Source organism: Bhargavaea cecembensis DSE10 (assembly GCF_000348905.1).
GTDB classification, from domain to species: domain Bacteria; phylum Bacillota; class Bacilli; order Bacillales_A; family Planococcaceae; genus Bhargavaea; species Bhargavaea cecembensis.
Window position 1 is genome coordinate 57672 of record NZ_AOFT01000005.1, and the last position, 57106, is coordinate 114777.

Genomic DNA, 57106 nt, shown 5'->3' on the forward strand with positions numbered 1-57106 from the left:
TCCTCCGACGGCCCGCGACGGATAGTGGACGAGGTGCCAGTCCTGTACTTTTCCGTCCTGTTCCGGACAGGAATACATGCACATCGGCGACATGACGATCCGGTTGCGGAGGGTCACGCCCCTGATTTCGATCGGTTCAAACAGCTTTGCCAAAACAATCACCCTTTTCCGCTAGGATACCTCTCCATTCTATCAATCGGGCCGGTCACTGTCCGGTCGCAAGCTCGCGGGAGCGGTTTTCCGCCGCACGGATGCACGATGCGACCGCCTCATGGAATCCGGCTTCATCCAATGCTTTCAGGCCTGCAGCCGTCGTGCCGCCCGGGCTTGTCACATGTTCCCTGAGCTCTGCCGGCTCCGCTGTGCGCTGTTTCAGCATGGCGGCTGCCCCTTCCAGCACCTGGACGATGAGTTCGCGGGCATCCTGACCGCAGAATCCCGCCGAAGCGGCCGCTTCCTCAAGCGCTTCGGCGAAATAATAGACGTAGGCCGGGCCGCTTCCCGCCAATGCGGTAATCAGATGGAGCTCATCCTCCTCGACTTCTTTCACGAGGCCGATCGAGCCAAGCAGCGAGAGGATGTCTCGCCGGACGTTGTCGCCGACTTCGCCATTCATCGCGACCCCTGTGGCGGCAAGACCGATCGTGGCGGATGTGTTCGGCATGGAACGGGCGACCGGACGGCGGCCGAGTGTCTCTTCGAACAGGCTGATCGGGATGCCGGCCATGACTGAAAGCACGGCAGCGGATGGGTTCAGCTGTACCGCGACCTCCTGCATCGCCTGGCGGGCGTCCTTCGGCTTGGTTGCAAAGACGGCCAGTTCCGCCTGTCCGATTTCCGGATCGCCGCTCGTGACCGGCCTGATGCCGTATTTGTTCCTGAGTTCTTCCAGACGGGCCCTGTCCGATTTGTTCATGACAAAAACGGAGGCCGGCTCCACCGCGCCGCTAGACGTAATTCCCGCGATGATCGCCTCCGCCATCGAACCGGCGCCGATAAATAGTACGTTTTTCATTTCCGATCATCTCCTCCGGCAAAAATAAAAATGCGTTTCCGTCCCTCCATGATGCCCATCATGAAAAGGACGAAAACGCATCGGTTTCCGCGGTACCACCTTTGTTCGCCGGACTTGCCGGCGCAGCTCTTCTCCCTCTTTAACGCAGCGGGATACGGCCATGTTTCCATGGCGGCTCGGAAGCAGGTTCGGGGCGGGAGAGGGGATGCGGCTCTCAGCCGGTGACCGCATTTTCTGTGCGCCATCACCGCCCGTACTGGTCTTCGTCGGAGCGTCCGTTCATTTGATTAGTGCGATTATAGGCATGCTTGTCCGTCAAAGTCAACAGGTGACGTCGTGCATGCGCTTGTGTAAAATGGATGAATGAGCATTCATTTTCCGGAGGGGATCCGATGACTATCCATAAAATCACGATGCCGACGCCTTTTGCCGTCGGCGATGTCAATGCCTGGCTGATGGAGGGGGACGCGCTCACCCTGTTTGACGCCGGCACAAATACACCAGAGTCGGAAGAAGCGATGCTTTCCGGCCTGAAGCAGGCGGGCTTCCGGCCGGAGGAAATCGAGCAGGTGATCCTGACCCATCACCACCCGGACCATGCGGGCCTTGTCGGCCTGTTCGGAAACGCCCGTCTGCTTGGGCACCGGTACAACGAGCCGTGGCTCGTCCGGGACGAGGCGTTTTTCGAGTACCATGACCGCTTTTATCTGGAGTGCCTGAAAGAAGAGGGCGTTCCGGAGTCCTATCATCATTGGGTCCGGAAGATGAAGCGCCCGGTGGAATACATCGGGAAGCGGCCGCTTGACGGCATCCTGGAGGACGGTGAAGAGGTCCCGGGCCATCCGGGGTGGACGGTGATGGAGACGCTCGGCCATGCCCAGAGCCATCTTGCCTTTTTCAATGAACGGGACGGGGAGATGATCGGCGGCGACCTCATCCTAGGCATGATTTCATCCAATCCGCTGATCGAGCCGCCGCTGGACCCCGAGAAAGGACGTCCCCGGTCGCTCCTTCTATATAATGATTCCATGCGCCGCGTGTCGGAGCTGCCCGTCGAAGTGATCCATCCCGGCCACGGAGAGGATGTGCGCGGCATCCGGGAACTGGTCGAAAAGCGCCTCGGCCAGCAACAGGCACGTGCACATGCTGTTCTTGATATGCTCACGGACGGGCCGAAGACGATCTTCGAACTGACAAAATGGCTGTTCCCGCAAGCCTATGAACGGGAGCTCGGACTCACGCTTTCGGAGACGATCGGACAGACCGACTGGCTCGTCGCCGAAGGGCTGGCGGCGGAAACACGTGACGGGGACGGGGTGCTTTATTATGAACGGACCTAAGCGGGTGCTCGTCACCGGTGCGACCGGTGGCATCGGGCGCGCCATCGTCACCGCACTGCTCCGCGAAGGGCATCTGGTTCTCGCGACCGGGCGCAACCAGGGGATTCTTGACCAGATCTGCGCGGAAGGCGCGGGCACCGTCAGGGCGGACCTTTCGACCGCGGAGGGGCTGGACCGGGTCGCGGAGGCCGCCGGCACACCGGATGTGTTCATCTCGGCCTCGGGCGTCGGGGCATTCCTGCATGCACACGAACTGTCGGATGCCTCGATCGACCGCATGCTGGACGTGAATGCGGCCTCGCCGATGAAACTGCTCCGGCGGATCCTGCCGGGCATGATGGAACGGGGGAGCGGACAGATCATCTTCATCGCTTCCGCAGCAGGCAAGGTCTCAACGAAAAAGGCCTCGGTGTATGCGGCTTCCAAGGCTGCGCTTCTCGGATACGCGGACGCCCTCCGCCTCGAGATGGCGCCGTATGGCATCTCTGTCACGTCGGTCAACCCCGGTCCGGTCGACACCCCGTTCCTCGACATCGCCTCTCCGCTGTCAGGCTACAGGGAATCGATGGCCGGCTATCTGACACCGCCGGAGAAGGTCGCGGAGGCCGTCACCGGTGTGCTCGGGCGGCCGGTGCGCGATGTCGATCTGCCGTGGTACATGGCAGCCGCCTCGCGGATGCATGCCGTCGCGCCCGGCCTCACCGAGCGGCTCGGGCGAAATTTCTTTGAAAAGAAGTAGATCGGAGAATTCCTCAACCGCCCTCCCCGCCGGATGCATGGTGGGCAAATGCCTTTCCGCTTCTGCCCCCTGCGAATAGGATACGTGGGATGGGGGGATGACGAATGACCAGAGATCATCAATGGCGTCATGATTGGGATTGGGATCACGAGGACCATGGACGGAACAGACATCGTGACCACGACCATGGCCGTCACCGGGATCACGACCGATGGCGGGACCATGATCATTGGAGGGACCACGACCGGGGCAGGGACAGACACCGGGACCACGACCGGTGGCGCCGCCATGACGATCATGATTGGCGCCGGTGGAGAAACCGGGGCCGCTGGAGCGGATTCGAAGAATCCTTGATCGGTTTTACCGGCAGCTTGATTGAGAACGCATTGTATCCGCAGTACCCTTACAGTGATTATTATTCATATCCGTACGCTTATCCGTATCCATATCCCATGTACTCGGCGTATGACAACCAACCTTACGGGTACGGCTATTATTAAATCTGAATAAGCCACGTGTTCAGGCATGAGGATTGCAATGCAATTGCAGCCGAAAAGAGATTGGGGAGCGGCCTTCGGGCGGCTCTTTTTGTTTTCTTTGAAATTGCATAAACATTTGCTTGCACTGATGTTTATTACATGTTATGATTCTCTCATGAATAAAACATGTATATTATGAATAAACATACACGGAGGGATTCACTATGGGTAAGAAAGTCGTTCTCGCCTACTCGGGCGGTCTGGATACATCGGTTGCAATTGCCTGGCTCAAGGAAAAAGGATATGACGTCGTCGCGGTCTGCCTCGATGTCGGTGAAGGGAAAGACCTGGAGTTCGTCAAAAACAAGGCGCTCGAAGTCGGCGCTTCCGAAAGCTTCATGATCGACGCGAAAAAAGAATTCGCCGAGGAGTTCGTCCTCACATCGCTCCAGGGGCACACCATGTATGAAAACAAATACCCGCTCGTCTCCGCGCTGTCGCGCCCGCTCATTTCGAAAAAGCTCGTCGAAATCGCGCATGAAACAGGTGCAACTGCAGTGGCACACGGCTGCACGGGCAAGGGGAACGACCAGGTGCGCTTTGAAGTATCGATCAATGCACTGGATCCGTCCCTCGAAGTCATTGCACCGGTCCGCGAATGGAGCTGGTCGCGTGAAGAAGAGATCGAATACGCGAAAGAGCGCAATATCCCGATCCCGGTCAACCTCGACAGCCCGTACTCGATCGACCAGAACCTGTGGGGCCGTGCCAACGAATGCGGCATCCTCGAAAATCCGTGGATCGCGCCTCCGGAAGATGCCTATGACCTGACGGCTTCCATCGAAGACGCGCCGGATACGCCGGACGTCATCGAACTCGAATTCGTCAAAGGGGTTCCGGTATCGCTGAACGGCGAGAAAAAGGAACTGCACGAACTGATCCTTGAGCTGAATGACCTGGCAGGCAAGCACGGCATCGGACGCATCGACCACGTCGAGAACCGCCTTGTCGGCATCAAGTCCCGTGAAGTGTACGAGTGCCCGGCGGCGATGACGCTGCTGACGGCTCACAAAGAGCTGGAAGACATCACGCTCGTCAAGGAACTCGCGCACTTCAAGCCGGTCGTCAGCAAGAAGCTTACGGAACTCATCTACGAAGGCCTCTGGTTCTCGCCGCTTACGAAAGCACTTCAGGCCTTCCTGAAAGAAACCCAGCAGTTCGTCAACGGCACGGTCCGCGTAAAACTCTTCAAGGGCCATGCGATCGTCGAAGGCCGCAAGTCGGACAACTCCCTTTATGACGAAAAACTCGCGACTTATACGAAGGAAGACGAGTTCAACCACGCATCCGCCGTCGGATTCATCGAGCTGTGGGGCCTCCCGACAAAAGTCCATGCATCCGTCAACAAAGCTGCTGATTCCGCGAAGCAGCCGGAGAAGGTGCAGTCATGACGGAAAAGCTCTGGGGCGGCCGTTTCCAAAAGACCGCCGAGGAGTGGGTCGACGAATTCGGCGCATCGATCGGCTTTGACCGGGAGCTTGTCCTCGAGGATCTTGAGGGCAGCACCGCTCATGTGAAGATGCTCGGCAAATGCGGCATCTTGACGCAAGAAGAAACGGATGCGATCCTCGGCGGCCTGGAAAAGCTGAAGGAACAGGCGAAGGCGGATGAGCTGGAATATTCCGTCGAGCTTGAGGACATCCACCTGAACCTCGAGAAAAAGCTGACGGATGACATCGGGCCGGTCGGCGGCAAGCTCCACACCGGACGCAGCCGAAACGACCAGGTCGCGACCGACATGCACCTTTACCTGAAGGAGCGCACAAAGGAGATCATCGCGCTTACCGAGGACTTCCAGAAGGCCATCCTCGAGCAGGCGGAGGCCCATGTCGAGACGCTTGCGCCGGGATACACGCATCTCCAGCGCGCGCAGCCGGTATCGTTCGCCCATCATCTGATGGCGTACTTCTGGATGCTCGAGCGCGACAAAGGACGCTTCACGGACTCCCTGAAGCGCGTCGACCTGTCGCCGCTCGGCGCGGGGGCGCTTGCCGGGACGACGTTCCCGATCGACCGCCATTATTCGGCGGAGCTGCTCGGCTTTGCCGGCGTGTACGAAAACAGCATGGACGCGGTGAGCGACCGGGACTTTATCGTGGAATTCCTGTCCGCTTCGTCGCTGCTCATGGCGCATCTGTCGCGCCTGGCCGAGGAAATCATCCTCTGGTCCAGCCAGGAATTCGGTTTTATCGAGCTGGATGATGCCTTCTCGACCGGCTCCAGTATCATGCCGCAGAAAAAGAACCCTGACATGGCGGAATTGATCCGCGGCAAGACCGGGCGCGTATACGGCAACCTGATCGGCCTCCTGACGACGCTCAAAGGCCTGCCGCTCGCCTACAACAAGGACATGCAGGAAGACAAGGAAGGCATGTTCGACACGGTCAAGACCGTCACCGGCTCACTCCGCATCTTCGCGGGCATGATCCGCACGATGACCGTGAACGCGGACGTCATGGAACAGGAGGTCAGCAAGGACTTCTCCAACGCCACAGAACTTGCAGACTACCTGGCAGCCAAAGGCATGCCGTTCCGCGAAGCGCATGAAGTGACCGGCAAGCTGGTCTTCACCTGCATCCGGAAGGGCTGTGTCCTGAAGGACCTTTCCCTTTCCGACATGCAGGAAGAAAGTACGCTGATCGAAGAGGATATCTATGATGTCCTTGCGCCCGTCGCGGCCGTCCGCCGGAGAAATTCCTATGGCGGCACCGGATTCGACCAGGTGCGCGTGCAGATCGGGAAGGCGAAAGAGCTGCTCGGCGAGGCAACAAAATAAAATTGAAGATCCGGACCGGAATGCCAATGTGGCGTTCCGGTCTTTTTGGTTTGAACAGATACACACAGTTTGAGAACACCTGTTCCTCTTCGCCTTAAAAGGCACTCGCGGCTGACCCAAAAGCCCTCATGGCCGATTTCCCGGCTCGCGCCGACTCTCGGAGCACTCATCAACTTTCATCCCGTTCCCTCCATTTCCCGAAATTGCCGTTGAATGATTCCCCGCGGTTTGGCTATACTGTAAGGAGGGGAACATTTGTTCTATATCGAATAAATCATCAAAAGGAGGAAGCGCGCATGTATGAGGGACTGCCGGACCGGAAAATCATCTGCCTGGACATGCGGAGCTTTTATGCAAGCTGCGCGGCCGCGGACGAGGGGCTGGACGTTTTAAGGGAGCCGATCGCCATCATCGGGGACCGCGACCGGAAAGGAAGTGTCGTCCTCGCCGCCTCGCCCCGGCTCAAGCGGGAGTTCGGCGTGCGGACAGGGCACCGGCTGTATGAGATTCCGGATGATCCGTCGATCCGGCTCATCGAACCGAAGATGGGCTTCTACGTCCGGGTGTCGATGGAGATCACCCGCCTCCTTGGCGAATACGTGCCGAAAGAGGCCATCCATGTGTACAGCATCGACGAGGCGTTCGTCGATCTCGGCGGGACGGAGCGGCTGTGGGGGCCGCCGGAGGAGACCGTGAAGCGGATCCGGGACCAGCTGCTTGCCCAGTTCCAGATGCCTGCCGCCATCGGCATGGGACCGAACATGCTGTTGGCGAAGGTGGCCCTCGACCTGGACGCGAAAAAGACCGGATTCGCCAGGTGGACGTACGGGGATGTCCCGGAAAAACTGTGGCCGGTCGCCCCGCTGTCGGGGATGTGGGGGATCGGCCGCCGGATGGAGCGCCGGCTGAACGGGCTCGGCATCTTTTCCGTCGGCGACCTTGCCCATGCCGACCTCAAGCTGCTGGAGAAGGAGTTCGGCGTCATGGGCAACCAGCTGTATCACCATGCATGGGGCATCGACCTGTCGGAACTCGGCGCCCCGCTCATCGCCGGACAGGTCAGCTACGGGAAGGGCCAGGTGCTGTACCGCGACTATGTGAAGCGGGAAGACATCCTCGCCGTCATCCTGGAGATGTGCGAGGACGTGGCACGGCGCGCGCGGGAAGCGGGACGCGCCGGACGCACCATCCACCTGTCCGCCGGCTACAGCGAAAATGCATACGGGGGAGGCTTTTCCCGTTCCCGGTCGCTGGAGACGGCGACCAACTCGACGATGGCCATTTACCGGGTGTGCACCGCGCTTCTGGATGAGTTCCACGACGGCCGCCCGGTCAGGCGGCTCGCCCTCTCGCTTTCCAACCTGGAGGAGGAACATTCCATGCAGCTCAGCTTGTTCGAGACGCGCAAGTGGGAGGAACGCAAGCTCGGCGCCGCCATGGATGCAATCCGGTCGAAGTACGGCCCGGCCGCAATTCTGCGCGCGGTCTCCTATACGGATGCCGGCACCGCCGTCGGCCGGGCGAAGCTGATCGGCGGCCACAAGATGTAAGTCGGCGGCCGGCATCACAGACGGCCGGCGATTTCATCATTCGGGGCCCGGTTTCGCCATTCGCTGACGGAGTCTCGTCATTCGCAGCCCCGATTTCGCCATTCGCCGGTGAATGGCGAAACCGGCTGTCCCAATGCCGAAACTGGCGGACCGAATGACGAAACCGGACAGGCAGCAAACACAAGCCGCGCCGAAAAGCCCGAACAACATTCAGAAGGAGCGTGATGCGGATGATCCGCGACAGAGGAAACATCAAATGGACGGCGATGATGCTGCCGGAGCATCTGAAGCTTTTGAGGGAGTGGCAGGAAGAGGAGGGCAGGCGGGAGCCGCTCGCCCCGGATCCCCAGCAGATGGAAGAGTGGGACCGGATGCTCCATGAAGCGCTTGAGTACGGGAGACCGCTTTCCGTCTCCAGGCGGACGCCGGGCGGGGAGGCGTGCTGCACGGGGGCGGTCCATCATTTTGATCCGGTGTCGGGAACCATCCGGATGGTCGGCGCGGACGGGGAACCGGCCGTCATCCGGACTTCGGACGTCACCGATATTTCAGCAGCCGGATAATTTAGATTCCGGCACTTCTCGGATTTCAGAACATTTGCTACACTGGATATCGGCCCAAACATAGAAGGGGGAACGGGATCCGTGAATGTGTTCATGCAATTGGGGTGGTTTTTCAAGGAGCGGAAAAAGCAGTACATCATCGGCATCCTGACGCTGCTTGTCGTGGCGGTCCTCCAGTTGCTGCCGCCGAGGATCATCGGCTATGTCGTCGATGAGATCCGGCTCGGCACGCTGACGGGGGCCGGGCTCGGCAGGTGGCTGCTGATCCTTGCAGGGGCGGCGCTTGCGATGTATGTGCTCCGCTATTACTGGCGGGTCATGATCTTCGGCTCGTCGGTGCTTCTCGGGCGGCGGCTCCGCAGCGAGCTGTTCGCCCATTTCACGAAAATGTCGTCCTCGTTTTACCAGCAGCGCCGTGTCGGTGACCTGATGGCGCATGCGACCAATGACATCCGCGCCGTCCAGCAGACGGCGGGGCATGGCGTGCTGACACTCGTCGACTCGGTCACGACCGGCGGAGCGGTCATCATCGCCATGGCGGTGACGATCGACTGGAAGCTGACGCTCATCGCGCTTCTCCCGATGCCGCTCATGGCGGTGCTGACCAGCTGGTACGGCAAGCTCTTGCACGAGCGGTTCCGCACGGCGCAGGAGGCCTTCTCCGACCTGAACGACAAAACCCAGGAGAGCATTGCCGGCATCAAAGTCATCAAGACGTTCGGCCAGGAAGAGGAGGACATTGAGGACTTCAGGAAGCTGTCCGCGGATGTCGTCGGGAAGAACGTCCGCGTCGCCAGGGTGGACGCCCTGTTCGACCCGACGATCTCCCTGATCGTCGGCCTGTCCTTTTTCCTGTCGATCATCTTCGGGGCGCGCTTTATCCTGAACGGCGACATGACGCTCGGGGACCTGGTCGCCTTTAATGCCTATCTCGGCCTGCTCGTGTGGCCGATGCTCGCGTTCGGCTTCCTGTTCAATATCGTCGAGCGGGGCAGGGCATCCTACGGCAGGATCCGTGAACTCCTTGCCGTCCCTCCGGACATCGGGGATGCGGACGGAGCGGCGGATACGGAACCCGGAGGGGACCTCGTCTTCGACATCCGGGAATTCCGGTTCCCCGGAGCAGAGCAGCCCGCACTCCGCAATGTCCGGTTCGCACTGAAAAAGGGCGAGACGCTCGGAATCGTCGGCAGGACCGGTTCCGGCAAGACCGCGATCCTGAAGCTTCTCCTGCGCGAGTTCGAGGGGTATGACGGTGTGATTACATACGGGGACATCCCGATCACCGATTACCGCAAGGAACGGCTCCTCGAGGCGATCGGCTACGTGCCGCAGGATCATTTCCTCTTCTCGGCAACCGTCCGGGAAAACATCGCATTCACAGACACGGATGCGCCGTTTGATGAGGTCAGGGAAGCGGCAAGGCTCGCGCACATCGATGAGGATATCCTCGGATTCGCGGAAGGCTACGACACCGTCGTCGGCGAGCGGGGCGTTTCACTGTCGGGCGGCCAGAAGCAGCGCATTTCCATCGCACGCGCACTGCTCATGGAGCCGGAGCTTCTCATCCTGGACGACTCGCTGTCCGCAGTGGATGCCCGGACGGAAGAAGCGATCCTCGCCGCCCTGAAGGAATCGCGCACAGAAGAAACGACGATCATCACCTCCCACCGGATGAGCGCCATCCAGCACGCCCACCAGATCATTGTCATGGAAGACGGCACCATCGCCGAAAAGGGCACGCATGACGAACTGATGGCACTTGGCGGGATCTATCATGAAATGTACCGGCTGCAGCAGCTGGAAGCACTTGTCGAACAGGGAGGGGATGCGTGATGGAAGCACCTGAACAGCGGAAACTGAGCGGGCGCGACCAGTGGCACGTCCTCAAGCGGCTGCTGCGCTATCTCACTCCGCACAAGGGAGCGGCGACCGTTGCACTCATCCTGCTCGGGCTGACCGTACTCGGGAGTGTCCTCGGCCCATACCTGATCAAGACATTCATCGATGACTATCTGACGCCGCGGGAGTTCCCGGCGCGTCCGCTCATGATCCTGGCCGGCGCCTATCTGGCCATCCTCGTGCTGAATGCGGTGTTCGGCTATATCCAGCTCCTAAAATTCCAGGAGATCGCCCTTCGCATTGTGCGCCAGATCCGGATAGACGTTTTCACGAAAGTGCACCGGCTCGGGATGCGGTACTTTGACAAAACACCGGCGGGGGGGACCGTCTCCAGGGTGACGAACGACACCGAAGCCATTCTCGAGATGTTCGTCGATGTCCTTGTCGGCTTCCTGCAGAGCGGGTTCCTGATCATCGGCGTCTATATCGCCATGTTCGCGCTTGATGTGCGGCTTGCACTCCTGTCGCTTATGCTGCTGCCGCTCATTTTCCTCATCATGTGGATCTACCGGAAGTACAGCTCCGAGTTTTATCAGGACCTCCGGGAGCGGCTCAGCCAGCTCAACGGCAAAATCGCCGAATCCCTGAACGGCATGGGCATGATCCAGGTGTTCAGGCAGGAAAAGCGGTTCCGGGAAGAGTTCGGGGAGATCAACGACAAACACTACGAGGCGGGCATGCGCAACATCAAGCTGGACGGACTGCTCCTGCGCCCGGCGGTCGACATCGTCTATGCGCTCGGGCTGATTTTGCTCCTGTCCTATTTCGGGGTGACATCATTCAGCGAACCGGTTGAGATCGGGGTCATCTACGCGTTCGTGACCTATATCGACCGGTTCTTCGAGCCGATCAACCAGGTCATGCAGCGCCTGTCGATCTTCCAGCAGGCCATCGTCGCTGCCGACCGGGTGTTCCGCCTCATGGACGACCCGGAACTGGAACCGGCCCAGCCGGATCGGGGAGACGCAAAAATCGCTGAAGGCAAAATTGAATTCAGGAATGTCTCCTTCTCCTATGACGGAAATAACGATGTGCTGAAAGACATCAGCTTCACCGCGAACCCGGGAGAAACGGTGGCGCTCGTCGGGCATACCGGTTCGGGGAAAAGCTCGATCATCAACCTGCTCATGCGCTTCTACGAGTTCGAACGGGGAGAGATCCTGATCGACGGACGGCCGATCAGATCCTATCCGAAAACCGAGCTCCGGGAAAAGACCGGGCTCGTCCTGCAGGATCCGTTCCTGTTCTACGGGGACATCGGGAGCAACATCCGGCTCTTTGACGGGTCGCTCGGTCCGGGCGAGGTTCAGGCGGCTGCCGAATTCGTCCAGGCGGATCCGTTTATCCGGAGCCTGCCGGACGGCTACGGCCAGAAGGTGACGGAGCGGGGCTCGACATTCTCGGGCGGACAGCGGCAGCTGATCGCATTCGCCCGTACGATGGTCAAGAAGCCGAAGATCCTCATTCTCGATGAGGCGACGGCGAACATCGATACCGAGACCGAGGTGGCGATCCAGAAAGGGCTGGAGCGGATGCGGAAGGGGCGGACGACAATCGCCATCGCGCACCGCCTCAGCACCATACAGGACGCGGACCTGATCCTCGTCCTTCACCAGGGGGAGATCGTGGAGCGGGGCACCCATAGGGAACTGCTTGCCAAAGGCGGCCTCTACCACAAGATGTACAGACTCCAGAACGGCATCCTGGAAGAAAACGAGGCCCGCTGACCGGCGGGAATTAGCGCAGCAGCCAACAAGCAGATGGCAAGCGGACCTCCGTCTGTCATCTGCTTGTTTTTTCATTGTCTTCTTTTTTCTAGCCGGCACGTTTCCGGCTTGCGTGAATATGCCATAAAGACAACAAACTGTCACAGACAGGAATGGCGAAAACGCAATCGGATTCTGATAGTATAAGGACAGCAAGAGAAAGGGGGATTGTGGTGTCGACAGACCTCAACATCCTACTGGCATTCGGAGCGGGGTTCCTCAGCTTCATCTCCCCGTGTACGCTGCCGCTATATCCTGCATTCATCTCCTACATCACCGGCATGTCGCTGGATGACCTAAAATCGGACCGGGGGAAGATGCCGAAAAGCGGAATCCTGCACACCGTGTTTTTCCTGCTTGGCTTTTCGGCCATCTTTATCGCCCTCGGGTTCGGCACTTCATTCATCGGTTCGTTCTTCGTCAGGTATGATGACCTCCTCAGGCAGATCGGCGCGATCTTCATCGTCGCATTCGGCCTGATGATTGTCGGGCTCCTGACGCCCGAGTTCCTCATGAAGGAACGGAGAATCCAGTTCAAGAACCGGCCGGCCGGCTATTTCGGCTCTGCGGTGATCGGTCTGGCCTTTGCGGCGGGATGGACGCCGTGCAGCGGTCCGATCATCGGTGCCATCATTGCGCTCGCCGGGCAGAACCCGGGGTCCGGCATGTGGTACATGATTGCCTATGTTCTCGGTTTTGCAATTCCGTTCTTTGTTCTGTCTTTCTTCATCACGAAGCTTGCCATCATCCGGAAGTACAGCAACGTCATCATGAAAGTCGGCGGCTGGGTCATGATTCTCGTCGGGATCCTCTTGTTCTTCGACGGCATGACGATGATCATCAGCTGGCTGAGTCCGTTCTTCGGAGACTTCCAGGGATTCTGATAGGATGAAGACATCATCATTGCCGCGGGAAAGGAGGGATCCGGCAATGGAGCAATTGAATTCATTTGATGAGTGGATCGGCACGCTCGAAGAGGAGGGCACACTGCTCCTCTTCGTCAAGACCGACCACTGCTCGGTCTGTGAAGGCCTGCTTCCGCAGGTCTCCGCTATTGAAGAGGAATATGCATTTCCTTTTTACCTGGCCAACGCTGCGCAGGTTCCGGAGCTGGCGGGACAGCTGTCACTTTTCACCGCACCGGTCGTTCTCCTGTTCAAGGAAGGCCGCGAGTTTGCCCGTTTTGCCCGCTTCGTCCCGATGGCAGATCTGAAACACCGGATGGACGAGCTCGAGCTGGCGGGTGGACAATATGAATGATTTCGTCAACCGGATCTTCACCGAGATCCCCGCGCCGATCCTGATCATCGGTTCCACCGTGATCTTTGCCATGGCAGGCCTCGGCGCGGTCATCATGCGCTCCAGGGCAAGCAAGCAGCCTGCGAGCGCCAGGAAGATTATCCTGCCTCCGGTCATGATGTCGACGGGCGCGCTCATGTTCGTTTTCGAACCGTTCCGCGTCGCCTGGCCGCATGTGTTCGAGGCACTGGCAGTCGGCATTCTGTTCTCGTTCCTCCTCATCCGGACGTCCAGGTTCGAAGTGAGCGGGGGCGAGATCTATCTGAAGCCTTCAAAGGCTTTCATCTTTATTCTGGCCGGCCTGCTTGTCATACGCGTGGCCGGAAAGCTGATCCTCAGCAGCACGATCGATGTCGGGGAACTTGCGGGGATGTTCTTCCTCCTCGCATTCGGCATGATCGTCCCATGGCGCATCGCCATGTATTTAAAATACCGGAAGCTGCAGTCCCGCACCGGGGCCGCAGCATGAAAAACCGCCATCCCGGAAACACCGGAATGGCGGTTTTAAATTTACTCTGCAGATAAATAATGATTTGCGCTCAGGCTCCGTCCAGCTCCAGCGCCCAGCAACTGGCAAACTTCACCCTTCTCTACGATCAGTCAACATCGGTTCGTTCCTCACCGTGTTTCCTTGATCTCATTGCGAAGGGCTCCAGTTTGTACGTTGCTGAACGGGCGCTTGCGCTTTTGTCATTAATCCCTGCTGAACTGATACAGATTCCTGTACGGTGTATCGTCAATCTGCATCTCTTCCAGCTTTTTCTTGAGGAATTTATGGTCCCGCTTTGGCGTTGCCAGGATATAGCCGCGGATAATATGGTCAAACTCGATCCGTTTCGCCTTTTCGCGCAGGGCAAGCTGCCCGATCCTGCCGGCGATTTTCTGTTTGGCGACCGGACGGAACAGTTCCGGCACCGGCGAAACGAGCTCATTCAGCATCTCCTTGGACTCGGGCGTCCAGAGATGAAGAGATTTATTGACATAGTATTCTTCCCAGTCGAGCGTCGACCGGCCGTCTTCCTTCGGCAGGGCCTTCAGGAACTTGCGGAACATGAAATACCCGCCGATCGCGAACAGGCTGATCAGGACAAACACCCAGAACAGGATAAACCAGAGAAACCAGCCGTCTAGCAACACTCTCACCTCTTTTGCATTCTCCAACAATTATAAGGCGACTGCCGATTTTTTTCACCTCCGTTGTATTCTTTTCACCAAATCGCCCTATGTAACGGGTGAAAGGGGGGAGAAAACATGGCAAACATCGTCTTTAAGAACGCATCCATCCGGCTCCACTTTGACGCGGGCCTGGATGGGGAAGGCAAGCCGGTCGTGAAGCTGAAGACCTACCGGAATGTTTCCGGTTCGGCTGATGCGGAATCTCTGGCGGCTGCAGTCGGCGCACTCGGCGGCCTTTCGGGCTATCCGTACATCGCAGCCGAGAAAATCGAAACAGCGGAAATCACCGAATACTGATCGCCTGAGCCGGGAGATCATCAAAGGGGGAAGAAAGAATGGATCAGACTTTGGAACTCATTTTCAGGACTGCCGGAGGCAAGCGGATGACCCTCACAGTCGATGCGCCAAAAGAGGGGCTCACGGAAGCGGAAGTGCGCCAGGCAATGCAGGAAGTGATCGGCAGCGGCGTATTCGGAACGGACGGACACCCGGTCGAATCGGCCGAGGCTGCCCGCATCGTATCCCGCGGGGTGACGGACATCATTACAGCCTGACCCTGGCTCCCCGGCTATGCCGGGGGGCTTCTTTTTGATCTGTCAGGCCAAAAGACATCACGGGAAAGGAGGACACCATCATGCAGGAATGGATGACGTTCATCCAGGATCTCGGATTCCCGATCTTCGTGTCGTTTTACCTGATGCACCGGGTGGAGACAAAACTGACCGCCATTCATGACGCGCTCGTGTCGCTAAAGGCGGGTTAGTTCATCGGATTGTCGGAAAAACGGGAGCTGTCTCTGTTGAAGGCGGCTCTTGCATCCGATAAGATGAAAAGTAAAAGAAGAAGTAAAGGCGGTATTTACTGATGAAAAAACTCATCCCGGCTGCGGTAATGATCATCCTGGCCGCACTGGTGCTCAGCGCCTGCAACGCAGGAAAGTTCGAAGGTGACTTTTCCTGGGACGTTGAGCCGTTTGAATATACGAATCAGAACGGCGAAAAGGTCTCGCTGGAAGACCTGAAAGGCCAGCCATGGCTCGCCCAGTTCGTCTTTACCAACTGCACGTCGGTGTGTCCGCCGATGATGTTCAACATGGCGGAAATTCAGGACAACCTGGCGGAAGCGGGCATCGAGGATTATAAAATCGTTTCGTTCAGTGTCGACCCGGAGTATGACACCCCGGAAAAGCTCCAGGAGTACCTTGATACCTTTGAAGTGGCCGACCAGTCCAAATGGGAAATGCTGACGGGCTATACCATGGAAGATATCGCCGATCTGGCGGTGAAGTCGTTCAAAGTCCCGGTCATCGCACCACCGCAGGACTCGGACCAGGTCACGCACGCCTCCTCGTTCTTCCTTGTGAACCAGGAAGGGGAAGCGGTCAAGAGCTATGACGGTTATATGGAAGTCCCGCATGACATCATTGTCGAAGACATGGAAGCTCTGATCGAGGCGGGAGCCTGATGTGAAAGCCGGCGCATGCCGGCTTTTTTCATGGAAGGAGAATGAGGATGGGAAAACGGAAAATCAGGAAAAGCGGGGGCAGGCGGATGCGGAAAGGCGGCTGCCTCATCGCGGCATTTGTCTTTCTCATCCCCTCGCTGATTGTCATGTATATGTTGACGGCCCTGTTCTGGTCTGCACTCCGGGATGTCCCGTTTATCCGTGAGCTCAACGAGTACGCCGCCCATACGCCGGACAGGCTGTTCGACATCCGTGTGCCGGAGAACTATGTGCCGCTTTATAAAGAAGCGGCGGATGCGCACGGAATCCCTTGGACACTTCTGGCCGCCCACCACCGGGTCGAGACCCGGTTCAGCACGATGGATCCGCTGATTTCGCCGGCGGGAGCGGAAGGGCATATGCAATTCATGCCCTGTACATGGGTCGGATGGTCACATCCAAGCTGCTCAGGACTCGGAAAAGGAGAAATTCCCGAAGATGTAAAGACCAATCCGGAAGCGATCCGCTCATATGGAGGATATGGGCTTGATGCGGACGGGGACGGAAAGGCGGACCCGTTCAATCTGCGCGATTCGATTTATAGCGCAGCGAGTTACCTGGCACAAAACGGAGCGGCGGAAGGGGAGCTGGAGCAGGCAATCTTCCTTTATAATCACAGCGACCGGTACGTGGAGGACGTCATGTCGTTTTACAGGGATTACGAACAGCGGGCAGATGAATACAGCGGAAAATGAAGGAACACAAAAAGAGGACCATTTTGGTCCTCTTTTTTGTGTATTCCGTTATGCTCTGCGCATGGCTTTGAGAATAAAGCTGACGACGAACACAAGAATCAGTGCGCCGATCAGGGCAGGGATCAGAGCGATTCCTGCAACGTCCGGACCAAAGTCACCGAAGAGTGCGCCACCGATCCAGGCACCGATGATACCTGCGATGATGTTGCCGATGATTCCGCCTGGGATGTCCTTACCGAGGATCATGCCGGCGAGCCAGCCGATGATTCCGCCTACAATCAGATACATTAAGAATTCCATGTTACCTTCACTCCTTCTGTAAAATTTTTATAATGCCGTTACAGTACTTTATATATCCAAAAGTGTCTGGGCTAAAACCTAATATGCCCGAAACAAACTCAAAAAACCTCAGCAAAAAATGGATTCTGAATGATTTAAATATTGAAATATCAATCTCCTTCCTTTATAATCAAGAAAAGCAAAAGGAGATGGATACGATGGACACGGAACGGATGAAGGTCCTTGACCGCCACGCATTTCTGTTTGCCCTGGTGCACAGTCTGTTCGTCGTTTCCCTGGCCTATGACTTTATCAGCTTCTATTGAAGCCTTTCTGCACACATGGAAATCCGGCTATCCGTCATGGATCGCCGGATTTTCTGCGTCCTGCAGAGACAAAATTTCCGGACAAGCCCAACCCCCCGGTTCACAAGCATATGAAGCTATTCGTTTTTCTTATGTTCTTCAATCAATATTATGTAATTTACTTATCGTGTGTAATTCGATAAGATAAGGGAGAGAAAAGTGGATCCATCCGTCTTTTCACGTAGAAACAGAGGAGGAAAAGCAATGGCTAAGAGCACGCAAACAGTTAAAAGCAATCTGCACAACAGCCGCCAGTCGTTCGAGCTGAACGGCAAGACGTACCACTACTACCGTCTGAAGGCTCTGCAGGATGCAGGCATCGCTGATGTATCGCGCCTGCCTTACTCCATCAAAGTGCTGCTGGAATCTGTCCTTCGCCAGCACGATGGCTATGTTATCAAAGATGAGCACGTTGAAAACCTTGCAAAATGGGGCACGGATGTAGACCCTTCCTCGGAAGTTCCGTTCAAGCCTTCCCGCGTCATCCTTCAGGACTTCACAGGCGTTCCCGTCGTCGTTGACCTCGCGTCGATGCGCCAGGCAATGGCCGATCTCGGCGGCAACCCTGACGAGATCAACCCTGAAATCCCTGTCGACCTCGTAATCGACCACTCCGTCCAGGTAGACCGCTACGGTTCGAATGAAGCACTGCGCCTGAACATGGAGCTTGAGTTCGAGCGCAACGCCGAGCGTTACCAGTTCCTGAACTGGGCACAAAAGGCCTACGACAACTACCGTGCCGTACCACCGGCAACCGGTATCGTCCACCAGGTCAACCTCGAGTACCTCGCAAGCGTCGTACACGAGATCGAAAACGAAGACGGCACTTTCGAAACGTATCCGGATACGCTTGTCGGTACCGACTCCCACACGACCATGATCAACGGGATCGGCGTACTCGGCTGGGGCGTCGGCGGTATCGAAGCAGAAGCCGGAATGCTCGGACAACCTTCGTACTTCCCGCTTCCTGAAGTGATCGGTGTCAAGCTGACGGGCGACCTCCCGAACGGCGCGACGGCAACCGACCTTGCACTCCGTGTCACGCAGCTTCTCCGCGAGAAGGGCGTTGTCGGCAAGTTCGTCGAATTCTTCGGCCCTGGCGTAGCACAGCTTCCGCTTGCGGACCGTGCGACCATCGCCAACATGGCACCAGAATACGGCGCAACCTGCGGATTCTTCCCGGTAGACGAAGAATCCCTCAACTACATGCGCCTGACTGGCCGTGACGAAGAGCATATCGCCGTCACGAAGAAATACCTCCAGGAAAACGACATGTTCTTCACTCCGGACAACGTGGAACCGACGTACACGGACACTGTTGAACTCGACCTTTCCACAATCGAGCCGAACCTGTCCGGCCCTAAGCGTCCTCAAGACCTCATCCCGATGTCCAAGATGAAGGAAGAGTTCAACAAGGCCGTCACGGCTCCAATGGGCAACCAGGGCTTTGGCCTCGACGAAAAAGAATTCGACAAGAAGGCTACTGTCGAGTTTGAAGACGGCCGCACTGTCGAAATGAAGACGGGCGACCTTGCGATTGCAGCGATCACATCCTGCACGAACACGTCGAACCCTTACGTCATGCTCGGCGCAGGCCTCGTCGCGAAAAAAGCGGTCGAGAAGGGCATCCGCCCGCCGGCATACGTCAAGACATCGCTCGCACCGGGATCGAAAGTCGTTACCGGCTACCTCGAGTCCGCGGGCCTCGACAAATATCTTGACCAGATCGGCTTCAACACAGTCGGCTACGGCTGCACAACGTGCATCGGTAACTCCGGCCCGCTTCTTCCGGAAATCGAAAAGACGATCATGGACAGCGACCTGCTCGTATCCTCGGTCCTTTCCGGTAACCGGAACTTCGAAGGCCGGATCCACCCGCTCGTCAAGGCAAACTACCTGGCGTCGCCTCCGCTCGTTGTCGCTTATGCCCTTGCAGGCACAGTGAACATCGACTTTGAAAAAGAGCCGATCGGACGCGCAGCGGACGGCACGGATGTCTTCCTGAAAGATATCTGGCCATCCACTGAAGAAGTAAAGGCTGAGATCGAGCGGACGGTCACACCAGACCTGTTCCGCAAAGAGTATGAGCATGTCTTCACTGAAAACGAGCGCTGGAACGCGATCGAAACAACAGATGACTCCCTGTATGACTTCGACCCTGAGTCGACGTACATCCAGAACCCTCCGTTCTTCGAAGGACTGTCGAAGGAAGCGAGCCCGATCCAGACGCTTGAGAATCTTCGTGTCATCGGCAAGTTCGGCGACTCGATCACGACCGACCATATCTCTCCTGCGGGCGCGATCGGCAAAGATACGCCTGCCGGCAAATACCTGCGCGAGCGCGGCGTAGAGCCACGCTACTTCAACTCGTACGGTTCCCGTCGCGGTAACCACGAAGTCATGATGCGCGGTACATTCGCAAACATCCGGATCCGCAACCAGATCGCGAAAGGCACAGAAGGCGGCTACACGACTTACTGGCCGACAAAAGAGATCCTGCCGATCTATGATGCAGCGATGAAGTATCAGGAAGACGGCACGGGCCTCGCGATTCTCGCAGGCAAAGACTACGGCATGGGCTCTTCCCGTGACTGGGCTGCGAAGGGCACAAACCTTCTCGGCATCAAGACAGTCATCGCCGAAAGCTACGAGCGGATCCACCGTTCGAACCTCGTCATGATGGGCGTGCTTCCGCTCCAGTTCATGAAGGGCGACAGCGTGGAGTCCCTCGGCCTGACGGGCGAAGAGGCGATCAGCGTCAACCTCACGGACAACGTGAAACCGCGCGATGTCCTCACTGTCACTGCAACTGCTCCGGACGGCTCCGTCAAGGAGTTCAAGGCACTTGCACGCTTCGACTCCGAAGTGGAAGTTGACTACTACCGCCACGGCGGCATCCTTCAGATGGTTCTCCGTAACCGCCTGAAAGACAACTGATCACGCTGAATAATGACAGCCCGAAGAGGAATTCCTCTTCGGGCTGTTTTTTTGCTGTGTACAGATGGCGGTGCGGGACGGCAATTTCCGGTATAATGGCAGTGAGGTGAATGGAATGTATGTGAACGAAACGTCAGTCAAGGTGCGCTACTCGGAAACCGACCAGATGGGGGTCGTCTATCACGCCAATTATCTGGTCTGGATGGAGATCGGACGGACATCACTGATCGAAGACATCGGTTTCCGTTACGATAAACTGGAACAGGAAGGGTACCTGTCGCCGGTGATCGACCTGAACATCAGCTATAAAAATGCAATGCGCTACGGGGAATCGGCCATCATCCGTACTTGGATCGAATCGCACGGGCGGCTGCGGACGACCTACGGCTATGAGATCCTTCACGAGGATGGCACGGTTGCTGCAACGGGGCAGTCCGTACACACGCTTGTCCATAAGGAAACATTCCGCCCGGTCGGCCTGCGCAAGGCAGATCCGGAGTGGGATGCGAAATACAGGGAACTGGCCAGGGAGCTTTCCTGATGGCATTCGGCGTCAAGCGTCAGGAAGTCGCCGAGTGGAAAGAAGCCGTCAGCAGGGGGGAGATCGCCTTCCTGACACATTACTGGCTGGACGACCGGTTCCCGGGCTGCAGGACGGTAACGAAAGCGGGATGCACGGATCTCGCCAAACTGGAGGCATGGGGCAGGCAATATGGCCTCCGGCCGGAATGGATCGATCACAAGGAACGCTATCCGCATTTCGACCTTTTCGCCGAAAGGGAATATGAAATCCTCAAAAAAGAGGGCAGGGAAGACCTGATCAGCCGATTCAGGCTGACCGGCACACAAAAAGCGTGAATCCTCCGCGGGATTCACGCTTTCTCTTTTTCGTATCCGTATTCAGGTTCATCCAATGCGGCATCATAACCGACAACGAGGTCGTGTCCGTCAAAGTACCATTCATCATCGGATTCGATGAAATAAGTGATGCCGCCCGCCTCGTTTGCCGCTGCCGGGTTTTCCGGCCTTTCCACAGACAGGCCAAGCGAAAAGCCGGGCTGCAGTCCGGATCCGCCATAGCGGACCGTGAAGCGGACAAAGTCGCCTGAACCGAGTCCCATCTCGTCATGAAACCATTTCTGCGCGTCTTCGGAAATTCTGATCTCCATGGAACACACCGCCTTCCGTGGTCTCCCTACAGTATACTAAAGCCACTTCACCTTTGGCTCGGTTCCCGCCTTGATGCGGCCGATATTCGCCCGGTGGCGGTAGAAGATAAAGGCGGACAGGACGATGATGACAATCAGCAGGTACAGATCGCCCGTCCTGACGTAGTTGATGATCGCATAGATCAGCGCGATGACACCCATCGCCATCGAGGTGAGGGAGACGATCTTCGTCAGTTTCAGGATGACGAGGAAAGATGCGATCAGGACGAGGAAAAACGGCCAGCTGTAACCGAGGATGACGCCGCCGGATGTCGCAACCGCCTTGCCGCCGCGGAACTTCGCGAACACCGGGAACATATGTCCGATGACCGATGCGATGCCCAGTGTCAGCGGATGGACGCCCGAGTCCGCGAATACAGGAAGATGCAAAAGTAGAACGGCAGCCGTCCCTTTCAGGATATCCATGAGGGTCACTGTGATGCCTGCACTTTTGCCAAGCACGCGGAAGGTATTTGTAGCGCCGAGGTTGCCGCTGCCCGACTCCCGGATGTCTTTGTTATAGAAAAGCTTCCCGATCCATAGTCCCGAAGGCACAGAGCCCAGTAAATATGCGATGAGCAGCACAATTGCCGTATCCATAGCAAACCTCTTTTCAGTTTAAGGGTTGGTCATAACAGTCAGTCTCAGTTTACATCATCAGGGCCGCACGCACAATGCCCCGCCGTACGGCCGAAAAACCATGAATACCCGGGAAACATTGCAACGGCGGGCTTTTGTAGTCTACAATGAAGTGCGGGACTCCCGACCCGGCGGTTGGACACGCGCCGGCAAAACAAGTACAATAGGAACATATACGAACAAACGTTTGATGGAGGAATCCTCTTGGCCAAAACAACTGAAACCATGAATTACAACGATGATTCGATCCAAGTGCTCGAGGGGCTCGAAGCGGTACGCAAGCGGCCGGGCATGTACATCGGCTCGACCGATTCGCGCGGACTTCATCACCTTGTCTATGAAATCGTTGACAACTCGGTCGATGAGGCGTTGGCCGGATTCGGCGAAGAGATCAATGTCACCGTCCACAAAGACGGCAGCGTCTCTGTACGGGACCACGGGCGCGGCATGCCGACGGGCACCCACAGCACCGGCAAGCCCACGACTGAAGTTATCCTGACGGTCCTGCACGCGGGCGGCAAGTTCGGGCAGGGGGGCTATAAGACAAGCGGCGGGCTCCACGGAGTCGGCGCTTCAGTCGTGAACGCCCTCAGCGAATGGCTCGAAGTGACCGTCTTCAAGGACGGCAAGAAGTTCCGCCAGCGATTCGAGGGCGGGGGACATCCTGTCACAACACTCGAGGAGATCGGAAACACACGCGAACGCGGGACGCTCATCCGATTCAAGCCGGATCCGTCCATCTTCTCGACAGTCAAGTACAACTATGAAATCCTGAGCGAACGGCTTCGGGAATCGGCCTTCCTGCTCAAAGGGATGAAAATCACCCTGTCAGACGAAGACAGCGGACGGAAAGATGAATTCCTCTATGAATCCGGCATCATGGAATTTGTCGGATATTTAAATGAAGAAAAAGACACGATGCATGACGTCTCCTATATCGAAGGGGAGCATGACGGCATCGAGCTGGAGTTCGCCTTCCAATTCACCGATGGCTATTCAGAGACGATTTTGTCATTCGTCAACAACGTCCGGACAAAGGACGGCGGTACGCATGAGACGGGCGTCAAGACGGCGATGACACGCGTTTTCAATGAGTATGCCCGGAAAGCGGGCCTGCTGAAGGAAAAAGACAAGAACCTGGACGGCGCGGATATCCGGGAAGGGATCTCCGCAATCATCTCGGTCCGGGTTCCGGAATCACTCCTGCAGTTCGAAGGGCAGACCAAAAGCAAGCTCGGCACCAGCCAGGCACGCGCCGCGGCGGACGCCGTCGTCTCCCAGAAGCTCATGTATTACCTGGAGGAACATGCGGAGCTTTCCGCTACACTTGTCCGCAAGGGGATCCGTGCGCAGCAGGCACGGGAAGCAGCACGCAAGGCGCGGGAAGATGCGCGTTCCGGAAAGAAGCGCAAGCGCTCCGAAATGCTGCTCTCCGGCAAGCTGACGCCGGCACAGTCAAAGAACGCCGCCAGGAACGAACTGTATCTCGTCGAAGGCGACTCGGCGGGCGGCTCGGCAAAACAGGGCCGCGACCGCACTTTCCAGGCAATCCTGCCGCTCCGGGGCAAGGTCATCAACACCGAAAAGGCGAAGCTCGAGGATATCATGAAGAACGAAGAGATCTCCACGATCATCCATACGATCGGCGGCGGAGTCGGTTCTGATTTCAGTGTCGAGGACATCGCCTACGACAAAATCATCATCATGACCGATGCCGACACCGACGGCGCCCACATCCAGGTTCTTCTCCTGACTTTCTTCTACCGGTACATGAAGCCGCTGATCGAGGCGGGCAAGGTGTATATCGCACTCCCGCCGCTCTATAAGGTTTCAAAAGGCAGCGGGAAAAAAGAGAAGGTCGAATACGCGTGGACCGAACGGGATCTTGACGCAGCGATCCGGAAAGTCGGCAAAGGCTACATCCTCCAGCGCTACAAAGGTCTAGGTGAGATGAACGCCGACCAGCTTTGGGATACGACGATGAATCCCGAGACGCGCACGCTGATCCGCGTCACGATCGAAGACGGCGCCAAATCCGAACGGCGGGTCACGACGCTCATGGGGGACAAGGTCGAGCCGAGAAGGAAGTGGATCGAGGACAACGTCGACTTCGGCATGGAGGACGGCGATACGATCCTTGAAAACGAATTCCTGACGGCCGAGACAGCTGAGGAGGAACAGGCATGACGGAAACGGCACAATATCAGGACCTCCCGCTTGAAGAGGTCATCGGCGACCGCTTCGGCCGGTACAGTAAATACATCATCCAGGACAGGGCGCTCCCGGATGCGCGCGACGGGCTGAAGCCGGTACAGCGGCGCATCCTGTTCGCAATGATGGAAGAAAACAATACGCACGAAAAACCATTCCGGAAATCGGCGAAGACGGTCGGGAACGTCATCGGCAAGTACCACCCGCACGGCGATTCCTCCGTCTACGAAGCGATGGTCCGGATGAGCCAGGACTGGAAGCTGCGGCATCCGCTGATCGAGATGCACGGGAACAACGGATCAGTCGACGGCGACCCGGCTGCGGCCATGCGTTATACGGAAGCCCGCCTGTCCGCGATCGCTTCCGAGATGCTGCGGGATATCGGCAAGCGAACCGTCGACTTTATCCCGAACTATGATGACAACGAAAACGAGCCGACGGTCCTGCCGGCAGTGCTTCCGAACCTGCTCATCAACGGCTCCACCGGAATTTCGGCGGGTTACGCCACAGATATCCCGCCCCACGCCCTTCATGAGGTGATCGATGCGGTCCTCATGAGGATCGATAACCCGGCGGCGACGACCGATGAACTGATGACCGTGCTCCAGGGGCCTGATTTTCCGACGGGGGGAATCATCCAGGGGGCGGAAGGCATCAAAAAGGCCTACGACACGGGGCGCGGAAAATTCATCATCCGTTCCAAGACCGAAATCGAAAAAATCCGCGGCGGCAAGCAGCAGATCGTCATCACGGAAATCCCTTATGAAGTGAACAAGGCACATCTCGTCAAGAAGATGGACGAGCTCCGGCTTGACCGAAAGCTGGAGGGGATTTCGGAAGTCCGTGACGAATCCGACCGCACCGGGCTCCGGATCGTCGTCGAGCTGAAGAAAGACATCGACGGTGAAGCCATCCTGCAGTATCTGTTCAAGAATACGGACCTGCAGGTCAGCTACAGCTTCAACATGATCGCAATCGACGAACGCCGTCCGAAGCTGATGTCGCTCGGCATGCTGCTGGATGCCTACATCGCACACCGGAAGGAAGTCGTCACAAAGCGTTCTGAATACGACCTGCTGCGCGCGAAAGACCGCCTGCATATCGTGGAAGGCCTCATGAAGGCCCTGTCGATCCTCGACGAGGTCATCCGCACGATCCGGGCATCCAATGATAAGCGGGATGCGAAAAACAACCTGATCGAATCGTTCGAGTTCACGGAACCGCAAGCGGAAGCGATCGTCTCCCTCCAGCTTTACCGGCTGACGAACACGGACATCACCGAGCTGAAAAAGGAAGAGGAGGAGCTGAAGGCGCTCGTGAAGGAACTCACGGAAATCCTCGCCTCCGAGAAAAAGCTCTTCCGTGTCATCAAGTCCGAGCTGAAGGATATCCGCAAGCGCTTCGCCGAACCGCGTCGCTCTGTGATCGAGGCGAAAATCCAGGAGATCAAGGTCGACCTCGACATTCTGATCCCAAGCGAGGATGTTGTCGTCACAGTCACAAAGGACGGCTACGCCAAGCGCACTAGTCTGCGTTCCTACGGGGCGTCAGGCGGCCGTGATCTCGAGATGAAGGAAACCGACCGCCTGCTGTTCGGGGGCACGCTCAACACCCAGCAGACGCTCCTGGTCTTCACTTCATCCGGCAACTATATCTATCAGCCCGTCCATGAGCTGCCGGATATCCGCTGGAAAGATCTCGGCCAGCATATCTCGAGCATCATCCAGCTGAGCCCGGAAGAAGAGATCATCGCCGCATTCGGGGTCGATTCGTTCGACCGCGAGGACATCGATGTGGTAACGGTTACCAAGGGCGGATTCATCAAGCGCTCCGCACTCGCCGACTACCAGGTCAAGCGGCACAACCGGGCGTACAAGGCCGTTTCCCTGAAGAAGGGGGACGTCCTCCAGTCAGTGCATCTTGCAAAGGCGACTGATGAAGTGCTGCTCTTTACACATCTTGCCTACGGGCTCCGGTTCCCGTTGGAGGAAGTCGCCCCGACAGGCGTCCGTACGGCGGGCGTCAAGGGCATCAATCTGAAAGATGGGGATTATGTCGTGTCCTCGGTTCTCCGTTCGCCGGAAGACGATCGCTCGCTGATCCTCGCGACGCACAGAGGTGCGGTAAAACGGATGCCGGTCAATGAATATGAACTCGGTTCGCGGGCAAAGCGTGGACTCGTATCGCTGAAAGAGCTGAAATCCAATCCGCACCGGCTAGTGGGCGTCGCCCTCGCCGGCAAAGAAGACACCGTCATCCTGCGGACGGACAAGGACGCGGAAGTCGCCGTCCTGCCGCATTCTTACCGGATGGCCGACCGCTATTCAAACGGCAGCTTCGCCGTCGACCAGAAAGAAGACGGCTATGTCACTTCGGTCTATCTTGCCGTTGATATGGGAGCCAAAGAAAATGAACAGGCATAAATGAAAACTCCCCCTGACCGCAGGCCATCCGGGCTGCAGGCAGGGGGAGTTTATGTTTGTTGTAGCAGTGTGTCGCCGGTTTCGTCATTCATGCTGGTAATTTCGTCATACACGGCTCCGGTTTCAACATTTACTGCCGCAATCTCGGCATTCGCACCAGTCGGATCCGCCAATGACGAAACCGAATGGTATATGATTAAATCATCATCCGGAATGACGAAATCGAAAAAATAACCATCAAAAAAGCGGGGGGCAGCGCCCTCCGCTTTCACTTTTCTCAGGAATCTCAGATTCCAAGGTTATCGTAAGTATAATAGCCATTTTCCTTATGGATCAGGCGCTCTGCGACATCAAGGGCGCCGGATGCGAAGATGTCCTTGGACTGGGCATGGTGTGCAATCGTGATCGTTTCATCGTGGCCGGCAAACAGCACTTCATGTTCACCGGTGATCGTGCCGCCGCGAACCGAGTGGATACCGATCTCCCCGTCCGTCCGTGCGCCTTCCGTCCGGGAACGGTCGTGCACGGGATGGACGTCGGGCCTTGCCGATGCGATGGCGTCATACAGCTTGATGAGCGTACCGCTCGGCGCATCCACCTTCTTGCGGTGGTGGCGTTCGGTCATTTCAATATCGAAGGCAGGGAGGAGGGAAGTGGCATACCGGACGATCTCCGTCAGGATATGCACCCCGTAGCTCATGTTCGCGCTGAAGAAAATCGGCTGGCGGTCCGCCTTTTCCTTCATCTGCTCGATCAGGACTTCCTTTTCGCCTGTGGTCGCGATCACCAGCGGTAGGCCGGTGTCTGCGGCAAGCAGGGCTTTCGTGAGGACAGGATGCGAGAAGTCGATGACGGCATCGGCTTCCGGAAGGCGTTCATCCGGCCGGTAAACCGGATAGCCGTCAGCCGACTGGCCGCGCAAAAGCAGCACACCCACAATTTCATGTCCCCGTTCCTTGGCAAGGGCAGCGACGCGTTTGCTCGACGCGCCGTACCCGCAAAGCAGCAATCTCATGTCAAACCTCCATCATCATTGATTCAAACTGCCGGATCAGGCGGCTTTGCTCCTCCTCTTCCAGCGGCATGAGGGGAAGTCGCACTTCATAGTCGCCGAAGCCGAGGTGCGATGTGAGCACCTTGATCGGAATCGGGTTCACATCAACCGACAGTGCGCTGATCAGCGGGGTCAGGCGGTAGTGAAGTTCCTGTGCCCGCGTCAGATTGGTGAATGTCTGTTCGTACATTTCCTGGAACTGGGCAGGCACCACGTTTGCCACGACCGAGATGACTCCCTGGCCGCCAAGGGAAGTGAACGGAAGCGCCGTATCGTCGTTTCCGCTGTAGAGCGCGAACGACGGATCCGTCACGAGGCGCACCTGGGACATGTAGTTGAGGTCACCGGTGGCATCTTTCAGGCCGACAATGTAAGGGTGGCGGCTCAGTTCCAGCACCGTTTCAGGCGTGATCGTCATACCTGTGCGGGAAGGGACATTATAGAGGAGGGCAGGGAGCTCCGCAGCATTCACGATCGCCTCGAAGTGGCGGATCAGGCCGCGCTGGCTCGTCTTGTTGTAGTAAGGGGTGATCAGCATGAGGCCGTCAGCGCCGATCTCCTTGGCTTCACGGGAAGCACGGATCGACTCGGCAGTGGAGTTTGAACCCGTACCCGCGATGACCGGTACACGGCCTGCTGCCGTTTCAACCGCAATTTCAAGAAGGCGGCTGCTTTCTTCCGCAGTGAGCGTCGAGCCTTCTCCTGTCGTGCCGTTGATGACAAGCGCCTGGATGTTGTTTTCGATCAGGAACTCCAGATGGCGGCGGAAGCTGTTGTAATCGACTTCCTCGTTTGTGAATGGGGTGGTAACTGCTGCGGCTACGCCTGTAAATAGATGTGTCATGTAAAATCCCTCTTTCTATCCATAATGTATTCCGGTCTCCCGGTTTCCGGCACAAACGCCCGGACAATGGATGAAATGTCCCATGCATCGGCATAAATAAAAGCCGGAAACGGTAGGTTTCCGGCTTGTGATTGTCGACGATGCACGACCGTGAGGTCACAAGTGGAAGCACTCCATTATTACGAGAATAATGACAGCCTGCATATTGTTCATATGCAGTCCAACGGGAAACAGCCTGAGAACCGGATCCCGTTTCGGCAAAACACCCTTTCCACCCGCTACCGGTCTGCAGCCGTTGCAGCGGGGTACTTATGAGCTTTGCTCCTCATCCATTGATATTAAATTTTGTTATTTCGAATCTTGTGTACTACGTTAACATGAAGAAACAAAGAATGCAAAGGGTTTTGCACAAATCTTTGCAAAAAGATCAAAGAAGGTAAGTCATGAGACGAAAAGCAGCTGGAAAAACCGGATAAATGAAGCATCCGGACGGTAAGCTGATGGAATGTGAATTTTGCGCCCGCAGCAAGAAAAGAAAAGCTTCGGCACAAAGAATGCGTCTCAATACGAAATGAGGCGTCCGTCTCACAAAGTGTTTGAGGATGAAGCGCCAGACAGTGTGCCTGGATGCGGAGACCAGAAATCGATCGCCAGATACAATTCAGATCCGATATATAAAGAACATACGTAAATCAGCCAAGTAGCCAAGTGCTGATTCGGGCCTGAATTTCCGTTTTGTCTCACTGTCTTGAGTATACTACTTAATGAAACGTAACTTCCGAAAATAGAAATTATGTAAACTAAAAATAAGAGAAGCCACTTACGGCCAGGATCCGTCTCTCCCATTCTATACGTCCAGCCATAACCATGCCAAAAACATAAATGATAAAGAATGATTCTGCTGACCTCGTCTCTTTTGTTGGTCGCAATGAATATTCATCAACCCGCCAGCTTGCTTGGACATCCAGCTTTAGCTGAATCAATTTGACAGGACTCCATATACATTGGACTCAAATTCTACCTTGCAGGATTTCAATATTGCATCGTTCACGGCTCACGTCATGTTTCCGGTTTCATGAAGTGATCCGCTTGGACGTAATTCTTGCCCAGTTCATTTTGGCTGCGCCTTTTATTAAGGTATGCAGCCGAGCCGATTGTACATAAGCCTTTTGCGACTGGTCAGCTTAAGATTCAGCGACCCGAACACCACGAATCTTTGCCGTGTTGTTTTTAATGATTTCGCGACCCGCTGAACCCAGACCGACTGTGTTACATGATGTGTATCATTGCTCCGTCAACTTCTGTTCCGTATAATCTGCCGTATAATAGATGCACATTAAAAGTAATGTATCCACAGACCGGTCCATCGTTGTTTGTAACTTGATTGCAAAATGAAATTAAAAGTATCAAATTCTGCAAATGTTATGCTTGCATTTTACAATTAAACGAGTGCTTTATAGGCTTATCAAGGGATTTAATCCATTACTTTCTGATTGCAATAATCGAACTTGCATTTTGCATCTATTGGTCAGGCAGGAATCATTCCTCATTCCCGCCAAGAATCCGCTGCAATTGACTTAGTGAACGGACAATGATTTCTTGTTCAAATTCACCCATTGATGCAAGGGCCTCATTCATCTGTTTCTGTATTTCGTCATCAATCTGTTTCACCTTTTTGCTGCCTTTGTCGGTCAGCGAAAGAATCTGAATCCTGCGGTCTCCGGGATATGGTCTCCGTTTGACATATCCGCCATTCACGAGCGTCTGGACCTGCCGGGAGAATGTCGTGATGTCCATGCCGAGCCCCCTGGCCGTCTCCTGCATCGACGGTTCATTTCTCGACTGGATCTCATGCATGATGGTGCTTTGCTGAATGGAAACGTCCGTACAGGCCTCCTTGTGGATCTTGTTCAGTTCCCCGTTCAGTGAATGGAATGTCGCCAGCAGCTGTTCCATGCCTGATCCCCCTCCCCTTTGAATTGATTGTACATTCAAAAAACGGAACGTGCATCCGATTGGATGCGCGTTCCGCAAAAGTTTCAGGCGTATTGGATTTCGTCTTCATCATAGGCGTCGACTCCATTTTCTACATGGACGGTCGTCTTCAGCAACAGCTTCTCGCTGTCCTTATTGACCAGCCAGCGGTCATCCGGCACGATTTCAAAAGGAATCATGCGGGTCTCCTTCGATTTGGAATCACCGATCAGCTCGAGGGAGTGCTTGGTGATCGTCCGGTCCACATCCTCAAAATCGCTCATCGCATCTTCACGATGAATGCGGACCAATACTTCCAGCGTGATATGGTCAATGATCTGATCCGCTTCGCCGCCGTCAATATAGACGGTTCCGTTCAGTGTCTCCCCTTCTTCCAGCACCTGGTTGTCGACGACTGTGTCGACTTCAAGTCCCCCGATGCCGATTTTGGATAGGAATGATTTCAGCATGTCACTCTCTCCCCGTTTTTTCGATAATCCTTCTGCTGTCCGTTTCGTATCTCATTTTCGGATTGTATTCATGTTCATCGTATCGCTTTTTGAACAGTTTGAACAGATGAGACACAATGACCTTCAAAAGTGCATAACCCGGTATCCCCAGGATGACTCCCGGGACCCCGAACAGCGAACCGGCGGTCAGAAGGACAAAAATGATGGTAATCGGATGAATATGCAGTGTTTTACCCATAACCTGGGGAGAGATAAACTTCCCTTCCACCAGCTGGACGATTGTCCAGACCGCAGCGAGCTTCAGGATCATGAACGGTGACGTGACAAGCGCAATGATCAGGGCCGGCGTGATGGCAATCACAGGGCCGAGGTACGGGACGACACTTGTCACCGCGGCCAGTGCGCCGAGCGCGAGTGCATATTCCATGCCGATGATCACGAACCCGATATAAATCAGCAGGCCGATGCAGAACGAGACGATCAGCTGTCCCTGAATATAGTTGCTGAGCTGCTGGTCGGCATCATGCAAGATTTCCTTGGCATCACGTCTCATGCGCGGGGGCATGAGCTTCAAAATATAATCTGGAAGCCGGTCCCCGTCCTTCAGGAGATAAAACAGGATGAACGGAACGGTGACAATCGAGATGACAATCCCGGTCAGTGTCGAGATAAAATTCGTCACGCCGGAAGCGATACCGCCTGCCGTGTCCCGGAAAAATCCGGCGATGTCTTCGAATACCGAATCGATCAGCAGGTTCAGGTTTACATCAAGCTGATTATAGTACGAAGCAAACAGTGAGGTGCTCAGATAAGCGTCGATGTTCAGAATCAGCTGTCTGAAGTATTCCGGGAACTCCTGGACCAGGTTGATGACCTGCGTTTTCAGGAACGGATAAATCAGGAATACGGCGAGCGAGATAAGCCCGATCCCGCCGATGTAAATAATGAGAATCCCCCATACACGGGGGATTCTCGACCGCTCAAGAAGCCGGAGGACCGGCCGGAGCAGATAAAACAATACAGCTGCCAGCACAACAGGCAGCACGACATTCTGGACAAGCACTTTCACAGGCGTGAATACAAATTGGATCTGGTTGAACACCAGGATAATCAGCCCGGCCAATAGGATGATCCCCAGGACGAACAGTGTCGTGCGTCCCCCCAGAAAACGGATCACCCGGCTTTGCCCGGGGTTCCCCTTTTCTCTTTCCATCGGCCTCCCCCTTCTCTCTGTTTATGGCATAAGCCGCGCGGATGCGCCTTTCATGGCCTCGGGTGTTCCGAGGAATTCGCTGATTGCTTCCCGATTGGCGGACACATCCAGTTCGATCACCGATCCGGCATGCGAATAGGAGCCGAAACTGTATGTCCCTTCCACCGGAATGGTCATGCGGTCGATCTCCATTCCTCCCGACACTGCCGCCTTCAGCACCTTGCGGAGCCCGTCCATGCCGCCGACATCAGTTTCAACGTAACCCGTCGCGGCACCTGCGAGTTTGGGCAGGCGCGGCAGCGTGGCCGGCGAAAGAACTTCATCCTTCAGGGCAGCAATCACTTTCTGCTGCCGTTCCACACGCCCGAAGTCCCCTTCGCTGTCCGCCCTAAAGCGCGCATAGCCGAGCAGTTCCTTGCCGTTCAGATCATGTGTGCCCTGCGTCAGGGTTACGCCGATCTTCTCGGACATCGGCTTTTCCACATCAATCCGGACACCGTCGGGAGCGGCAATATCGATCAGCTTCTCGAAGTTGTCGAAGTCCGTCACGGCGTAATGGTGGATCGGAACGCCAAACATGCCGGAAATGGTATCCTTCGCAAGCTGCACACCGCCGAGGTAGTAGGCCGTGTTCAGTTTGTAGGACTGATAGCCCGGAATATCGGCATAAATGTCCCTCATGAACGAAACGAGCTTGACTTGGTTGTTTTCCTTATCGAGTGAAGCCAGGATCATTGTATCGGAGCGGGACTTGCCCGATTCTGCATCATCAATCCCGAGAAGCAGGTAATTTTCGATATACGGGTACTGCGGATCAATCGGGTCGCCGCTGAATGGCCCTGAATCCGGCTTATCGCCGGTCGCGAGATCGCGTCCCTGGTTATATTGCCATACGGAGTACAGGCCGACGGCAATCGCCAGGACGACCAGCAGTGCAAACAGCGTCCGGAACGGACGCAGCCTCCGGCGCCGCTTCCTGCCACTCCTTGTGCGCGGTGTTTCCATCATAATTCCTCCAAACTCTTATTCGTGAATAGGACGCCGCTTCCCTTCCGGGGGTTGCACCTTGCCGCCTGCATGGACGGGTGCTACAATACAGTCCGGGTAAAATCATAGAAGAGAAGGTGCTGCAATGGCAGGACAAAAGACTGAAAAGGCGATCTTCGCCGGCGGATGCTTCTGGTGCATGGTCAAGCCGTTCAAGGAATGGGACGGCGTATCGGATCTCATATCCGGCTATACGGGAGGAACGCTTGAGGACCCCACCTATGAAGACGTCAAGCGCGGCGACACGGGCCATTACGAGGCCGTCGAAATTGAGTTCGATCCGGCTGTATTCCCTTATGAGGAGCTGCTGAATGTCTACTGGCAGCAGATCGATCCGACCGATGACGGCGGGCAGTTCCACGATCGCGGGGATTCCTACCGGACGGCCATCTTCTATACGACGGAAGAACAGCGCGAGGCTGCCCTGCGTTCACGGGAAGCCCTCGGGAAAAGCGGGCGTTTCGACAAGCCGATCGTTACGGAGATCCTTCCGGCCTCGACTTTCTACCCGGCCGAAGACTATCATCAGGACTATTATCTCAAAGAACGCGAGCATTATGAACAGGACCGTGCCAAATCAGGCCGGGACGAATTCATCAGTACCCATTGGGGACAGTAAGCATCCGCACCGGCGGATGCTTTTTCTCATTTTCCGCTTTCCTGTTTCCACAATTATATCCGTCTTCCATCCCTGTTCTTACATTGGAGATACCCGAACTTGCGTTCCTAAACATCACCGGTTAATATTGGGAATGTAGGTGATGAATATGAAAATCGTACAGTGGGCATATGCCCGCAAATATCAGATCAAAGCCGTTTTTGATGACTTTCCGGAGACTGTATTTTTGTTCAGGCGCATCGGTGAGTTCTATTTTCTTTTTTCCTGCAGCGGCGGCGAATTCACACGCCTGCCGGAGCGCAGCGACTATAACCGGATGGAGGAGCTCATCAATGAAGAGCTCGGCACACTGGAGCATTATCTGAACCGCCGGAGCAACCGGCTCGGCGCCTCGTAGGGCAAGCCGGTTCTTCGCCATGCCTCCGGTTACAGTTCGGCACGTCTTTATGGTATAATCGGAGCATTGTGAACAAGGAGGAGAATGCATGATCCAGGTCAGCAACGTCAGTCTTCGCTTCGGCGACCGCAAGCTGTTCGAAGACGTCAATATAAAATTCACCCCGGGGAACTGCTACGGACTGATCGGCGCGAACGGCGCCGGCAAATCCACGTTCCTCAAGATTCTATCCGGAGAGCTGGAACCTCAGTCAGGCAACGTATCAATGGGGCCGGATGAGCGGCTCGCCGTCCTGAAGCAGGACCACTTCCAGTACGAGGAAAACGAAGTGCTCGAGACGGTCATCATGGGCCACAAGCGCCTGTTTGAAGTGATGACGGAGAAGAATGCCATCTATATGAAGGAAGACTTCTCCGACGAGGACGGCATGCGTGCCGCAGAGCTGGAGGGCGAGTTCGCCGAAATGAACGGCTGGGAAGCGGAAACAGACGCTTCGATCCTCCTGCAGGGCCTCGGCATTCCGGAATCGATGCACCACGTCAAGATGAAGGAACTGAGCGGTTCCGACAAAGTCAAGGTCCTTCTTGCACAGGCCCTCTTCGGCAAGCCCGATGTCCTGCTGCTTGACGAGCCGACCAACCACCTTGACCTGAAGGCGATCCAGTGGCTCGAAGAGTTCCTCATCAACTTCGAGAACACCGTCATCGTCGTTTCCCACGACCGCCACTTCCTGAACAAGGTTTGTACGCACATTGCGGACCTCGACTTCAGCAAGATCCAGGTTTATGTCGGCAACTACGACTTCTGGTACGAATCCAGCCAGCTGGCAGCCAGGATGGCGTCTGAGCAAAACAAGAAAAAGGAAGAAAAGGTCAAGGAACTCCAGGCATTCATCGCCCGGTTCAGTGCGAACGCCTCGAAATCCAAGCAGGCCACTTCCAGGAAAAAGATGCTCGAGAAAATCGAGCTGGATGACATCAAACCGTCGTCGCGCCGGTATCCGTATGTCAACTTCCAGATCGGCCGGGAGATCGGCAATGACGTCCTTCAGATAAAAGACCTCACGATCACGGAAGAAGGCCAGACCTATGTGAAGGACATCAACTTCACGATGAACAAGGATGACAAAATCATCCTTCTCGGCAACCCGCTTGCCAAATCCGCGCTTCTCGATGTACTCGCCGGTGAACGCGAGCCGGACGCCGGCTCTTACAAATGGGGCGTAACAACTTCCCAGGCGTACTTCCCTCAGGACAACAGCGAGTTCTTTGAAGGCACAAACCAGCCGACGCTGGTCGACTGGCTCCGCCAGTACTCCCCTGAGGACCAGACGGAGACGTTCCTCCGCGGATTCCTCGGAAGAATGCTGTTCTCGGGTGAAGAAGTGAAGAAAAAGCCGTCCGTCCTCTCCGGGGGAGAAAAGGTCCGCTGCATGCTGTCGAAGATGATGCTGACGAATGCAAACGTCCTTCTCCTGGACGAGCCGACGAACCACCTCGACCTTGAATCGATCCAGGCGCTCAACAACGGCCTGATCGCCTTCAAGGGCGCGATGATCTTTACATCGCATGACCACCAGTTCATCCAGACGATCGCGAACCGGGTCATTGAAATCAAGGATGATGGCTCGATCCTCGACAAACAGCTCACTTATGATGAATATCTCGAATGGCGTGACGCACAGGGCGTCGCAAACTGACCCCATTACAAAGGAGACGGCAGATGCCGTCTCCTTTTTTCGTCCCGGCGCTTCAGCGCTTCCGGATAAACCTGCGCGCCAGCGTACCGGCAGGAAGCTTCCGCACCACTTTGCCGCCTTTTGCGCTGATGCGCTCAAGCGTGCGGAGAAGCTTTACGTTGCCCGTCCAGTGCTCTTCCAGTACATCTTCTCCCGCCGCGCCGACAAGTGTATTGATGATGAATGCGGCAACCGCCACATCATCGAGGAATCCGCCCGGCCCGAGGATGCCTTCAGGCAGGAAATCGACCGGAGAGATAAAGTAAAGGATCCCGCTGGCGACCAGCAGCTTGCTTTTCCCGTCGATCCGGCTGTCGGTCATCGACTTCATCATAAGATGGAACAAATCCGGCGCAAACAGGATGATGTCGGCAAACCGCCCCCGCTTCCCGGGCTTGTCCCCGAGCCATGAAGCCACCCTGCCCCTGAGCCGTTCATAAAAGTCCTGCTGCTCTTTTCCCGAAGGCAGCGGACGCTTCAGTTCGGAATCCATTCGATCACGTCCCTTCCCCGTCCTATACCAAAGTTACCGGGAAATGAAACGTACGTTCAAGAAAAACGGCCGGCCGTCCCGGCTGCGGACATGAAAAAGAGGCTTCCGGAAAATCCGGAAGCCTCCCGTATGAACCCGCCGATCAGAGCTTGACGACGTTTGCAGCCTGTGGTCCGCGGTTGCCTTCGACAACTTCGAACTCAACTTGCTGGCCTTCGTCAAGCGTCTTGAAGCCTTCGCCCTGGATGGCGGAGAAGTGTACGAATACGTCGTCCTCGCCTTCGACTTCGATGAAGCCGAATCCCTTTTCCGCGTTGAACCATTTCACTGTACCTTGTTTCATGTTGATTTTACCCCCAACTTAAAAGAAATAATTTTAATATGGAACTTTTTTGGAGGAACAAAAAAATTCACATATTATAAAAAGTACCGACCTGAACCCGATCACTTTTTATAATAGGTGAATCCGTGTTTCCAGTCCTCGTGTTCAATTAATGCCATTATACCATCTTAAGGAAGCGTGTCAACGATAAGGGTCCGAATATTTTTTATTTTTTTGAAAACGGATGCGGCTTCCCGTCTTTCATGACGATGAGACCGTGAAACAGCTGCAGATCCTCGGCGCAGTCTTCGCAGTAGCACACTTCTTTCACGTTCCAGAACGCCCAGAATTTTCCGTCTTTCTCAGCTTCGTGCTCACACTCCTGCCGGAACCGGGAAATCAGTTCGGACAGGCCCGCCTCCGCGGATTTCTCGCAGTCAAAAACCTTCCGTTCCTGAATATGCTCTTCCCAGCCTTCAAATTGCCACCATGGCTCATAGTCTGCTCTCATATAGATGATTTCATACATACTGATCAACCTTCTTTTTCAATGTGATGCTGACGTCAGACCCATTGTAGCAAATGAGCGCTTATTCTCCACGTGTTACGCTCACAGGCAGGCGATTCGGATGTTTCGCGAACGGGTATGCGATATAATGGAGACAGGCCGCGCCGGAAACAAAATGAAACTTTCCGGCCGATCCGGACGTAAAAATAGTAAGATTCCTTTAGGAGGTCCGGCCAGATGAATACATTCCAGCAATTTTTGACGCGGCATGCGATTATGCTGCCGGTCAGCTTCGGATCCTGGCTCTATTTCCTGTTGGGTGCCGGCATGGGATTCGTCCCAGCCACCGGCCTGCTCATCGCGATCTACCTTGCAGGCGATTTCACGATCAGGCAGGTACAGACCGGCTCAACGGTGAAAAAACTCGGCATGACCCGATCCGAATATAAACATATCGTCCACCAGCTGGGACAGGCGAAGGCCAAGCTCCGCCAGCTGAATACCCATTACGGCAGTATCCGTTCCGTACAGGCATTCCGCCAGCTGAACGACCTGAACAAGCTGTCAAAGCGCATCATCGGGATTGTCCAGCAGAACCCGCGCAAGTTCTATAATGTCGAGAAGTTCTTTTACGCACACCTCGATTCTGCGGTCGAGCTGTCTTCCAAGTATGCACTTTTGGCAAACCAGCCGACCAAGGACGATGAGATGAAACAGGCACTTGAAGACACACGCGAAACCTTGAAAGACCTGAATGTGGAAATCCGCAAAGACGTAAAGCGGGCGCTTGCCACCGACCTGGAGACATTGAGGTTCGAACTGGACTATGCGGAGGTCCTGACGGGTAAGGAAAAAAGGCAGCTTGAACTGCAGGAGCGGAAACAACTGAAAGAGCCCGAGCAAGCGCAGCTGAAAGGAGACGACACTGATGACAGAAAACAAACCGGCCCGTGAAACGGCAGATCTGACGATGGACGACCTACTCGATAATCCGTTCGACCTGAAGCCCCAAACCTCACTCCTGCCTGATGAGATGGCCAATCAGGCGCCCGCAAAGCCGGGCGTCAAGCTGATGGAGCGCCTCAGTGAGGAGGAGCAGCAAAAGGCACGGGATCTGGCCAAACAGATACCTGCGGGCAACTACGAGGCGATCATCACTTACGGGGCGAACGCGCAAAATCAGCTGTCGACGTTCTCCCATAAGATGCTCGACCATGTACAGGCCAAGGATATCGGGCCTGTCGGCGATGTCCTCAAAGATCTGATGGGCAAGCTGAACGAGATCGATCCGGAAGATTTATCGGTCGAGAAAAAGACCGGCATTCGGAAATGGTTCGGACGGGTACAAAAATCCGTTCAGGAACTCATGACGAAATACCAGAAGCTGAGCACCCAGATTGACCGGATCGGCGTCCAGCTGGAGCATGCCAAGCGCGGCCTCATCGAGGACGTCCAGATGCTCGACCAGCTATACGATCAGAACAAGGCCTACTTCCAGGCGCTGAACGTCTATATCGCGGCAGCCGAACTTAAACGGGACGAAATCGTCAATGAAATCATTCCGGCGATGAGAAAAAAAGCTGAAGAGTCCAACGACCAGATGGCCTTCCAGGAAGTCAACGATATGGCACAGTTTGTCGACCGGCTTGAAAAGCGGATCTATGACCTGCAGCTGTCACGCCAGATCACCATCCAGAGCGCACCGCAGATCCGCATGATCCAGCAGACAAACCAGACGCTGGCCGAAAAGATCCAGTCGTCGATCATGACCTCGATTCCCCTCTGGAAAAACCAGATCGCCATCGCACTGACCCTCAATCGCCAGCGCAAAGCGGTCGAGTCCCAGCGTGCGGTCACCGAGACGACAAACGAGCTCCTTCTCCGCAACTCCGAAATGCTCAAGATGAACAGCATCGAAACAGCCAAGGAGAACGAGCGCGGGCTTGTGGAAGTGGACACACTCAAGAAAACCCAGGAAAACCTGATCTCCACTATCGAGGAAACACTGGCAATCCAGGCGGACGGACGCGCAAAGCGGAAGGCCGCGGAAATCGAGATTGCCCGCATGGAAGAAGAACTCAAGCAGCGCTTGATCGCTGTCGCGGAAAAAGCGGAAAACCGTCCTCAATGAGGACGGTTTTTTTGCTGCAATTCTACATATTCCCTGATGCGAGAACGAGCAGTTTGCGGAGGATCCGGAGCGTCTCTTCGGAAAAACGGTCGATCGAATCCGCCGACACCGACCGGCTGCCGAACATCATCCTGAACAGTTCCTGCTGGCGCGCGGTTGCCGGTGCCGATGAAAGAAACAGATGAATGACCGTGATCCCCTGCTTTTCCGCTTCCCTGACGGCTTCTGCCGTATCGACGATTCCGTTCTGTCCGTACCCGAATGCCGATGGTTCCCCGTCCGAGAACACGAGAAGGAACCGGTGGGCCTCGGATCGCTGAAGCAGCCTGGAGGTCATCCAGCGGACGGCAAAACCGTCCCGGTTGTCATCCCCGGCTTCAAGAGACAGGATCCTTTCCCCGTTGTCCTTTCCGTCATCCCGGAACCGGTGGAGCCACTGGAAGGTATTCGGCTGCCGTGTTTTGGTCGCGGCTGCCGAGTCTTCCTGGTAGACCGCAATGCCATGGGCCGTTTCCAGAGATCGCAGAATGTCATGAAACAGGAGGACTGCTTTTTTCGTTTGATCCAGTTTATCCGCCATCGACCCCGATCCGTCCACCAAAAGGCCGAACACGGCATCCAGCCGCTTGGACGGGCTCTGCTTCCGGTAAAACGGACGGGGACGCTCATGAAGCAGGACAGACACCGGATTTTTGGACAATCGCCCCTTCGGCAGCCCTTCCCTCCTCTCTTCTCTTTTTCTCTCGATCCGCTTCTGCATCTCCTTGACGATCGCCCGTACATGCGGGGCTGATTCCTCACGCCATCTCAGGATACGATCACGGGCTTCGGAGCTGTTGTCCGCCTCTGCAAGCAGTTCCCTGAAAACCACCGATTCATTTGCTGAGCCAAATCCTTCGGCATTCGTCCAGGTGCCCGCCTCAGGGGCTGTCGCTTCGCTGCCCGCCTCGTGCGCAATCCCTGTGCGTTCGTCGGCGGACGACTGCCCGCGTCCCGTCGAAGTGGCCTCTGTCCCTTCACGGCCTTCTCTCGCGCCCGTGCCGTCACCTTCCCCGATCCGCCCGTGTTCAAGTTCGTAGTTCAGATGCATGCCTTTCTCGGACCGGTTCGCGGCGTGCCAGGTCGAAAACAATTCCCCGACCGACTCCTTCTCGCCCGCCTCCCCTTTTTCGCGATCCTTTGTTCCCCGGTGATAATGGAAGTCGGGTTTCGGGCCGGTGAGTCCGTCTCCTACCGCATAATAAGAATGGCGGAGATCTTCTTCCAGCCGGCCGTATAGCAGCGGGGCCAATCTCTCTGCCAAACCGACCGAGTCAGCCGTCGAGCGGGCGTCGAACACGCCAAAGAGTACCGGATCAACAAGCTCCGACAGCTCCCCTTCGGATGCATCATACCGGTCCGGGATTCCGTGAATCACCGCATATAAGTGATTAAACAGTGCATCCGCCCGGAATCCCCTGCGGAGATTGACCGGCTGCTGGCCCGTATGAAACTCACCGTACAGCCGCCTCCTGAGTGCAAAAGCGGCATCCGTGCCGGGCCGTTCGGCAATCACGGCGTCTGTAATGCGGAGCTCTTCGAACAGCAGGACAGCCGAACGGAGAAATTCACGGAGCGGATGATCTTCAGTTTCGGAACGATATTCCCGCCAGGCAGCAAGGTCAAATCGGGACCAGAAGCCCGCCGCCAGCAGATAAAGGTCGGAAAGCCGTCCCTGTTCAGTCACTCCCGGATCCCTGTGCCGCCAAAAAACACTCATGGCCAGTTCATTGGATGCGGGATGGAACTCAATGTGCTGCCTTTCGGTCACGCCGAGTTCAGCCATGCCGGTGAGCGCGCGTGCAAGGCGCTCCAGCCTGAGCCTCTCCCCGGCGTCAATCAGTTCGTCGTTAAAGTCGATAAACCGGTTAATCGATGTCATCACGCATCACCGGATCCACGTGGCGGCCAGATCCATGACAAGCTGCCGCTCTCCCGGGTCTTCGAGTTTCTCTGCGATGGCATAGCGCACAGCACGTTCAGGCCCCATATGAAGTGCCAATTCGGCGGCATCGATCAGGCTCCTGATTGATGCGGCTTCATCGGCCAGAAGCCCGTTTTTCGCCTGATCTTTCAGATCCTCCGAGATGTTCAGCATCGTCGTGATCAGTGTCCGGGGGGCATCAGGGAATTCCCTCTCCAGCAGCGCCTTGGATTGTTCTTGTCCGAGATAAGGCACCTGGAAAGCGATAAACCGGTTTTTCAGCGCTTCGTTCATCGGAACCGTCCCGACATAGCCCTCGTTGATCGCGGCGATGACAGTGAAGTCGGGATGGGCATGAATGACTTCACCGGTGAACGGGTTCGTCAGCATCCTGCGGTAGTCGAGCACGCTGTGCAGGATTGGCAGGGTCTCGGGCTTCGCCATATTAATCTCGTCAATATAAAGGATATGTCCCTCCTTCATCGCCGTCACAACCGGCCCGTCGACAAAGTCGATCACCGTATCCCCGTCCTGCCGGATGATTGTCTTGAACCCGATCAGCGATTCGGCATCGAGGTCCACGGAACAGTTGACCTGATGCATCGGCTGGCTGAAAAAAGCCGACACAGACTCCGCAAGTTTCGTCTTACCGGAACCTGAAGGGCCTTTCAGCAGCACGGGGCGCCGGATGACCACCGCTGTGAGCACATCCTCCCACAGATATGCATCCGGAGCCACATAGCCCCCCTGCCCGATCAGTGTCGCCTCGTCAGCGGGATATGCCCTGCCATTCCGTTCTTTTCGCTCTTCTTCGATGATTGCGAGCATAAACAGTCCTCCCTCAACAAAAGGCCCGGCGGTTTTCCCGCCGGGGCTCCGGATCATTCAAAATACGTTTTATAGAAACCGCCGACTTTGCCCGTGTTGTCCGTGACAAAGATAAATTCATCGGTCTCGTTTTTCACTTCGTATTCCTTGCCCGGTGTCAGAACATTCGACACCAGATACTTTTCCGCGTCCGTATGCTTGCACGTCACTGTGCGGATCGCCGGCGCGTCTTTCCACTGCTTAAAATCCATCGGCTGCCGCCTCCTTATCATGGTTCCATTATAGACAAAATAGGGACCTGTTTTCAATGATGCAGGAGGAGTGGATCAGGAAAAGTAATGGAACTCATGTTTATGGGTGTCGCGGTTTCGTCTTTCGAGTGAGAAGTTTCGTCAATCACGGCTCCGGTTTCTGCATTCAAGCCCACATTCTCGTCATTCGCCCTACCCTAGCTCTCCAATGACGAGATGATCCGGTGGAATGACGAAATCAGAATGCCGAATGACGAAACTGAAAAGGCAAATGCCGAAATCGCAACAGCTAATGGCTATGCGAAATCAAGAAGTTGACGGACGGAATAAAGGACTCACTGTTCGAGTACGAACCTTTGAAAAGAAGAACTCACCGTTTTTCATTTTAATAACTCAATTTTGTAGGAACAATTATTGGTTGCCACAATATGCCGTATGGCGAATTGAAGCGGGAACCCGCAAAGGAAATCTAGAGGATGACCTTGAAAAGAAAAAACTGCAGACAAAGGAGTCACACTCACTTTGTCTGCAGCCTGAAACGCCTCAAAAAGAGGCGTTTTTATCATGATCCAATCAGGAACCGAGGAGAAGGTCTTCCGGGTTCTCGATCATTTCCTTGACGGTCTTGAGGAAACCGACGGAGTCTTTGCCGTCGATGACACGGTGGTCATACGAGAGCGCGACATACATCATCGGGCGGATTTCCACGTTGTCGCCGACAGCCACAGGGCGCTTCTGGATGGTGTGCATACCAAGAATCCCGACCTGTGTGCCATTAAGGATTGGCGTGGAGAAGAGCGATCCGAAGACGCCGCCGTTTGTGATCGTGAACGAGCCGCCGGAAAGGTCCGACAGGGCAAGTTTCTTGTCGCGTGCCTTTGTCGCAAGATCCGCGATATCTTTTTCGATCTCGGCAAAGTTCTTGCGGTCTGCATCACGCACGACCGGTACGACGAGGCCTTCTTCGGTGGAAACCGCGATGCCCACGTCATAGTAGTTCTTGAGCAGGAGGTCTGTGCCGTCGAGCTCGGAGTTCACATACGGGTATTGCTTAAGGGCAGCAACGACCGCTTTCGTGAAGAACGACATGAAGCCGAGGCGTGCGCCGAACTTCTTCTCGAACTCGTCTTTTTTGCGCTTGCGCAGTTCCATGACGTTGGTCATGTCGATTTCGTTGAAGGTAGTAAGCATCGCCGTGTTCTGGCGGACTTCCAGAAGACGCTTCGCGATGGTCTGGCGACGGCGCGACATTTTCTCGCGAGTTACGCGGCCCGATTCTTCGTCCGAAGACACAGCCGGTGCCGCAGGCTTGGCAGCCTGTTGCTGAGGCGCCTGCTTAGGCGCCGCGGCAGCCGCTTCGACGTCCTGGACGCGGACGCGGCCCATCGGGTCGACCGGTGTGATCGAAGCGAGGTCGATGCCTTTTTCTCGTGCAAGCTTGCGTGCAGCAGGGCTGGCGATCGTGCGGTCCCCTGCGCCTGCTTCTTCGCTTGCTTCCACAGATGCAGCAGGAGCTGCCTGCTGCTCTTCTTTTTTGGCTTCAGGAGCCGGAGCCGCTTCCGCTGCAGGCTTCTCTGCCGGTGCAGCAGCTGCGCCGGAACCTTCGCCGACAAGGGCGATGACCTGTCCGACTTCAACTGTGTCGCCTTCCTCGGCGAGCAGTTCCTGGACAACGCCCGCTTCTTCGGAGATGACTTCAACGTTGACTTTGTCAGTTTCGAGTTCGACGATGAATTCGCCTTTGTCGACTGTGTCGCCAGGCTGTTTCAGCCACTGGGCGACCGTACCTTCCGTGATGGATTCTGCAAGTTCTGGCACTTTGATTTCTGCCACGGTGGATTCCTCCTTATGATCAGGTAAATCTTAGGATTTGCTCAGTGCTTCATTGATGATGCGGTCCTGTTCGATCTTATGGGACTTGCCGTCGCCTTCCGACGGGCTCGAGCGGCGGATCCGGCCACAATAGCGAACCGGCTTCTCTCCTGCAAGTTCCCGTACAAACGGTTCTGCAAACGACCAGGAGCCCATATTCTTCGGCTCTTCCTGTACCCAGACGAATTCCTTCACGTTCGGGAAGCGCGCGATGATCTCTGCAATGCGATCGGACGGGAACGGATACAGCTGCTCGACACGGATAATGTGGAGCCATTCATAACCTTCGCCTTCCTTGACCTGCTCGGCAAGGTCGATCGCCATCTTGCCGCTGGCAAAGGCGATGCGCTCAACCTTCTCCGGCTCATTGCCGAGGCCAGGCTGTTCAATGACCGTCTGGAACTTGCCGGACGTCAGGTCCTCGATATCCGCGCCGACAAGCGGATGGCGGAGAAGGGACTTCGGCGACGTAATGACAAGCGGCCGGCTGATTTCTTCACCGAGATGCTCTGCCTGGCGGCGGAGAATATGGAAGTAGTTCGCGGCGCTCGAGAGGTTGGCGACTGTCCAGTTGTTTTCTCCGGCAAGCTGGAGGAAACGCTCAAGGCGAGCACTGGAGTGCTCAGGACCCTGTCCTTCATAACCGTGCGGAAGAAGCATGACAAGCCCTGAAGTCTGGCCCCACTTGGAGGCGCTCGAAGAGATGAACTGGTCAAACATCATCTGTGCCATGTTGGCAAAGTCGCCGTACTGGGCTTCCCATAGGACGAGTGCCTTCTTGTTCTCAAGCGTGTAGCCATACTCGTAAGCCACGATCGATGCTTCGCTCAGCGGGCTGTTGTAAACAACGAAGGATGCATTCGCGTCACTGATATGGTGGAGCGGCACAAGTTCCTTGCCATCCTTCTCGTCATGGAGAACAAGATGACGATGTGCGAATGTTCCGCGCTGGGAATCCTGTCCTGTCAGGCGGATCGGGTGTCCGTCCTGCAGAATCGAGCCGAATGCAAGTGTCTCTGCATGTGCCCAGTCGATTTTGCCCTTGCCGTTGAACGGTTCTTCACGGCGCTTCAGGATGCGGGAAAGCTTCTTGAAGACATTGAAGTCTTCCGGGAAGTTCAGAAGTTCTTCGTTCATCTTGCGGAGGCGGTCTTCGGATACACCGGTTTCCACTCCAGGATAGCCGGCCATGATGGCTTCAGGAGTGCTGTTGTCCGTTGTTTCTTTCTTGGACGTCTCTTTCACTCTGTCATAGGATTCCTGGAACAGCGTGAAGGTGTCTTCGTCGAGCTTTTCGACCTCTTCAGGCTTGACGATGCCTTTCTCGGACAGTTCCTTGCCGTACAGTTCGCGGACTGTCGGATGCTGGTGGACCCTGTGGTACATCATCGGGTTGGTCACAAGCGGTTCATCCATCTCGTTGTGGCCGTAGCGGCGATAGCCGACGAGGTCAATCAGGATGTCCTTGCCGAACCGGTTCCGGTATTCGAATGCGAAACGGGCAATGGCGATAACCATTTCCGGATCATCCGCATTGACGTGAATGACCGGCACCTCATAACCTTTGGCAGGGTCCGAAGCATAGCGGGTCGAACGGGAATCATAGTATTCGGTCGTGAAGCCGATCCGGTTGTTCGCGATGACATGGATCGAACCGCCCGTCTTGTATCCCCGGGTGCGGCTGTAGTTCATCGTCTCCATATTGATGCCCTGGCCTGCGAAAGCAGCATCCCCGTGCACAAGTACGGCAAATGCATCTTGCTCATTCAGTTCCGGTGTGCCCGGACGGGTTGTGTCTTCCTGTGCGGCACGTGTCTGGCCGGTAATGACAGGGTTGACGACTTCCAGGTGTGACGGGTTGTAGGCCAGTTTGACTTTCAGGCCGTCAGGAGCCGTGTAAGTGGCGCCCATGTGGTATTTCACATCACCGAACCAGCCGTGCGTCAGTTCAAGGGAGCCGTCATCAGGAATGAACGGATCTTCATCGAGACCGGCGAATTGCGCCAGCATCACTTCATATGGCTTGTTGAGAACATGTGTAAGGACGTTCAGCCGGCCGCGGTGTGCCATGCCGATCAGCACTTCCTTCATCTTCTCCTCATGTGCGCTGCGCACAAGCTCATCGATCAGCACGACAAGAGAATCAAGACCTTCGATGGAGAAGCGTTTCGCACCGACGAATGTGCGGTGGATAAACTTCTCGAAGCCTTCGACCTTTGTCAGACGGTCGAGCAGTTCACGGCGCTGGCTGTCATCCAGCCCGGGGCGCACTTTGCCCGATTCGATGTAGGAACGCAGCCATTTGCGCTCTTCAGGATCGATGACCTGTGTGAATTCATAGGCTGCCTTTCCGGTGTAGATGCGCGTCAGATGATTGATGGCCTCAAGGCCGTTCGATACGCCTTCCGGTACCTGCTCATGGAAGAAAATCATTGCCGGCATCGCCACGAGATCCGCCTCGGTAAGCCCGTACGCGGACGGAACAATCCGTGAATTGTCCAATTCCCGGTCCTTCAGCGGGAAAATGTTTGCTGCAAGATGGCCGTTCTGGCGGATGGAATCCGCAAGTTGTGCCGCCGCAACGATTTTCCCGAACTGTGCCGGGGAAGCGCCTGTTGCGGATTCGGCCGTGCCGGAAGCATTTTCCGCCAGCACCGGTGCGCCGAAGCTTCTGAAAAGTTCCGCTAAATCAGGATCAACCTGATCAGGATCGTTCTGGAACAGGTCATACTGTTCCATCACATACCCCAGGTTCGGCCCGGAGAAAGATCCCCAAGGCGAACCGGGAGCAGCAAAATTGTTTGACATGTAGAATACCCTCCACTTTTTACGCTGGCATCGTCTACCTCTATTGTAATGGTCCGAATCAATTTTAGCATGCCGTTTCTGGCACTGAAAGCAAACGGCATATAGGCAACGCCTGCGTTTTTGTCCAACTCAATCTTACTACTGTGCCGACAAAATACAATCTTTTTTTACAAAAAAACAAGGCGCGTCCGATGTAAGCGGATACACGCCTTTAGAATACCGGAAAACCAATGAAACTAAACATCCTTACAAAGAATTCATCCATTTCCCTGGGAGTGGGAGAGGATCAGAGAGGCCATCTCTCCGGGGGTTTTCGGCGGCTCGGCCTGCTCCATCTTGAGGATGATTCCCTGTGCCCGATCCTGCAGTAAATGAACGGAATCAAGGAACGATTGGCGGCCGACTTCCTCTTCCTGCAGCACAACGGCGAAGCCGGATTTTTCAAACAGCCCGGCATTCAGGATCTGGTCCCCCCTGCTCTTTTCTGCCGAGAGAGGGATAAGAAGCATCGGCAGACGCAGTGCAAGAAACTCAAAAATGGAGTTTGAGCCTGCACGTGACACGACGTAATCAGCAGCTTTAAGCAGATGTCTCAGCTCATCCGTGACATATTCAAACTGGGCATAGCCTTCCATCTGTTCCAGTGCCGTGTCAAAATGCCCCTTGCCGCAGAGGTGGATGATATCCGCCGTTTTCAGGAGCTCCGGCAAACTGGACCGGACCGCTTCGTTCAGGACCGCGGATCCCTGGCTGCCGCCCATGACAAGCAGGACCGGCTTCCTGCCGGAAAAACCGGCAATTCTCATCCCTTCATCCCTCGAGCCTTCGAACAGTTCCTGGCGGATGACCGGGCCTGTACAGGTCGCTTCCGCTTTCCGGACATGCGGCACCGTTTCCGGGAAAACCGTGAACACATGATCGGCAAACGGCATCGCCAGCTTATTGGCAAGGCCGGGCGTGACATCGGATTCATGAATGACCACCGGGACCCCCGCCATTCTTGCGGCCAGGATGACCGGCACCGAAACAAATCCTCCTTTAGAGAAAATCAGGGACGGTTTCAGCTTCCTGATGATCCTGTAAGCCTGAAGCACACCCGCTCCGACCTTGAACGGATCGGTGAAGTTCTTCATCGAAAAATAACGGCGCAGCTTCCCGCTGGAGATTTCGTAATAAGGAACCGACGGAAACGATCCGGTGATCAGTTTCTTTTCTATTCCGTCACGGGACCCGATATAATGGACATCGTAGCCCTGTTCAGATAGCGACGGAATGATCGCCTGGTTCAGAGAAACGTGTCCGGCCGTGCCGCCGCCGGTGAGGATGATGTTCGGTCGTGTCATGCTAATTCCCTCAATTCGTTTACAGTGTTTCATACATATGAACGCATTATCTATCGTAACACAATTGAATGCAAGTATCTTACAGACCGGAGGTGAGGCAGGATGGAAACACGCAGGCCGCTCCGACTGAAAGCGGGCACGATGGCCAAGGTCGTCGGGCCGATCCTGGTCACGCAGGTGGCCATGTACTTGATGACGTTCTTCGATATCCTTATGACCGGCCGCTATGACTCCGAACACCTGGCCGGCGTCACGATCGGCTCTTCCTTTTGGAACCCCGTTTATACAGGATTGGCAGGGATTCTTTTATCCGTAACGCCCATTGTCGCCCAGTCGATCGGTGCCGGACGCAGGGAGGAAGCACGTCCCACTGTGCAGCAAGGGCTGTATATCAGCGTTGCGCTGTCCGCAGTGGTGTTCGTCTTGCTGCAGATCGTCATCCGCTATGGGCTCGGCCAGATGCCGCTTGAGGGACAGGTTCAGCAAGTTTCTGCGGGCTACCTGACCGCAATGAGTTCCGGGCTGGTCCCTCTGTTCGCCTATACGGTCATCCGCTCTTTTATCGATGCCCTCGGCGCCACACGGGTCACAATGGTCATCACTCTTCTCTCTGCGCCAATAAACATCCTTCTGAACTGGCTGTTCATCTTCGGCAAGGCCGGCTTCCCCGAACTTGGCGGAGTAGGAGCAGGAGTCGCCTCCGCTATTACTTATTGGCTGATCTTGGCGATCGCACTCTTTGTTACACATTCGAAACGGCCGTTCCAGCCATACCGGCTATTCCGCGGATGGGAACGCATTTCCCTTCCCCGCTGGAAGGAAATCATCGTTCTCGGCGTTCCGATCGGCATTTCGATCTTTACTGAGACGAGCATTTTCGCAGTCGTCACACTCTTTATGAGCGGCTACTCGACAGAAACCATTTCCGCCCACCAGATTGCACTGAACTTCACGTCTCTTCTATACATGGTCCCGCTCAGCCTGTCGATGGGCGCGACCATTCTCGTCGGACACGAAGTGGGTGCAGGCAGGTGGAAAGAAGCGAAGGAGTACAGCTGGCTCGGAGTCGGAATGGCGATTGTATCCAGCCTGGTGTCCATTTTTATACTTGTGACGTTCCGGGACGGAATCGCTTCGCTGTATACGCAGGATGAGGCCATTATCCGGCTTGCCGTCCAGTTCTTTATCTTTGCGGCGTTCTTCCAGTTGTCGGATGCCGTACAGGCACCCGTACAGGGGGCGCTCCGTGGCTATAAGGACGTGAATGTCACGTTCATCATGGCAATTATCTCGTACTGGGTCATCGGACTTCCGGTCGGCTACCTGATCGCCAACAACACGGAACTCGGACCGTTCGGCTACTGGATCGGACTGATCACCGGACTGACCGCAGGGGCGATCACTCTGTCAATCCGTCTTCTTTTGATCCAGAGGAAAAAACAACGAACCTTGACCGCTTAGTTATGGGCACTCAGAAAACCCACGGAGCATCGTCTCCGTGGGTTTTTATTGGCGGCAGGGAGAGATTGGAGCGTCCCATCAGTTCATAATCCCTGTCCGCTTGATTGTTATATTGGCATCGGCCTTGATATCCAGTTCCGAAAAGGTTTCGTTCCAATCGCCTTTTTTCCAAAGATCCTGATGGAACGCACGCACCTCATACCCGAGTCCGATGGCATCGCTGCCGGTTTCCTGCAGGATTTCCAGCAGGTTCTCCATATCGGCTGTAATGTGTTCGGATAATTGCTTTTCGATTTCTTGTATACGATCTTTTTCTAATACCGCACCATGCGGAAACTCTTCGATCTCCACTTCAATGTCATAGGACATATTGACCTGGTCCCCTTTGATGTCCCAATTCTTATTGCCGTTTACATATTCGATGGTCATGAAAAATTCTTCGCCTTCCACTTCCACTTCATAAGTCCCTCTCAGGAACTTGCCCGTGTTTTGCTCCATGATGGCCAGTATCTTGCTTTCGCTGGTGGTGAGCATCGTTCCGGTGGCGGATTTCCCTTTAAACAATGCAGTTCCCGCAAGTTCCGGATGTCCGGATTCTTCACCGATTTTAAGGACCGGGAGCGCCAGGTCCTTATCCTCGGCAAAAAGCAATGTACAGACTTCCTGAAGATCGTGGTTCACAGAGAGCGAGTATTCATCGCTCGTCTTCAGCAGGTGTGTAATAAAGTCAGGCACATTACTCCCGATTCCTTTTGTGTTATTTTGAGTCATGAAAGCTTCCATGTCTCCCTGGACAAGAGCCACATTGCTGGTAAGCCTGTTGCGGGGTGTCCTGTACAAATTATCCAGGGAATCATACAGGTTGTCTCCTGCAGTTTCCTCAGATATCAATAGAACTTCAAGCTGAGAAATGTCGATGACTTCGCTTGTCCTGACATTGATCTCATTTTTCGCATCGGCAAACGAATAACCCTTCGCTTTTGCAGTCAGATACTCAACCTGATCGTCGGTGTGCGAGGGAAATGAGAAATGGATTGTAACATCGCCCTTCTCCCCTTCGATTCCGATCAGCGTCACCACCTGAAGGTCGCGGAAGCTTAGCTGGTCCCAGCATCCAGCAAGTAGCGGAATACAGAGCATGAGGCAGATGGTCAACTTGTTCATGCCGGCTTCCCCCCCCTTTTCTTGCCGAAAACCCTGTTAACCATGATGACCAGAAACGGCAAGGCGACTGCAAAAAAGAGATGGGCATATAAAAGGAGACTGCCGCTCAGGCGCACGGTCTCTTTGGTCGCCAACCGTGAACCGACAGCCAGAAGCAGGATACAAAACACGGCTGCGTTTCTCGTACGGCGTTTCTTGATTTTTTCGGGCAGCAGCCGCATGACCGAGAATGCATAAATCCCCATAGCGACAAATGACCAGGCCAGCCAGATATAAACGAACAGCAGATCGAGCCGCTCCATAAATGCGACATCCTGGGACTTCAGCATATACATGATCGGTTCAGAGATCAGCTTAAATTCTTCCAATGCAAAATACACCATCGGTATAATCAGCATCTGCAGAAAAAATAACAGCCAGATGCCGCTGTACACAGCAAGTTTCCACGTACTCAGCTTTCCCGGAACAAATGTTCTCAACAGCAGAAATAGCTCAATTCCGATAAACGGCAGCTGAGCCTTTATCGAGCCTCTTTGAAGTTCCTGCAGACTGGCTTCTCCTACAGGAAAAAGGTTGGTCCAAACCGCATGATTAATCCCCATATAAACGAACAGCATAAACAGCAGAATCATCGGAATCAGGATCACGCCGATGTTGACGGTTGTTTCATCTCGGCTGCTCATCATATAAAAGAGAACAATGACGACCAGTGCCATGATGACGATGGCAGGTGTCTTTGGATACGCCCATACATTCAGCGTATATCCGATGTAACCCAGAAAGCTTGCCATGACGAGAAACCAGTATACCCCATATAAAAATGCGATCGGGCCGCTCCATTTAAAATCCTGATAAAATCGGTTAAACAGCCAAAGATGAGGAAGAATGAGCAGGCCCTGGGCCAGAAACAGCCACCAGGCATCACGGCCTACAGCGTTGACCATGAGCGACTGGAATGAAACGAACACCGTGCCGGTCATTGCGATAAACAGCATCAGAAACAGTTGGAGAGATGTGATGTGAAGTTTCATTTCGCCTTCTTACCCCCCAACCGGAAAAATGGCTGCTGCCGGTCCGGCCGGTAGTAGGGAATCCGGAAGAACACATCCCTAAAACGGGTTGGATCAAATGGGATCACCGGTGTCAGATACGGCTGCTTCAGAGATGACAGGTTCAGCAAGTGGACAAACAGGATCAGAGTTCCGATCAGCATACCGAAAAATCCGAATGTGGCAGCCAGGACCATGAACGGAAAGCGGAGCATCCGGATCACCATATTCAGCTCAGGAGACGGGACGACAAAACCTGCAATGGCTGTCATCGCGACGACAATCACCATCTGGTTCGAGGCAAGCCCTGCACTCACAATGGCGTCCCCGATCACAATCCCTCCGACAATCGCCACGGTCTGCCCGATCGGTTGCGGCAAACGAATGCTCGCCTCTCGGATCAGTTCAATAAACAGCTCCAACAGCAATGCCTCGAACACAGGCGGGTACGGAATATCTTTTACACTGGCCTTGACCTGATTGGTCAGCTCGACGGGAAGGATTTCCGAATGGAAGCTCATTACCGAAATATAAAAAGAAGGCAGCAGGATGGCGAGGAAAAAAGCCAGCAGCCTGACCATCCTGTAAAAGCTTCCTACAAGCACACGGCTCGTATAGTCATCAGGCGATTCATAAAATGTGAACAGATTCACCGGTCCAAGCAGAACCGTGGGTGAACTGTCTGTGAAAACCGCAATCTTGCCTTCCAGGAGGTTATATGTGACCCTGTCCGGCCTCTCTGTAGTCAGGAATTGCGGAAATGGCGACAGGATCCGGTCCTCGATATAATCCTCCAGTTGCCCCGTTGAGTAAAATTCCTTGTAAGGAATTTTTTCCAGCCGGCCGCGGAGTTCCTGTACGACTTCGGGCGCAGCCTGGTCTGCCAGATAGACGATGTTGATTTTGCTGACCGTTTTCTCCATCTGGAAGCTTTCCACCACCAGATCGGGCCGTTTCAATTTGTTCCTGAGCAGGCCGACATTTGTATTGAAGTTCTCGACAAAACCCAGATGTGCACCCCGGACGACCTGTTCATTGACCGGTTCATCCGGCGACCGTTCAGTGACCTTGACAGCCTTGATTTCAAGCATGAGGTTGGATTCGGAAAAAATCAGAACAGCGCTGCCTTCACAAATGGCTGCAACGAGCCTTTCCTTGTGAAAGGCTTCGACTGACGTGGAGGCACTGCTGCCCCATCCGTTCGTGCCTTGCTCCACCCTTTCCTCGAGAAGCCTCAGTTGCCTGCCCACCATCTCGGCATCAATCATTGTCGAGTAAAAGCAAAGAAAGGCTTTCACGCCGGCCACTTCGACTTCTTTCACTATAAAATCAGCGGAGTTTTTAAATTCATTTTTTATGATCTGCATCGTTTGACCGTCCATGAATCGAATCACCCCTTCCCGTCAGTATCAGCCGCGGGAATATCGTTTTATTCACAATCCTGTACGGGCCATCCGAACCGTTGCGGCACAAGAAAAAGAGCACCCCGGCCAGGGTGCTCTTTCTGTGTCATTATTTCTGGATGAACATCTGTGTCCAGTAGTGTCCATTCGAGTCATAGCCGATCCCGATGTGCGTGAATTCAGGAGTCAGGATGTTCTGGCGGTGGCCAGGCGATTCCATCCAGCCTTTCACGACTTCTTCAGGCGTCCGCTGACCCATGGCGATGTTCTCAGCGGCTTTTTTGTAGCTGATGCCGGCTGCTTTCATCTGGTCGAACGGGGAGCCATGGACCGGGCTGGTGTGCGAGAAGTAATTGTTCTGGCGCATGTCTGCGGATTTTACACGTGCCGCATCCATCAGCTTGGCATCTGCAGCCAGCGGCTGGAGGCCGGCTTTGGCACGTTCTGCGTTTGTCAGGTCAAGGACTTTCTGTTCAACTGCGCTCAGGCCGGCAGTCTGCTGTGGTGCTTGCTCAGTCGGCTCGGCAGATGGCTGGGACGGTTGCTGAGGAGCAGGTGCCGGGGCAGGTGCCGCAGGCTTTTCCGCTACCGGCTTTTGCTCTGCAGGTTTTTCAGGAGCCGGTGCAGGCTTTTCCTCTTTAGGCTGTTCCGGTGCCGGAGCCGGGGCAGGTTTTGGCTGTTCCGGTTTTTCCTCTTTTGCAGGGGCTTCCGGCTTGTCTGTTTCCGGCTTTTCCTCAGCTTGCACCGGAAGTTTGATGCCGTACTCTTTCAGGACTTTTTGGATTAGGCTTTGGATGTCCAGCTTGGACAAGTCTTCGCTGTTCAGGCGGATGACTTCCCCGGCTACATATGTATGCACGGACACACCTTCCACGTTGATCTTCTGGAATTGTTCGTTTTCAGTTGTCTGCTGTGCTTGCGCAGTGATGCCCGGCGTCAGAAGCGCCGCGCTCATAGCGAGAACGGAAATCGTTTTTTTCATTCTCAATTCCTCCCTTCGGCACCATCGTACACGAAGGCAGGGATGCATATCGTTCCAGCACTTTCCTCCATGACCAGCCATCCCCCCGGCCTATGAAAATAGGCGTCCCGCCAATTGATTCATAGGAAATCTCTAGCAGGACGCCCGACTATTTCATTTTATGTGCTGTTGACATCAGTGCATCAGGGACCGGTAAAAGCCGATCAGGATTTCCTGATCTTCATCAGGGAGTGCAGAAGTGCGGATACGTTCCTGAATCTCCGCAAACTTGGCCTCACGGGTTTTTCTCAGTCTGGGATGGGTCAGCCTGTCCGCCAGCTCATCTTCGGCAAGAGAGCGGATTTCCGGGACGGACGATGCCTGCAGTGCGGCCGCCCTCCCCTTCCACAGCTTCCGGTACACCGAGATCAGGCGCTCCTGGTCATTCATCGCCTGCACCCGGCACGCGTATTCCGGAGAGCCCTTCCCCGATCAGGACGAGGTTTGCCGGCATGTTCATGTATTCAGGAATCCACTGGACCATCCCGTACGCATATTGGAACAGAGAGGGATACTTTTTCCCTTCCAGTGGTACATAGCCTTTCATCCGGTACACCGTCTCAGGCAGTGTCCGGATCCAATCCTCGAAATGATCACGGCTGACCGGTCTGCTGAATGTCACAAGACGTGTGCCGATCGGGAGATGGCTTCCGATGCCCGCCTTTTGTACAGAGGTTCCGGACGGCTGTTGTGCCATGCTTCGGAGTGCCGAAAGCGGCACCCTGCTGTTTACGGTTTCAACGATCCGGGCACCGGGGTTCAGCGATTGGATGCCCATGACGGCTTCCGCCTTCCCGGAATCCGTGAGCAGGTCGCTTTTGTTCAGCAGGATGAACCCGGCATGACGGATCTGCTCAATAAACAGCATGCGGACCTGTGGCGTCATGCTGTCCGAGGCAAGGTAACGCTTTCCGTCCGCCACGGTGACGATTCCCTTCACATCTAGCTTGTCGCCGAACAGCGGTGAATGGACGGCATCGAGAACTTCCACGGGATGGGCTGCCCCGGTCGTTTCGATGAAAATGATATCGACATTTTCATGGAGAAGGGCCTGCATCTGGGACTCGGTCTTTTCTGAGCCTGTGCAGCAGATGCACCCGTTCAGGATTTCCTTTAAAGGAACGCCATCTTGCACTGCGTCCGAATCAAATGCCAGTTCACCGAGCTCATTCATGATGACGCCCGGTTTCAGCCCTTCTTCTTTTGCCTGCCGGATCAGCCACGTCAGCATGGAGGTTTTTCCGCTCCCGAGAAAGCCGCTCAGGATAAATACTTCGGTCATGTCAGTCATCCTTTCAATGAAACGGGCGGAATCCAAATGGACTCCGCCCGCCGCAATCATTTCAGTTGTTCATGGAGAATCTCCGACGCTTTCTTCAGCATCGGATCATCGGTCTCGATCTTTTCCCGGAGCTTGTCCATGAGGGCGAATGTGGTATCCCCTTCAAGGACGCCGCTTTCCTCGAGGCCGGCGTCCGCCTGGAGGCCGCGGACCGCTTCTGCCGTCGCTTCATCAAAGACGCCATCCGCTTCCCCCGGATCGTGTCCGACCGCTTCCAGCATCTGCTCGGCGGAAAGGATCGTCATTGACGTATCCCCGTCCTGCATCGGCGTTTTCGGATCGATATACGGAAGCTTCACGTACTCGGGATAGGCGACAGGATCCGTCGGCTCGATCCCTTTTTCGTGGATCCAGTTGCCGTCAGGCGTCAGCCATTTGGCGGTGGTCAGTTTCAGGTTGGAGCCGTCCTGGAAGTCCTGCGGCGATTGGACAGTGCCTTTGCCGAACGATTTCTCGCCGACGCTCCGGATGCCTGCGGACTCCATCAGCGCGCCCGCCAGGATTTCGGATGCAGAGGCGCTGCCGCCGTCAATCAGCAGGACGACCGGCATCTTCACTTTGGTCCCTCCGGACGCATAGGTGATCTGCGGCTTCTTGCCCTTTTCCTCGATCTGGAACAGGCCCTCGCCCTCTTCGACGAAGAGGTTAGAGATCTCGATCGCAGTACTGAGGAGTCCGCCGGGGTTCTGCCGGACGTCGATCGCCATTGCCTTCATGCCCTCTTTCTCCATGGCTTCAATGGCTTCCAGCAGCTCATCGAATGTGTTTTCCGAGAAGCTGGTGATCTGGATGTGGGCGACTTCATCGTCCGCCATCTCGGCATAGACGGTTTCAATCGGGATGACGTCACGTGTGATGGTCACATC

Annotated in this window: 58 protein-coding genes and 1 riboswitch (2 of these 59 only partly in view); of the genes, 29 read left to right on the forward strand and 29 right to left on the reverse strand. The window is 55.4% G+C overall.

Annotated elements, in window-relative coordinates:
- Together namA and proC are read right to left on the reverse strand one after the other, a co-directional pair.
- A protein-coding gene (gene namA, locus C772_RS06080; protein WP_008298299.1) for an NADPH dehydrogenase NamA crosses the window boundary here: on the reverse strand, positions 1–153 show its 5' end (the start). The gene continues 864 nt to the left of window position 1, outside the view; only the first 153 of its 1017 coding nucleotides appear in the window; it begins with the start codon at positions 151–153; its stop codon lies off the left edge, out of view.
- 52 nt (positions 154–205) lie between these two features.
- Positions 206–1015, reverse strand: a complete 810-nt coding sequence (gene proC / locus C772_RS06085; RefSeq protein ID WP_008298301.1) for a pyrroline-5-carboxylate reductase — start codon at positions 1013–1015, stop codon at positions 206–208.
- A gap of 392 nt (positions 1016–1407) precedes the next feature.
- Here proC and C772_RS06090 point away from each other — a divergent pair, with 392 nt between their 5' ends.
- The 12 genes from C772_RS06090 (at position 1408) to C772_RS06145 (ending at position 13958) form a co-directional block, all read left to right on the forward strand.
- Positions 1408–2355 carry an MBL fold metallo-hydrolase gene (locus tag C772_RS06090; protein ID WP_008298302.1) on the forward strand — a complete coding sequence of 316 codons (948 nt, stop codon included), beginning with the start codon at positions 1408–1410 and terminating at the stop codon, positions 2353–2355.
- Entirely contained in the window at positions 2342–3094 is a 753-nt protein-coding gene (locus C772_RS06095; RefSeq protein WP_035001635.1) for an SDR family NAD(P)-dependent oxidoreductase, read from the forward strand. The genes C772_RS06090 and C772_RS06095 overlap by 14 nt, the downstream gene beginning before the upstream one ends.
- A gap of 156 nt (positions 3095–3250) precedes the next feature.
- Positions 3251–3448: a hypothetical protein gene (locus C772_RS06100; protein ID WP_008298304.1), complete on the forward strand. Its 198-nt coding sequence runs from the start codon at positions 3251–3253 to the stop codon at positions 3446–3448.
- 349 nt (positions 3449–3797) lie between these two features.
- The gene (locus C772_RS06105) at positions 3798–5024 is read left to right on the forward strand and encodes an argininosuccinate synthase (RefSeq protein ID WP_008298306.1); all 1227 of its coding nucleotides are present in this window, start codon (positions 3798–3800) and stop codon (positions 5022–5024) included.
- Complete coding sequence (gene argH, locus C772_RS06110; RefSeq protein WP_008298307.1) at positions 5021–6409, forward strand: argininosuccinate lyase; 1389 nt, start codon at positions 5021–5023, stop codon at positions 6407–6409. Before C772_RS06105 ends, argH begins: the two co-directional genes overlap by 4 nt.
- 296 nt (positions 6410–6705) lie before the next feature.
- Positions 6706–7959 (forward strand): Y-family DNA polymerase, encoded by a 1254-nt coding sequence (locus C772_RS06115; protein ID WP_008298308.1) that lies wholly within the window; start codon positions 6706–6708, stop codon positions 7957–7959.
- Between the two features lie 230 nt (positions 7960–8189).
- On the forward strand, positions 8190–8522 hold the full coding sequence (locus tag C772_RS06120; RefSeq protein WP_008298310.1) for a YolD-like family protein: 333 nt from the start codon (positions 8190–8192) through the stop codon (positions 8520–8522).
- Positions 8523–8603: 81 nt separating this feature from the next.
- Positions 8604–10358, forward strand: coding sequence for an ABC transporter transmembrane domain-containing protein (locus C772_RS06125; protein ID WP_008298317.1), 1755 nt, complete (start codon positions 8604–8606; stop codon positions 10356–10358).
- On the forward strand, positions 10358–12151 hold the full coding sequence (locus tag C772_RS06130; protein ID WP_008298319.1) for an ABC transporter ATP-binding protein: 1794 nt from the start codon (positions 10358–10360) through the stop codon (positions 12149–12151). Before C772_RS06125 ends, C772_RS06130 begins: the two co-directional genes overlap by 1 nt.
- A 212-nt stretch (positions 12152–12363) precedes the next feature.
- Positions 12364–13074: a cytochrome c biogenesis CcdA family protein gene (locus C772_RS06135; protein WP_008298321.1), complete on the forward strand. Its 711-nt coding sequence runs from the start codon at positions 12364–12366 to the stop codon at positions 13072–13074.
- Positions 13075–13120: 46 nt separating this feature from the next.
- Entirely contained in the window at positions 13121–13450 is a 330-nt protein-coding gene (locus C772_RS06140) for a thioredoxin family protein (protein WP_008298323.1), read from the forward strand.
- Positions 13443–13958 (forward strand): CcdC family protein, encoded by a 516-nt coding sequence (locus C772_RS06145; protein ID WP_008298324.1) that lies wholly within the window; start codon positions 13443–13445, stop codon positions 13956–13958. Before C772_RS06140 ends, C772_RS06145 begins: the two co-directional genes overlap by 8 nt.
- Before the next feature lie 224 nt (positions 13959–14182).
- Here C772_RS06145 and C772_RS06150 read toward each other — a convergent pair whose 3' ends face one another.
- Positions 14183–14623, reverse strand: a complete 441-nt coding sequence (locus C772_RS06150; protein WP_008298325.1) for a DUF2621 domain-containing protein — start codon at positions 14621–14623, stop codon at positions 14183–14185.
- 117 nt (positions 14624–14740) lie between these two features.
- On the opposite strand from C772_RS06150, the gene C772_RS06155 reads away from it, so the two are divergent.
- The 5 genes from C772_RS06155 to C772_RS06170 all read left to right on the forward strand — a co-directional run bounded on the left by C772_RS06155 (position 14741) and on the right by C772_RS06170 (position 16863).
- Positions 14741–14962, forward strand: a complete 222-nt coding sequence (locus C772_RS06155) for a DUF1659 domain-containing protein (protein WP_008298326.1) — start codon at positions 14741–14743, stop codon at positions 14960–14962.
- Positions 14963–15000: 38 nt separating this feature from the next.
- Positions 15001–15219: a DUF2922 domain-containing protein gene (locus C772_RS06160; RefSeq protein ID WP_008298327.1), complete on the forward strand. Its 219-nt coding sequence runs from the start codon at positions 15001–15003 to the stop codon at positions 15217–15219.
- A gap of 80 nt (positions 15220–15299) precedes the next feature.
- Positions 15300–15428, forward strand: a complete 129-nt coding sequence (locus tag C772_RS16330; RefSeq protein WP_008298335.1) for a YvrJ family protein — start codon at positions 15300–15302, stop codon at positions 15426–15428.
- A 101-nt stretch (positions 15429–15529) separates the two neighbouring features.
- Positions 15530–16129: an SCO family protein gene (locus C772_RS06165; protein ID WP_008298336.1), complete on the forward strand. Its 600-nt coding sequence runs from the start codon at positions 15530–15532 to the stop codon at positions 16127–16129.
- Positions 16130–16176: 47 nt separating this feature from the next.
- Positions 16177–16863, forward strand: a complete 687-nt coding sequence (locus C772_RS06170) for a lytic transglycosylase domain-containing protein (protein WP_008298337.1) — start codon at positions 16177–16179, stop codon at positions 16861–16863.
- A gap of 48 nt (positions 16864–16911) precedes the next feature.
- Here C772_RS06170 and C772_RS06175 read toward each other — a convergent pair whose 3' ends face one another.
- The gene (locus tag C772_RS06175) at positions 16912–17163 is read right to left on the reverse strand and encodes a GlsB/YeaQ/YmgE family stress response membrane protein (protein WP_008298338.1); all 252 of its coding nucleotides are present in this window, start codon (positions 17161–17163) and stop codon (positions 16912–16914) included.
- A 548-nt stretch (positions 17164–17711) separates the two neighbouring features.
- Between C772_RS06175 and acnA the strand changes: the two genes are divergently transcribed.
- From acnA to C772_RS06195, 3 genes are all read left to right on the forward strand, one after another.
- On the forward strand, positions 17712–20444 hold the full coding sequence (acnA, locus tag C772_RS06185; protein ID WP_008298340.1) for an aconitate hydratase AcnA: 2733 nt from the start codon (positions 17712–17714) through the stop codon (positions 20442–20444).
- A gap of 115 nt (positions 20445–20559) precedes the next feature.
- Positions 20560–20985 carry an acyl-CoA thioesterase gene (locus tag C772_RS06190; RefSeq protein WP_008298341.1) on the forward strand — a complete coding sequence of 142 codons (426 nt, stop codon included), beginning with the start codon at positions 20560–20562 and terminating at the stop codon, positions 20983–20985.
- On the forward strand, positions 20985–21302 hold the full coding sequence (locus tag C772_RS06195; protein ID WP_008298343.1) for a hypothetical protein: 318 nt from the start codon (positions 20985–20987) through the stop codon (positions 21300–21302). The genes C772_RS06190 and C772_RS06195 overlap by 1 nt, the downstream gene beginning before the upstream one ends.
- 14 nt (positions 21303–21316) lie before the next feature.
- Here the strand turns inward: C772_RS06195 and C772_RS06200 are convergent, their stop codons facing one another.
- Together C772_RS06200 and plsY are read right to left on the reverse strand one after the other, a co-directional pair.
- Complete coding sequence (locus C772_RS06200; protein ID WP_008298344.1) at positions 21317–21613, reverse strand: HesB/YadR/YfhF family protein; 297 nt, start codon at positions 21611–21613, stop codon at positions 21317–21319.
- A 36-nt stretch (positions 21614–21649) separates the two neighbouring features.
- Positions 21650–22252 carry a glycerol-3-phosphate 1-O-acyltransferase PlsY gene (plsY, locus tag C772_RS06205; protein WP_008298346.1) on the reverse strand — a complete coding sequence of 201 codons (603 nt, stop codon included), beginning with the start codon at positions 22250–22252 and terminating at the stop codon, positions 21650–21652.
- Between the two features lie 264 nt (positions 22253–22516).
- On the opposite strand from plsY, the gene parE reads away from it, so the two are divergent.
- Positions 22517–24478, forward strand: coding sequence for a DNA topoisomerase IV subunit B (gene parE, locus C772_RS06210; RefSeq protein ID WP_152419716.1), 1962 nt, complete (start codon positions 22517–22519; stop codon positions 24476–24478).
- The gene (gene parC, locus C772_RS06215) at positions 24475–26925 is read left to right on the forward strand and encodes a DNA topoisomerase IV subunit A (RefSeq protein ID WP_008298350.1); all 2451 of its coding nucleotides are present in this window, start codon (positions 24475–24477) and stop codon (positions 26923–26925) included. The genes parE and parC overlap by 4 nt, the downstream gene beginning before the upstream one ends.
- A gap of 50 nt (positions 26926–26975) precedes the next feature.
- Here the strand turns inward: parC and C772_RS06220 are convergent, their stop codons facing one another.
- The 7 genes from C772_RS06220 to C772_RS06250 form a co-directional block, all read right to left on the reverse strand.
- Positions 26976–27197, reverse strand: coding sequence for a hypothetical protein (locus tag C772_RS06220; RefSeq protein WP_035001643.1), 222 nt, complete (start codon positions 27195–27197; stop codon positions 26976–26978).
- Positions 27198–27211: 14 nt separating this feature from the next.
- Positions 27212–27940, reverse strand: a complete 729-nt coding sequence (gene dapB, locus C772_RS06225; RefSeq protein WP_008298352.1) for a 4-hydroxy-tetrahydrodipicolinate reductase — start codon at positions 27938–27940, stop codon at positions 27212–27214.
- A 1-nt stretch (position 27941) separates the two neighbouring features.
- Positions 27942–28823 (reverse strand): 4-hydroxy-tetrahydrodipicolinate synthase, encoded by an 882-nt coding sequence (dapA, locus tag C772_RS06230; RefSeq protein ID WP_008298353.1) that lies wholly within the window; start codon positions 28821–28823, stop codon positions 27942–27944.
- 158 nt (positions 28824–28981) lie between these two features.
- Positions 28982–29160: riboswitch (Lysine riboswitch) on the reverse strand.
- 1202 nt (positions 29161–30362) lie between these two features.
- Positions 30363–30779, reverse strand: a complete 417-nt coding sequence (locus C772_RS06235; RefSeq protein ID WP_008298355.1) for a MarR family winged helix-turn-helix transcriptional regulator — start codon at positions 30777–30779, stop codon at positions 30363–30365.
- A gap of 83 nt (positions 30780–30862) precedes the next feature.
- Positions 30863–31267: a sporulation protein gene (locus C772_RS06240; RefSeq protein WP_008298357.1), complete on the reverse strand. Its 405-nt coding sequence runs from the start codon at positions 31265–31267 to the stop codon at positions 30863–30865.
- Position 31268: 1 nt separating this feature from the next.
- Positions 31269–32480: an AI-2E family transporter gene (locus C772_RS06245; RefSeq protein ID WP_008298358.1), complete on the reverse strand. Its 1212-nt coding sequence runs from the start codon at positions 32478–32480 to the stop codon at positions 31269–31271.
- A 21-nt stretch (positions 32481–32501) separates the two neighbouring features.
- The gene (locus C772_RS06250; RefSeq protein WP_008298359.1) at positions 32502–33485 is read right to left on the reverse strand and encodes an LCP family protein; all 984 of its coding nucleotides are present in this window, start codon (positions 33483–33485) and stop codon (positions 32502–32504) included.
- A 127-nt stretch (positions 33486–33612) separates the two neighbouring features.
- Between C772_RS06250 and msrA the strand changes: the two genes are divergently transcribed.
- The 3 genes from msrA to C772_RS06265 all read left to right on the forward strand — a co-directional run bounded on the left by msrA (position 33613) and on the right by C772_RS06265 (position 36242).
- Complete coding sequence (gene msrA / locus C772_RS06255; protein ID WP_008298360.1) at positions 33613–34146, forward strand: peptide-methionine (S)-S-oxide reductase MsrA; 534 nt, start codon at positions 33613–33615, stop codon at positions 34144–34146.
- Between the two features lie 142 nt (positions 34147–34288).
- Positions 34289–34543, forward strand: a complete 255-nt coding sequence (locus tag C772_RS06260) for a hypothetical protein (RefSeq protein ID WP_008298361.1) — start codon at positions 34289–34291, stop codon at positions 34541–34543.
- Between the two features lie 88 nt (positions 34544–34631).
- Positions 34632–36242, forward strand: a complete 1611-nt coding sequence (locus C772_RS06265) for an ABC-F family ATP-binding cassette domain-containing protein (RefSeq protein ID WP_008298362.1) — start codon at positions 34632–34634, stop codon at positions 36240–36242.
- A 52-nt stretch (positions 36243–36294) separates the two neighbouring features.
- Here the strand turns inward: C772_RS06265 and C772_RS06270 are convergent, their stop codons facing one another.
- The 3 genes from C772_RS06270 to C772_RS06280 form a co-directional block, all read right to left on the reverse strand.
- On the reverse strand, positions 36295–36774 hold the full coding sequence (locus tag C772_RS06270) for a YkvA family protein (protein ID WP_008298363.1): 480 nt from the start codon (positions 36772–36774) through the stop codon (positions 36295–36297).
- Between the two features lie 142 nt (positions 36775–36916).
- Positions 36917–37117: a cold-shock protein gene (locus C772_RS06275; RefSeq protein WP_008298364.1), complete on the reverse strand. Its 201-nt coding sequence runs from the start codon at positions 37115–37117 to the stop codon at positions 36917–36919.
- A gap of 205 nt (positions 37118–37322) precedes the next feature.
- Positions 37323–37625, reverse strand: coding sequence for a DUF1033 family protein (locus C772_RS06280; protein WP_008298366.1), 303 nt, complete (start codon positions 37623–37625; stop codon positions 37323–37325).
- 216 nt (positions 37626–37841) lie between these two features.
- Between C772_RS06280 and C772_RS06285 the strand changes: the two genes are divergently transcribed.
- Positions 37842–38558 (forward strand): 5-bromo-4-chloroindolyl phosphate hydrolysis family protein, encoded by a 717-nt coding sequence (locus C772_RS06285; RefSeq protein ID WP_008298368.1) that lies wholly within the window; start codon positions 37842–37844, stop codon positions 38556–38558.
- Positions 38533–39735 (forward strand): toxic anion resistance protein, encoded by a 1203-nt coding sequence (locus C772_RS06290; RefSeq protein WP_008298370.1) that lies wholly within the window; start codon positions 38533–38535, stop codon positions 39733–39735. Before C772_RS06285 ends, C772_RS06290 begins: the two co-directional genes overlap by 26 nt.
- Before the next feature lie 22 nt (positions 39736–39757).
- Here the strand turns inward: C772_RS06290 and C772_RS06295 are convergent, their stop codons facing one another.
- Genes C772_RS06295 through C772_RS06305 form a run of 3 tightly spaced genes read right to left on the reverse strand, consistent with a single transcriptional unit; the run spans position 39758 to position 42777 of the window.
- Complete coding sequence (locus C772_RS06295; protein ID WP_008298371.1) at positions 39758–41656, reverse strand: vWA domain-containing protein; 1899 nt, start codon at positions 41654–41656, stop codon at positions 39758–39760.
- Between the two features lie 6 nt (positions 41657–41662).
- The gene (locus C772_RS06300) at positions 41663–42526 is read right to left on the reverse strand and encodes an AAA family ATPase (RefSeq protein ID WP_008298373.1); all 864 of its coding nucleotides are present in this window, start codon (positions 42524–42526) and stop codon (positions 41663–41665) included.
- A gap of 53 nt (positions 42527–42579) precedes the next feature.
- Positions 42580–42777 carry a DUF6501 family protein gene (locus tag C772_RS06305; RefSeq protein WP_008298375.1) on the reverse strand — a complete coding sequence of 66 codons (198 nt, stop codon included), beginning with the start codon at positions 42775–42777 and terminating at the stop codon, positions 42580–42582.
- A 250-nt stretch (positions 42778–43027) separates the two neighbouring features.
- Here C772_RS06305 and C772_RS06310 point away from each other — a divergent pair, with 250 nt between their 5' ends.
- Entirely contained in the window at positions 43028–43345 is a 318-nt protein-coding gene (locus C772_RS06310) for a hypothetical protein (RefSeq protein ID WP_035001652.1), read from the forward strand.
- 5 nt (positions 43346–43350) lie between these two features.
- On the opposite strand, the gene odhB is transcribed toward C772_RS06310, so the two are convergent.
- The 3 genes from odhB to C772_RS06325 all read right to left on the reverse strand — a co-directional run bounded on the left by odhB (position 43351) and on the right by C772_RS06325 (position 48800).
- A complete protein-coding gene (gene odhB, locus C772_RS06315; RefSeq protein ID WP_008298377.1) occupies positions 43351–44610 on the reverse strand; it encodes a 2-oxoglutarate dehydrogenase complex dihydrolipoyllysine-residue succinyltransferase in 1260 nt (419 codons plus the stop codon).
- A 30-nt stretch (positions 44611–44640) separates the two neighbouring features.
- Positions 44641–47457: a 2-oxoglutarate dehydrogenase E1 component gene (locus C772_RS06320; protein ID WP_008298379.1), complete on the reverse strand. Its 2817-nt coding sequence runs from the start codon at positions 47455–47457 to the stop codon at positions 44641–44643.
- Between the two features lie 257 nt (positions 47458–47714).
- On the reverse strand, positions 47715–48800 hold the full coding sequence (locus C772_RS06325) for an undecaprenyldiphospho-muramoylpentapeptide beta-N-acetylglucosaminyltransferase (RefSeq protein ID WP_008298381.1): 1086 nt from the start codon (positions 48798–48800) through the stop codon (positions 47715–47717).
- Between the two features lie 102 nt (positions 48801–48902).
- On the opposite strand from C772_RS06325, the gene C772_RS06330 reads away from it, so the two are divergent.
- On the forward strand, positions 48903–50261 hold the full coding sequence (locus C772_RS06330; RefSeq protein ID WP_008298382.1) for an MATE family efflux transporter: 1359 nt from the start codon (positions 48903–48905) through the stop codon (positions 50259–50261).
- 78 nt (positions 50262–50339) lie between these two features.
- Here the strand turns inward: C772_RS06330 and C772_RS06335 are convergent, their stop codons facing one another.
- From C772_RS06335 to C772_RS06365, 7 genes are all read right to left on the reverse strand, one after another.
- Positions 50340–51425 (reverse strand): Ger(x)C family spore germination protein, encoded by a 1086-nt coding sequence (locus C772_RS06335; RefSeq protein WP_008298383.1) that lies wholly within the window; start codon positions 51423–51425, stop codon positions 50340–50342.
- Entirely contained in the window at positions 51422–52456 is a 1035-nt protein-coding gene (locus C772_RS06340) for a GerAB/ArcD/ProY family transporter (RefSeq protein ID WP_008298384.1), read from the reverse strand. The genes C772_RS06335 and C772_RS06340 overlap by 4 nt, the downstream gene beginning before the upstream one ends.
- The gene (locus C772_RS06345) at positions 52453–53841 is read right to left on the reverse strand and encodes a spore germination protein (RefSeq protein ID WP_008298385.1); all 1389 of its coding nucleotides are present in this window, start codon (positions 53839–53841) and stop codon (positions 52453–52455) included. The genes C772_RS06340 and C772_RS06345 overlap by 4 nt, the downstream gene beginning before the upstream one ends.
- A 145-nt stretch (positions 53842–53986) precedes the next feature.
- Positions 53987–54859, reverse strand: coding sequence for a CAP domain-containing protein (locus C772_RS06350; RefSeq protein WP_008298386.1), 873 nt, complete (start codon positions 54857–54859; stop codon positions 53987–53989).
- Between the two features lie 174 nt (positions 54860–55033).
- Positions 55034–55288, reverse strand: coding sequence for a hypothetical protein (locus C772_RS06355; RefSeq protein ID WP_051059411.1), 255 nt, complete (start codon positions 55286–55288; stop codon positions 55034–55036).
- The gene (locus tag C772_RS06360; protein WP_035001686.1) at positions 55281–56180 is read right to left on the reverse strand and encodes a CobW family GTP-binding protein; all 900 of its coding nucleotides are present in this window, start codon (positions 56178–56180) and stop codon (positions 55281–55283) included. The genes C772_RS06355 and C772_RS06360 overlap by 8 nt, the downstream gene beginning before the upstream one ends.
- 56 nt (positions 56181–56236) lie before the next feature.
- Positions 56237–57106, reverse strand: the 3' portion of a protein-coding gene (locus tag C772_RS06365) for a lmo1851 family serine protease (RefSeq protein WP_008298390.1). It continues 621 nt past the right edge of the window; 870 of the gene's 1491 nt are visible here — the last part of the coding sequence; its start codon lies off the right edge, out of view — the gene reads right to left on this strand; its stop codon occupies positions 56237–56239.

Bases quoted from the DNA above. Each gene is read 5' to 3' on its own strand.
- C772_RS06345 (WP_008298385.1), bottom strand. From the start codon at position 53,841: ATGCAGATCATAAAAAATGAATTTAAAAACTCCGCTGATTTTATAGTG.
- C772_RS06130 (WP_008298319.1), top strand. From the start codon at position 10,358: ATGGAAGCACCTGAACAGCGGAAACTGAGCGGGCGCGACCAGTGGCAC.
- C772_RS06320 (WP_008298379.1), bottom strand. From the start codon at position 47,457: ATGTCAAACAATTTTGCTGCTCCCGGTTCGCCTTGGGGATCTTTCTCC.
- C772_RS06350 (WP_008298386.1), bottom strand. From the start codon at position 54,859: ATGAAAAAAACGATTTCCGTTCTCGCTATGAGCGCGGCGCTTCTGACG.
- parC (WP_008298350.1), top strand. From the start codon at position 24,475: ATGACGGAAACGGCACAATATCAGGACCTCCCGCTTGAAGAGGTCATC.
- C772_RS06095 (WP_035001635.1), top strand. From the start codon at position 2,342: ATGAACGGACCTAAGCGGGTGCTCGTCACCGGTGCGACCGGTGGCATC.
- C772_RS06310 (WP_035001652.1), top strand. From the start codon at position 43,028: ATGACGAAACTGAAAAGGCAAATGCCGAAATCGCAACAGCTAATGGCT.
- C772_RS06170 (WP_008298337.1), top strand. From the start codon at position 16,177: ATGGGAAAACGGAAAATCAGGAAAAGCGGGGGCAGGCGGATGCGGAAA.
- C772_RS06355 (WP_051059411.1), bottom strand. From the start codon at position 55,288: ATGAATGACCAGGAGCGCCTGATCTCGGTGTACCGGAAGCTGTGGAAG.
- proC (WP_008298301.1), bottom strand. From the start codon at position 1,015: ATGAAAAACGTACTATTTATCGGCGCCGGTTCGATGGCGGAGGCGATC.
- C772_RS06190 (WP_008298341.1), top strand. From the start codon at position 20,560: ATGTATGTGAACGAAACGTCAGTCAAGGTGCGCTACTCGGAAACCGAC.
- C772_RS06285 (WP_008298368.1), top strand. From the start codon at position 37,842: ATGAATACATTCCAGCAATTTTTGACGCGGCATGCGATTATGCTGCCG.
- msrA (WP_008298360.1), top strand. From the start codon at position 33,613: ATGGCAGGACAAAAGACTGAAAAGGCGATCTTCGCCGGCGGATGCTTC.
- C772_RS06145 (WP_008298324.1), top strand. From the start codon at position 13,443: ATGAATGATTTCGTCAACCGGATCTTCACCGAGATCCCCGCGCCGATC.
- C772_RS06280 (WP_008298366.1), bottom strand. From the start codon at position 37,625: ATGTATGAAATCATCTATATGAGAGCAGACTATGAGCCATGGTGGCAA.
- C772_RS06330 (WP_008298382.1), top strand. From the start codon at position 48,903: ATGGAAACACGCAGGCCGCTCCGACTGAAAGCGGGCACGATGGCCAAG.
- C772_RS06265 (WP_008298362.1), top strand. From the start codon at position 34,632: ATGATCCAGGTCAGCAACGTCAGTCTTCGCTTCGGCGACCGCAAGCTG.
- plsY (WP_008298346.1), bottom strand. From the start codon at position 22,252: ATGGATACGGCAATTGTGCTGCTCATCGCATATTTACTGGGCTCTGTG.
- C772_RS06165 (WP_008298336.1), top strand. From the start codon at position 15,530: ATGAAAAAACTCATCCCGGCTGCGGTAATGATCATCCTGGCCGCACTG.
- C772_RS06140 (WP_008298323.1), top strand. From the start codon at position 13,121: ATGGAGCAATTGAATTCATTTGATGAGTGGATCGGCACGCTCGAAGAG.
- C772_RS06270 (WP_008298363.1), bottom strand. From the start codon at position 36,774: ATGGATTCCGAACTGAAGCGTCCGCTGCCTTCGGGAAAAGAGCAGCAG.
- C772_RS06155 (WP_008298326.1), top strand. From the start codon at position 14,741: ATGGCAAACATCGTCTTTAAGAACGCATCCATCCGGCTCCACTTTGAC.
- dapB (WP_008298352.1), bottom strand. From the start codon at position 27,940: ATGAGATTGCTGCTTTGCGGGTACGGCGCGTCGAGCAAACGCGTCGCT.
- C772_RS06105 (WP_008298306.1), top strand. From the start codon at position 3,798: ATGGGTAAGAAAGTCGTTCTCGCCTACTCGGGCGGTCTGGATACATCG.
- C772_RS06295 (WP_008298371.1), bottom strand. From the start codon at position 41,656: ATGACATCGATTAACCGGTTTATCGACTTTAACGACGAACTGATTGAC.
- C772_RS06120 (WP_008298310.1), top strand. From the start codon at position 8,190: ATGATCCGCGACAGAGGAAACATCAAATGGACGGCGATGATGCTGCCG.
- C772_RS06340 (WP_008298384.1), bottom strand. From the start codon at position 52,456: ATGAAACTTCACATCACATCTCTCCAACTGTTTCTGATGCTGTTTATC.
- C772_RS06360 (WP_035001686.1), bottom strand. From the start codon at position 56,180: ATGACCGAAGTATTTATCCTGAGCGGCTTTCTCGGGAGCGGAAAAACC.
- C772_RS06260 (WP_008298361.1), top strand. From the start codon at position 34,289: ATGAATATGAAAATCGTACAGTGGGCATATGCCCGCAAATATCAGATC.
- C772_RS06160 (WP_008298327.1), top strand. From the start codon at position 15,001: ATGGATCAGACTTTGGAACTCATTTTCAGGACTGCCGGAGGCAAGCGG.
- C772_RS06240 (WP_008298357.1), bottom strand. From the start codon at position 31,267: ATGCTGAAATCATTCCTATCCAAAATCGGCATCGGGGGACTTGAAGTC.
- C772_RS06325 (WP_008298381.1), bottom strand. From the start codon at position 48,800: ATGACACGACCGAACATCATCCTCACCGGCGGCGGCACGGCCGGACAC.
- C772_RS06300 (WP_008298373.1), bottom strand. From the start codon at position 42,526: ATGCTCGCAATCATCGAAGAAGAGCGAAAAGAACGGAATGGCAGGGCA.
- C772_RS06335 (WP_008298383.1), bottom strand. From the start codon at position 51,425: ATGAACAAGTTGACCATCTGCCTCATGCTCTGTATTCCGCTACTTGCT.
- C772_RS06175 (WP_008298338.1), bottom strand. From the start codon at position 17,163: ATGGAATTCTTAATGTATCTGATTGTAGGCGGAATCATCGGCTGGCTC.
- C772_RS06275 (WP_008298364.1), bottom strand. From the start codon at position 37,117: ATGAAACAAGGTACAGTGAAATGGTTCAACGCGGAAAAGGGATTCGGC.
- C772_RS06200 (WP_008298344.1), bottom strand. From the start codon at position 21,613: ATGGAGATCAGAATTTCCGAAGACGCGCAGAAATGGTTTCATGACGAG.
- C772_RS06115 (WP_008298308.1), top strand. From the start codon at position 6,706: ATGTATGAGGGACTGCCGGACCGGAAAATCATCTGCCTGGACATGCGG.
- C772_RS06195 (WP_008298343.1), top strand. From the start codon at position 20,985: ATGGCATTCGGCGTCAAGCGTCAGGAAGTCGCCGAGTGGAAAGAAGCC.
- acnA (WP_008298340.1), top strand. From the start codon at position 17,712: ATGGCTAAGAGCACGCAAACAGTTAAAAGCAATCTGCACAACAGCCGC.
- parE (WP_152419716.1), top strand. From the start codon at position 22,517: ATGAATTACAACGATGATTCGATCCAAGTGCTCGAGGGGCTCGAAGCG.
- C772_RS06090 (WP_008298302.1), top strand. From the start codon at position 1,408: ATGACTATCCATAAAATCACGATGCCGACGCCTTTTGCCGTCGGCGAT.
- C772_RS16330 (WP_008298335.1), top strand. From the start codon at position 15,300: ATGCAGGAATGGATGACGTTCATCCAGGATCTCGGATTCCCGATCTTC.
- C772_RS06100 (WP_008298304.1), top strand. From the start codon at position 3,251: ATGGACGGAACAGACATCGTGACCACGACCATGGCCGTCACCGGGATC.
- dapA (WP_008298353.1), bottom strand. From the start codon at position 28,823: ATGACACATCTATTTACAGGCGTAGCCGCAGCAGTTACCACCCCATTC.
- C772_RS06245 (WP_008298358.1), bottom strand. From the start codon at position 32,480: ATGGAAAGAGAAAAGGGGAACCCCGGGCAAAGCCGGGTGATCCGTTTT.
- C772_RS06250 (WP_008298359.1), bottom strand. From the start codon at position 33,485: ATGGAAACACCGCGCACAAGGAGTGGCAGGAAGCGGCGCCGGAGGCTG.
- C772_RS06290 (WP_008298370.1), top strand. From the start codon at position 38,533: ATGACAGAAAACAAACCGGCCCGTGAAACGGCAGATCTGACGATGGAC.
- argH (WP_008298307.1), top strand. From the start codon at position 5,021: ATGACGGAAAAGCTCTGGGGCGGCCGTTTCCAAAAGACCGCCGAGGAG.
- C772_RS06235 (WP_008298355.1), bottom strand. From the start codon at position 30,779: ATGGAACAGCTGCTGGCGACATTCCATTCACTGAACGGGGAACTGAAC.
- C772_RS06305 (WP_008298375.1), bottom strand. From the start codon at position 42,777: ATGGATTTTAAGCAGTGGAAAGACGCGCCGGCGATCCGCACAGTGACG.